This window comes from Virgibacillus halodenitrificans JCM 12304 (assembly GCF_001310895.1).
GTDB classification, from domain to species: Bacteria; Bacillota; Bacilli; order Bacillales; family Amphibacillaceae; genus Virgibacillus_Q; species Virgibacillus_Q halodenitrificans.
On record NZ_BAZS01000001.1, the window covers coordinates 230,686 to 288,356 of the forward strand.

Genomic DNA, 57,671 nt, shown 5'->3' on the forward strand with positions numbered 1-57,671 from the left:
AAGAATATTGAAAGTTTGTTCGATGTAGATATTGAATCTAAGACTTATCCTTTTAAAACAATTAAGTATGGCTGGGACCCCTATATAAAATGGTCTTCAATTTATTCGTGGTTAGGTTCAGATATTACATTTCTTGGAGTTTTCGTTTTTATAACGATAATTGGTTACCTTTTTGGGTTGGCTATCAATGATTTGGTGAACAATAGAAACTTTTTGGCAGTTCCATCATTATGCCAGCTAAGCATATTAATATTCTATATTCCTGCAAATAATCAAGTTATGCAGTCAGGTGAAGCCTTTTTTGGATTTTTCATGACCATAACTATATGGCTGTTTTCTAGAAAATATAAACTAGTATTAAATAAATGAAAGGATTGATAATTACGTCCTCTTCTCGAAAAAAGTTATATCAAAAAATGTTTCGTAATTCTTCATTTAATGTCATAGCAACTTTAATTAATATAGTTACATTCGTATTTTTGACCCCATTTCTAATTTCGCAATTAGGGGTTGAAATATATGGGGTTTATTTAACTATTACAGCTATTACTGGTTTTATGTCTATAATGGATTTAGGAATAGCTGGTTCATCAGTGAGGCAGTTTTCCCATTATTATGCTCTGAAGGATTTCAAGAAATTTAATATAGTGTACTCCTTATCAATGTTAATATATGTAATATTAGGGTTAATTATCTTTTGCATAATCTACATAATAGTCAATACTAATTTCATAACCTTGCTTTTTGATCAAGAAAATTTGAACTTTGATAATTTAAAGATAGCTTTACTCCTATCTTCAGGAACTGTATTTTTAAATATGGTATTGCTAGTTAACTCAAATGTATCAATGGCTTTGCAAAAAAATCATTATTATGCACTTGGAAAAATAATTATAACTATTACGGAAGCATTGTTTGCAGTGATATTTGTAACTTTAAATTATAATATAATTGGTCTTGTTATAGCAAAACTCATTAGTATATTTACAGGTGTAATAGTGTTCCAAATAATAAATAAAAAATTAGTTAAGAGTATTAGAGTAGTTTTTATATTCGATAAGGTTTTATTAAAGGACCTAGTATCATTTGGATTTTATAATTCAATATCACAATTGTCCAATGGACTGATCGGTCAGTTAGATAAAATAATAATAAGTTCATTTTTAGGTCCTGAATTTGTTACATATTATTCAATACCAATGTCTGTTACTCAAAGAATTCATGGTCTAGTGGCAACTGCATCAAATGTTATTTTTCCAGTTACTTCTCAATTGCAAGCCACAAATAAATTAGATGTAATAAAAGATTTATATAAAAGAACTCAGAATTTTGTATTGGTTATAAGTAGTATTTTAATAATCCCATTCGTTCTTTTTGCTCATGATATATTAAGTATATGGTTAGGGAACCAATTTGCTACTCAAGCAACTGATATTTTCATAATTATATTAATATCTTATATTGTTATAGGTAGTAATATTCCTACCTATTTTATGTTTAATGGTCTGAATCTACCGAAATATAATGCAATATACTCCTTAATAACAGCAGTAATTAAAACTATGTTTACGTTAATACTTATAAATTATATAGGGATTTTAGGAGCAGCAGTCTCATTACTTATTAGTACTATTAGTGTTCCTATATTTATTTATGTTTTTGAACGGAAGATTTCATCTAATAGGTTTCATTTTTTATTTAAGGGATATTTTCCCGTTAGTATAGCACTCACAATAATTTTAATGCTCAAAAAGTCTATTTTTAATAATATTGATAGTTTATTATTACTTATTTTTTCATCGGTATTTTTTATGGGAGTATATTGTCTCCTGTTGTATCTTATTGGTTATTTTCGTATAAATAATTTAGTATTTACAAAACCGTTAGAAAATAATTTGTTAAAACGTATATTTAAAAGGTGAACTAATATTTAGGAGATTCTAAAATAAAGGTGTGTAGCAAGAAATGAAAATAACAATCGCTGGAACAGGTTATGTTGGTTTATCCAATGCAATATTGCTTGCCCAACATAATGAGGTTATTGCCCTTGACATTATACAAGAAAAAGTAGATATGATTAATAATAAAAAATCTCCTATCATTGATAATGAGATTGAAGAATATTTAGCAAAAAAAGAACTCAACCTAACTGCAATAACTGATAATTATAAAGCATATAAAGATGCTGATTACGTAATTATTTCAACACCTACAAATTATGACTCAGAGAAAAACTATTTTAATACTAGAACAGTTGAAGCAGTGATCGCAAATGTTTTGTCTATTAATCCGGATGCGGTAATGGTAATCAAGTCTACAGTACCTGTTGGTTATACTGAAAAAATAAAAGAGAAATTTGAAACCGAAAATATTATTTTTTCACCTGAATTTTTACGTGAAGGAAAGGCTTTGTGGGATAATTTACACCCATCTCGTATAATTGTTGGTGAAGAATCTGCCAGAGCTCAAGTATTTGCTGACTTACTAATTCAAGGAGCTATTAAGGAAGATATTCCTGTGTTATTTACCAATTCAACAGAAGCAGAAGCTATTAAACTATTTGCCAACACTTATCTTGCGATGAGAGTCGCATTTTTTAATGAACTTGATTCCTATGCAGAGGTAAGAGGCTTGTACAGTAAGCAAATTATTGATGGGGTTGGTTTAGATCCCCGTATAGGTAATCATTATAATAATCCTTCTTTTGGTTATGGTGGTTACTGCCTACCGAAAGATACGAAGCAGTTATTAGCTAATTATGAAGATGTCCCAAATAATATAATGACAGCAATAGTTGATGCAAATAGAACGAGAAAAGATCACATTGCTGAAATGATTATTAAAGAGAATCCTAAGATTGTAGGAATTTATAGGCTAACTATGAAAATGAATTCTGATAACTTTAGACAATCTGCTATCCAAGGAGTTATGAAGCGTATTAAAGCTAAGGGGATTGAGGTTGTTGTATATGAGCCAGCAATTCTAGAGGAGACATTCTTTAATTCTAGAGTAATTAATGACTTTGAAGAGTTTAAGAGAGTGTCAGATGTTATTGTTGCAAATCGATTGTCTGATGACTTACGTGATGTAAAAGATAAGGTTTATACTAGAGATTTATTTAGTAGGGATTAAAAAACTTACCCGCCAGGCCTGAATTGTTTGGCGGGCAGAACTTGGGGTGCCTGGTGTATGAAATACTAGGATGGGAATAAAAAAAGCCCCCAGCAAACTTCAACTACTGTAAGATTAAAGTACCTAACAGAAGGCTTCAATCAAACTAACAAATGGAGGTTGAAGTTATGGGAACTCAAAAGCTTACTTATAATAATATCCAAGGACGGAAAGGAAGTCAATTCAGGGATCAACTTAGGGGTTTGAATTTGGAACAGGTATTGTTCATTCCGATAGATGCAGCTATAGTTTTGGGTGCCTGTCACTCCTCGGATTATGTAATATTTTGTCGAAGGAATCTTTCATGAATAGCTTCCTTTTATCGAACGTATGATCTATGATTTAATTAATACAATTTTATTATAGAACGTAGCTGGGAGCCAATGTAGATGAGAGAGCGTTTGACTTTTGAAGAAATCGTGAAACAAAATGAGCGTCGTATTCACTATTATATCCATAAACTAAACTTACACGATCCTTACAAGGAATATTTTAACGAAGGCTTGATTGCAATGTGGCGTGCGTATGAGAGCTATCATCCTGACAAAGGGCCACTTGCAACATATCAACTTCATGATTCGAAACCGTTTGATTGATCAATTACGAAAAAATAAAAGACAAGAAAATAACGAGCGAGCTAGTAGTCAACAGTTGATGAACAAACTGGATGAGACAGATTATTATGGCTGTATGGAAGACGCTAACTCAATGATGGTTGCGGAAGATTCACCGGTTTATAATTACATCCAGGGACGGACAGAGTCATTTTCAAATAATCAAAAGAAGTGGTTGCGTTTTTATATTGGTGAAGGGATGTCCATTAAGGAGATTGCTGAACAAGAAGGTGTAAGTGATGATGCGGTCAAGAGCTGGGGAAGGCAAGCAAGGAAGAGGTTGCGTGAGGGACCGTGGTAAGTTAAGCGCTAAATTGTAGTTTGGATACCAGTCACTTCCAGGGTGTCGTCTTAGGATCGTTGTAGTTTGGGGAGAGGGGCTTAAAGTATATGACTTTGCCACGCATTAATTTTCTGGCTTGGCTTCCACTGTTCCTCTCTTTTATTTCAGGTAGATTTTTCGAACAATAGAAATGGATCCTCTGTACATCCGTATCTCAGCTTTCTCTTTTTTGCTATCTCGCATTAAGTTTTGGGTGCCTGTCACTCCTCGGATTATGTAATATTTTGTCGAAGGATTCTTTCGTGAATAGCTTCCTTTTATCGAACGTATGATCTATAATTTAATTAATACAATTTTATTATAGAACGTAGCTGGAGGCCAATGTAGATGAGAGAGCGTTTGAATTTTGAAGAAATCGTGAAACAAAATGAGCGTCGTATTCACTATCATATTCATAAACTAAACTTACACGATCCTTACAAGGAATATTTTAACGAAGGCTTGGTGGCAATGTGGCGTGCGTATGAGAGCTATCATCCTGACAAAGGGCCACTTGCAACATACTTCAACTTCATGATTCGAAATCGTTTGATTGATCAATTACGAAAGCAGAAAAGACAAGAAAATAACGAGCGAGTTAGTAGCCAACAGTTGATGAACAAATTTGGTGAGACAAATTATTACGGCTGTATGGAAGACGCTAACTCAATGATGGTTGCGGAGGATTCACCGGTTTACAATTACATCCAGGAACGGACAGAGTCATTTTCAGATAATCAAAAGAAGTGGTTGCGTTTTTATATTGGTGAAGGGATGTCCATTAAGGAGATTGCTGAACAAGAAGGTGTAAGTGATGATGCGGTCAAGAGCTGGGGAAGGCAAGCAAGGAAGAGATTGCGTGAGGGACCGTTGTAAGTTAAGCGCTAAATTGTTGTTTGGATGCCAGTCACTTCCCGGGTATCGTCAAAGGATCGTTGTAGTTTGGGGGGCTAATAAAGTTAAAGTATATGACTTTGCCACGCATTAATTTTCTGGCTTGGCTTCCACTGTTCCTCTCTTTTAATTCAGGTAGATTTTCGAACAAAAGAAATGGATCCTCTGAGATTCGTATCTCAGCTTTCTTTTTTGCTATCTCGCAAAAAGTGAATTGCTTTTTTTATTCGAAATAAGCGAACAAATGTTCTTTACATTCTTTCTGAATTGATATACCTTATTTACAACCACAAAATAATCAAAATATTGCAGAAAGGAAAATGCCTATGGCTACGATTGCGTTAAGTGTTGGTTTGAAGGGGATGGAAGGCTATCTTGTTCAGGTGGAGGTACAGTTGCTGCCAGGGTTGGAAAGTGTAAGTATTATAGGTCTTCCGAATGCTGCAGTGGAGGAATCCAAAGACCGTGTGATGGCGGCATTGTATGCGAATGATTGCCAGGTTCCGGACAAAAAGATTATTGTTCATTTATCACCTGCAGAGCAAAAGAAAAACAGTCCGGTTTTTGACTTGGCAATGGCCATTGGCATCATGAAAGAAGCAGGCGATATTAAGCATCCACTCCCAAATGATGCTGCCTATTTAGGTGTTTTGTCTCTGGATGGCAGTATTAAGTCGGTTGATGGGATGTTGCCCGCCATTCTTGCTGCGAAGAAAGAAAAAGTGAAGATTCTTTATTTACCTAAGATGGCAGATTTTCCGCTCACTGAGGTGAAAGGAATGGAGCTTCGCTTTGTGGAGACGCTTCAGGAAGTAATAGAATCTTTTTCAGGACAATTAAGCTTAACCTCTGCCTTTACTCTACCTAACCCCCCAGAAACTTTTGATGATGAAATCCTCTACGATAAAGACTTCAAAGATATTCTCGGACATACCCATGCCAAAAGGGCACTTGAGATTGCCGCAGCAGGAGGGCACAATGTGTTAATGATTGGTCCTCCAGGTTGCGGGAAGAGTTTGTTAGCTGAAACATTTCCATCTATTCTTCCACCATTAAAACAGGAAAGCCAGTATGATGTAATGAGCATTTATCAATTGGCATGCATCAGCTATTCCAATTATAAGATACCTCCATTTCGTAATCCACATCATTCTGCTTCGGCCGTTTCTCTAGTCGGTGGTGGGACCAATCCCAAACCAGGTGAAGTAACACTTGCACATCGTGGTGTACTATTTCTGGATGAGATGGCGGAATTCCCTAAACGTACGCTGGACATGCTTCGTCAACCGATGGAAAGTGGGAAAGTAACGATAAGCCGTGCTGCATCCACCGTGACCTACCCTGCTGATTTCCTTTTGATTGCAGCAATGAATCCATGCCCATGTGGCTACTTTGGTTCCAGACATTACTATTGTACATGTTCTCCCAAACAAGTTAATGCATATACCAACCGGGTATCGGGTCCAGTGGAGGATCGGATGGATATTATCCTGAAGTTGGGAAATGTTTCGCTCGATAGGGAAAGCAGAGAAGCAAATGAGCATTCTGCCGAGATACGAGAACGCGTGTATCAGGCAAGGGAAATTCAGTATAAGCGCTATGGAGGAGAAGTACATAATGCGGTAGTATCGAATGAACAGTTATTGCGTTACAGTGTTCTCTCTGAAGCCCAACAGCACATGCTGCGCCAATGGGCGAGTGAGCAACATTGGAGTACAAGGGTGCAGGTGAAGATAGTAAAGCTTGCCCGTACGATTTCTGATTTAAACGGGGAAGAAGGGATTTCCAATGAAGCCCTATGGGAAGCAGTAAATATCAGAAGAAATGATCATCGAAAAGCTGGGAAAGGAATGGTGAAATAACGTTGGCCAGGAAGAAACGAATATGGATTCCTCATGCCTATTACCACGTAGTCTGTCGCGGTAATCGAAGGGATGCCCTTTTTAAAGACACCGGTGATTTTAAAACATTCCTTTACATCCTCGATCAGGTTCATAAAAAGGTCCCTTTTGAACTGGTAACCTACTGCCTCATGACAAATCATTTTCATCTACAGCTCCGATCTACCGAACAGCCGCTTTCCAAAGTAATGTCCCTCATTAATAAACGTTATGCCGATTACTATAATACAAAGTACCGACTTACTGGACATGTTTTCGAGAAGCGATACTATGACAAGATCATTGATTTTCCAGCCGGAATGCTGGAGGTCAGTCGCTACATCCATCGCAATCCCTTGGAAGCAGAAATGGTGCAAAAGCCAGAAAGCTATCCATGGAGCAGTTATAGATATTACTTGCATGCGACTCGCCATGGAAAACTTCATATGGCGACTATACTCGATCATTTCTCTGGAGAAGAATGGGAGAAGCGGAGGAAGTATCGGGAGTATGTGGAAGTCGGGACTACATATGAATAAGGTAGTTATGAGGGTGCTATCGTCATTCAAACCTTACCGTTTGTTATAGGTCAGAAGACATTGAGTTTCAGTAGCATAAATGCTATCATAAAACTATAATATATAGAGGGATAATAAAAAATGTCTGATAAATTTACAATTGTATATGTGGGTAATGTAAATGAGTTTGAAGAACATCTTTTATATAAATCTGAACAGGAGATAAGAAAGGAAAAGCCGGGATTGTGGTGTAAAACGGCAGATCAGTATGTTCGGCAACTTTCTATCATTGGTATCAATCCATACCCGGAAAGTGCGTTGGATGACACAATAGCAGATAATACACCTCCTATGGTTAAGCATATAAATAAAAACACCGAATATGAGAACTTTTATAGATGGGGAATACAAGGTGGCAGAACGGGGAATCATCGTATCATTTATGCAATCCATAATTTCCATAAGGTTATTCTTCTTCACCACTTTGACAAAAGATATAACGGACTTATTAAGCGCAAGGAGCTAATACCTGCTGAATTGAATTATAAAGACTATTGCCTCGATGAGCCAAATCTATATTAAATTCGAATGGAGATGAAGTTTATGAGTGAATTTTTTAAAAAATATTCTAAGATTCGTGGAGAAAACCATGTACAAGGCCTTCAATTGGAAGGGGTAATAGCTGCACAAATCAAAACAAATCGCCAAAAACTAAAAATGTCTCAACAGGAACTCGCCGATTTAGCTGGTGTTCCCAAATCTACTATAGGCAGGATAGAGGCGGGGATAACTAGTCCTAAAGTAGAAACTTTACTGAAAATATCCAAGGCATTGGAAACGCCGTTTATTATTGATGGAACAACAGATGGGGAGGGCCGCAATTTGTATGTGCAAACTTAATTGCTGCGGTGAGTCCTGTTTGGGGTGCCTGCCACTCTCGGATTAAAAAAGAAGGAGGAGTTGTCCTTCATGAAGATTTATGTGAAAAATGATGATGGGAAAATGTATGAAGCTTTCCAGGTAGATAAAAACACCTATACGTTTAAAACAGAAAATAAAACATTTGAACTCTCGCTTACTGAAGCGGAAGCTCCATATAATTTGCTAGTACTTTCCGAAAAACACAGGAAGGCTATAACAAAGGAAATATTTGCAAACAAGGAAATAGTGGAGCAGTTAAAAGATGCCAAAAGACATAGAGATAAGAACTTTTCATATTATAGTGGGGATGAAGCGGAATTCAATAAATTAGTGGACGAAATGAACAGTAATGGGTAGTGGAGGAGAACGATGAGGCATATCGTTCGAATAGTTATCGGGCATAGTACTAAATGAGAAGAACGAGCATGTTAGAACGGATAAGCTGCTTGGGTATTTTTCGGAGTCGGTAAGGGAGAAGTATCGAGAATATGTGGAAGGAATTTTGTTGGACTAATCTTTCCTTTACTTTAAGTAGTACATCTTTTTGTTGAAATAGCACAGGTATTTTATAGTTGTTTTATATTCTGTGTGAAATTATTTATAATGAATCTAAATACAATAAAATAGGTGATGAAGATGAGACCTATAAAAATTGAACATGAGGATATTAAAAAAGTAATTCAATCTGATCATCCGTACATCCAGGTCGGAACTAGAAAATTCCTTCTCTTGGAAGTGGAGGAGGCGAATAGCAATGACTGCTATGAAGTTACAGATTCGGAAGAGCAAATGTTGTTAATGGCGGCACTGGATGATAAAAATCCGGTATTATCCGAGGATGAAATAAAAAATATGTTAGGAAGTTAACGTATGAAAGTCCTATGGAGATAATCGGCTATCGAATCTTTATTGGAATTAGACCGGTGGAGAAGTACAGTTGAGTTGCCACCAATAACGAAATACCTTAAAGACACAATTCAGACTTATTTTTAACAACAAGAACTAATGCTTTATATCCCGGGGCGTTTGGTTTTTATTGAAAATACCCGTTGACCTTCGTTTGGTACTAGTTTCTGTTGGAAAGTCAGTCCCTATAAAGTTTTTACCGAATTAATAGGGAATACCTTGAAATATTTTTGGTTCGTCACCCACATCAGAAATCAATGGAGTAACTCCTAAGTTTCGGGCGCAATCCACTCTCACTCCTCGAATTATGTATTATTTTGTTAAATAAAATCTCCATAAATAACTTCCTTTTAATGAACATATGATCTGCAATTTTGTCAATACAATTTAATTATAGAACCTAACCGGGTGCCAATTTAGATGAGAGTGTTCGCTATACACACCGTTCTACCTCTCAAAGTAAGAGAGCGTTTACTAGTCTCCTAATTGTGGAAAACGTTTTAAAAAAAGGAGGAATTCGGATGAGTGGCTTAGGTGGTCTAAATAAATCACCAAATGGGGTTGTTCTAGGGTTGGTACAGCTTCAGCTGCCAGTAGTAGAAACAAAGGATGATTTACTAAAGCAAACGGATAAAGTGTGTGAAATGGTACGAAAAGCGAAGCGATTTGCTGCACCGATTGATCTGGTTGTTTTTCCAGAATATATGCTTCACGGTCTCTCCATGGATATGCGTGATGAAATTATGTGTGAAATGGATGGTCCAGAGGTCGCTAAGCTCAAGGAAGTATGTATAGAAAATGATATCTGGGGTTGCTTTTCCATTATGGAATATAATCCGGAGGGTAACCCATATAATACAGGATTAATTATTGATAATCATGGAGATATTAAATTGAATTATCGAAAACTGCATCCATGGACACCTGTAGAACCATGGGAACCAGGTGATTTGGGATTACCTGTTTGTGAAGGGCCAAATGGCAGTACCTTAGGCTTGGCAATCTGTCATGATGGTATGTTTCCAGAAGTCAGCCGCGAGCTTGCATACAAGGGAGCAGATGTAATTTTACGGACAGCTGGATATACAAAGCCTATTCGTCATTCTTGGCGTATCACCAACCAGGCTAATGCATTTTGCAACCTGGCATATACGGCTTCTGTCGCTATGTGTGGCAGTGATGGTACCAATGATTCGATGGGTGAAGGTATGATTGTTGGATTTGATGGCGTCCCATTAGTAGAAGGGACCAATCGGCCTGATGAGATCATTACAGGTGAAGTTCGACCTGATTTAGCATTGGAAGCAAGGACGAACTGGGCTGTAGAGAACAACATCTACCAACTGGGACACAGAGGTTATGTGGCAGTTGAAAACGGCATAACAGACGCGCCATATACCTATATGAAAGATTTGCAAGATGGTACGTATCATTTACCTTGGGAAGATAAAATTGTTTATAAAGATGGGCAGGCATATGGATTTGATGCACCACGGAAGAAGTGAGTTGGTTTGGGGGAGTGGGCATAGTTTTACTGAATTATTTTGCGAATGAATATTTTACAATCATTGGTTTTTTTGGAACTGCTGAGGTCAGCCCAACTGGTTTAAACGGTAAAGCAAAAGGTGTGGTTATATACAACTATTCAACATATAACCCTCGAACTTGATCGAACTCATAAACCATCAATCCGTGCTTATCCTGAGTGAAGTTCAAGGACCTTACGACAATTAACTATCAATAAACCCCCTGTATAATAGTGTCATGCTTGGTTGCATGCAACTTTTATACAGGAGGTTGTTCTTATTTATATTGATTGCTCTTCCGTCCGCGAACGGTGGCTCTATCCCTCGCAATTAGGGGTGTAAAACTCTCCGCACAAGTGGCTCTATTTATTGCAATAACCAGATAAAATTTAATGTATTGATATCTCCTGGTATTCTCCCTGCTTGCGTTGATATGCTGTTGGATTAATTCTCATAAATGAATTTAATAGACTATTCATATGATCATTAATTTCAAAGTTAGAGAATAGCAGTTCATTTATAAGGTTTTCTAACTTCGGAGGATTCTTTAATAGTGTGGGAGGCAAATTACATGCTGAACAAAATTCTTTTATATAGTCAAATTTCTTTCCAGATAACCTATAGATATTTCCAGGCTCAATAATAGCTTTTTCATAAAGAATCGTTTTTACTTCTAAGGGAATGACTATGGAGCTGCATACTTTTTCTAGCACTGATTTTGCTTCCATTTCAATTGCTTTTTCTCTTATATGCGGAGGAATACGTGTATCGAGAATATACTTGTTAATAGTTGAAGTATTAAAATTAGCTTTTCTCGCAAGCTCTCTTTCGGACAAGTTATGGTCTTGTTTTAATCTCATGACATGTTCATTTTTGAAAAGCCAGCTTGTTCCTTTTTCCAAAGGAATACAAATTTTAAGTATATGAATAAGTCGTTCTTCATCGCTTGTACCTGGATAGACAAGACATGGTACTCGTACCTCTGGTTGAGCTTTCAATAGAGCAGAGTAATAGGTGAAATTCTCAATCAGTATATATTCACCTATAGCCACTTCCTGAACATCCAATGGAATTCTATTTTTTCTAGCCCTTTGTGCTTGGACAATCTTTTTTGCTCTCGCCTCATTTCTAATTTCATCGTGGTAATAGGTAACGATATTTCTTGGACTTATCAGCATTCTCCTAGTTGTCATCATCCTCACCTCAATTAAATATATGCGGCGGTCAACTCGTCTCATTCAAATGTAGTTTCCTTTTAATTGGAAATATTTGTCCTACTTTTCGAAAACCTTAATAAGAATATTACAAGAAGGATTAGGAAAAAAGGAGGGAATTTTATATAGGTAATTGGAAGTTGGGTTTTATGATTTTTGGTATACTTGCAGCTTTGGGTTTTCATGTATGGGCAGATTATTTAACTACACCCATTCAGGGGAAAGATGCCGGTGAGTTATCTTCTGAGATGGCTGATAGTATAGGATCATCAATTTTTGCTGTCTTTCTCGAAGCATTTGATAAACCCTATGAACTAAAGGAAAAGTCGTATGATCTAGTGTGGAACTTGGGTGTACCTTTACTATTACTTCTTGTTGCAACGGCTGTATTCGGTTATGTGTTCTACCATATATGTGTATCGATTTTGCGTGATGAGAATACAAAACTCACATATGTATGGAAAGGGGGGGGTTAGCGTTAGCCCTCATTTATGTTTTAGTTAACTCTGCGATAAAAACGCTTGGGATCTTATTCTTAAACTTAGCTGTCGCAGCTACAGGTGTATTTTTCTTCTTGTTCATTGGCTATTTGCTTATAACTGTCTTTAATAGTGGGGAAAGGGAAGCTTGATGGTAAGTTTGTAGATGTGCAGTCGGACTTAAAAAGAAATCCACTAAGTTATCGTGTGAGAATTATACGGTTGCTTAGTGGATTTCCTTTGTTTTAATGAGCTGTCTTCTAATGGTTGTAACAATAGATTTCACAATTGGAATTTTCATTAAATTAATTTGGATGCCGTCACTCCCCGAATTAATTAGGGCTTCTCTATTATTGTAGCTCTTTTTAATTAATAGAAGATACCAAAATGAAAATATAAGTTGATTTGTAAATTAAAATAATGGAGATATAAGCAACTTAATATAAAGAAAATTTTCCTTTTAATTTAAAATATAAATATAAATAGGAAAATTTCTTAAAAAATGCTTGATTTTTAACTTGTTTAGCATTAAGCTTAATTTAATAAATATTTATCAGAAAGGTGGCAAAAGTATGAACCCGGAAAAAAATAAGATTACAGATTTTAATATGAACTTTTTCAACTTGAAGGGGAAAGTTGCAATGATTACAGGGGGTAATTCTGGCCTTGGCCAAGGATTTGCACTTGCGCTTGCAAAAGCTGGAGCGGATATATTTGTGGTAAGTATGGCAGAGGACGATGATCAAACAAAGAAATTAATTGAAGCTGAAGGGGTTAGGTACCATCTATCGATTGCCGATATTACTAAAGATGGCGTTTGTAAACAACTTGTAGATGAATGTATAGACACCTTTGGGAAAGTCGATATTCTATTGAATAACGCGGGTATAGGCATAAATGAACCAGACGTTACGAAATTTACTCGTGTTCAATGGGATAAAATGGTATCTATTAACTTGACTGCACCTTTCGAGTTAGCGAGTGAAGTTGCTAAATATATGATCCCGCAAAAAAGCGGAAAGATTATTAACACTTGCTCTCTATTTTCATTCCTTGGAGGCCAATGGTCTCCAGCGTATGCTGCAACAAAGCATGGGCTTGCTGGGTTTACGAAAGCTTATTGTGATGAACTAGCACAATTTAATATTCAAGTTAATGGTATTGCTCCAGGTTATTTTGCTACTGATGTGACAGCTGCGACAAGAGCAAACCCTGAAACAAATCAACGCGTTTTGGATCATATTCCTGCAAATCGATGGGGGAATATTCTTGACTTAATGGGAACAATTGTATATTTAGCATCGGATGCCTCTAATTATGTAAACGGTACCTTAGTAACCGTGGATGGTGGATATCTAGTTAGATAGACTTAAAAATAGAATTTTTAAACAAAGGAGATATAATTTAATGAGCGCACAAACAATTAATGAACTTAAAAAAATTATTTCAGAGGATCAAATAGTAACAGACGAAAACCTATTATATGATGCATCTGCGGACCGTTATAAGAAATACGCGAAGGCAAAAAATGTCTTGGACGTTCCCGCACCAATTGCCATTGTTTATCCATATTCGACAGAGGAAGTGAAATCACTTTTAACTTTTTGTAACGAAAATGATATTAATGTTATTCCTCGAAGCGGTAAAACAGCTACAGAGGGCGGTCTTGAAAATTGGAAAGACACAACAATTGTAGTAGATGGTTCTAAAATGGATAAGGTTCTTAAGATTGACACATACAATATGCAAGCAACCGTACAATCAGGTGTTAAATTACAAACCTTAGAAGATGAGTTACGTAAATTAGGATATACTACTGGCCACTCTCCACAATCTAAACCAGTAGCGCAAATGGGCGGTTTGGTAGCTACAAGAAGTATTGGACAATTTTCTACATTGTACGGAGCGATTGAAGATATGGTTGTCGGTTTAGAATGTGTGTTTCCAGAGGGAGGGATTTCTAAAATTAAAAATGTCCCTAGGAGGTCGGGTGGCCCTGATATTCGCCACATTGCAATCGGTAACGAAGGATCTTTATGTTATATCACAGAAGTAACTGTAAAAATATTTAAGTTTTATCCAGAAAATAACACATTTCATGGATACTTGGTTGAAGATATGGAATCTGGGTTGGAAATGTTAAGAGAAGTAATTATAAACGGATTTAGACCGTCTGTTGCTCGGTTGTATTCAGAGGAAGATGCAAGACAACATTTCAGTCATTTTTATAAGAATAAATGTGTCTTAATCTTTATGGCAGAAGGACCTGAAGGAATTGTAAAGGCAACAAACGAAGCTATTAATCAAGCTGTTGAAAAGTTTCATTCACATGTAGTAGAAAAAGTGGATCCTGAATTAATAGAAACATGGTTTAATAATTTAAATTGGGAACAGAGCAGAATTGACGAAGAAATAAAAGATATGGTTGATAGCAATTCTCATGATGGTTTTACCACAGAAGTTTCTGCTGATTGGGAGAATATAATTAAAATTTATAACAATGTAATGTATCGGATTAAAAATGAGTTTGAGAGAGTGGATGATTTAACAATGTTGGGAGGGCATTCTTCACATAGCTATCTCAACGGTACAAATATGTACTTTGTATATAACTATAAGATTGATTGTGCTCCAGAAGATGAAATGCTAATTTATCATCATCCAATTCATGAAATTATCATTGAAGAAACTCTGAAATTGGGTGGATCCATGTGTCATCACCATGGTATTGGAAAATATCGTTCAGAGTGGACGAAAGAGGAGCATGGCTCTGCTTATTATATGCTAGAAAAATTAAAAGAAGCCTTTGATCCAAATGGTATTATGAATCATGGAACAATCTTCCCGAAAGAAGTTGAAATTAAAAAATATATCAGACCATAAAAAAAGAGTAAACGATCTAGACTTGTTCTATATTTAAATACGAAAGATCATCTGTAAAATAGCTATCTTTATCTATTCTATTTGCAAGATAGTGGCATCTTTTTTTAAAAGTCCTCCTTGGTTTACTGCATAATGACAAGCTTCAACTTGAAATCCATTTTCACCAAGGGGGATATTATTTCCAATAGAAAAGCGAAAGGCATGATATTTATGAAATATGAAAGGTATGTTATGGGAATTGACAATGGCTCTCAAAGTACAAAAGTAGTTCTATTTGACATAGAAGGCAATGAAGTTGCTTTTGGTTCATGTCCATTGCGAGATCCGTTAACTCCCGAACCTGGAGTGGTTGTTCACCCAGATGATGACTTATGGGTAAGTGTATATAATGCGGTGGAAGATTGTCTAAGTAATTTTAAAGGTAATCGACAAGCAATAGAAGGAATTGGATTGTGTACTATTCGTTGTTGCCGCGTTTTACTTAAACAAGATGGACATCTGGCCTATCCGGTAATTAGTTGGATGGATACTAGATTGTCTAAACCTTATAAACACGAAGACGATCAAGTAAAGTATGTAACTACAACCTCTGGTTATTTAGGTTTTAGAATGACTGGGGAATTTACAGACACAGCTGGAAACTATGAAGTAAATTGGCCATTAGATTGGGAAACGTTAGACTGGTCGAAAGATGATACCGTTATGGAAGCGAATGGATTGAGAAGGGAAATGCTTTTTAACCTAGTAAAACCTGGTGAAAAGTTAGGTGCCATTCGTAGCGAGCTTGCCCAACAGCTTGGGCTGAAGGAAGGTATTCCAGTAGTTGCTACCTCAAATGATAAAGCTGTTGAAGTATTAGGTTCCGGTATTAAAGACAAACATTCAAGCATGATTTCTTTGGGTACATTAATTTCCTCTATGATTATAAGAGATGATTACTTTGAAAACGCTGACAAATTTTTCCCGACTCTTGCAGCAATCCCTTTTAAATATGTGTATGAATCCTCCGGGATCAGACGGGGGATGTGGACAGTCAGTTGGTTTAAGAAACTGATTGGGGAAGAATTAGTGACGAATGCATCCAGTTTAGAGCTTTCAGAGGAAGAATTTTTAAATAGGAAAGCAGAAGAAGTTCCTGTAGGTAGTGAGGGCCTAATAACAATCTTGGATTGGTTAGCCAGTCCTAGTACGCCTTATCGAAAAGGTCTCATGATTGGCTTTGATAATAGGCACACGAGGTATCATATTTACCGATCCATCTTAGAGGCAATCGCATTTAATATTAAAAATAATATTGATGATATGTTATATGAAGTTAATACGGAAATAAAGCACATCGTGGTGACCGGTGGTGGATCCAAAAGTGATGTTTTAATGCAAATTTTGTCAGATGTATTCGGGTTACCAGTGCTCAGGCGTAAGGGAAGTAGCAGTGCGTGTTTAGGTGCTGCTATTAGTGTATGTAATCACCTGAATATTTACGAAGATTTCTCAGAGGCCATTGATCGAATGGTAAAAACTGATGTTACTTTTGAGCCAGATGAAACTAACCACGCTTTTTATAAAGAGGTGAATAATACAGTTGTGAAACATGTAAGGACACACACGGATAAGATCTTAAAGCTTTCTTATCCTATATTCCAATAAGAAGAGGGTGATGTTTGTGCAATCAAATAATCTAAAACGGTACTTTCAATTTTCGCTCATTGTTTTAGCAGGTGGTGCTATATTTCCACTCATTTATTTAAGGACAAATTACCAGGAGACCATTTTGGAAGTATATGGACTTAGTCTTTCTGACTTAAATCTTATTTTATCCGCTTTGGGTATTGCGTATGTAATTGGGTATTTTCCAAGTGGGTGGATGGCTGACCGATTCTCGGCGAAGAAGTTGTTATCAATTTCGCTTCTTGCAGTTGGTTTGGCGGGAATTTGGTTTGCGCAGGTACCAAGCTATCCATTCATCATCGTCATTTTTATCATTTGGGGTATATTTTCCGTTTTAACGTTTTGGTCGGCACATTTGAAGTTGGTTAAATTAATTTCAAAGAAAGAAGAAGAAGGAAGATTTTTCGGTATTTTGGACGGTGGTAAGGGCGTGATAGAAGCGGTCCTTGCCAGTATTGCTGTAGCAATATTCTCTGCAGTACTAGGGGCAAGTAATGCTGTGGCCGATAAGCAAGATGCGCTGGTGTCGGTGATTTATATGTATTCTGGTGTATTAATTTTAGTTTCAATATTAATCATGCTATTTGTAAAAGTTGATGATCCTGCCACGGAAAAAATAGAGATGAAAGAACAGGCGCTGGATAAGAAAAAGTCACAAGTCAGCTTAAATGCTTTTAAAAAGGTATTTACCAATAAATTTGTATTATTGCTTGGCGGTATAATATTCATGTCTTATATTGTTGCATGGACTGTTTATTACGTAGGGGGGTTCTTGCAAACTAATATTGGTGTAACCGCTTCTACAGTTGGAACTATTACTGTAGCGATGTTGTGGATGCGACCTATCGGTGGAATTGCCGGTGGCTATTTAGGAGATAAATTTGGTAAAAGCCTTATTCTTGCCATTTCTTTGGTGCTTGCTACAATTGTATTAATTGTTATTGCTGTACTACCAGCGGGGCTGCCGCATATTTACTTTAACGGATTGGTTATTTTAATTGGATTATCGGTATACTCTATTCGAGGATTATATTGGTCGTTATTGGGTGATTGTGAGATAGATGAAGAAGTACTTGGACTTTCAATTGGTTTAGTATCATTTATAGGATATCTACCGGATATTGTATTGCCTCTGGTTGTAAGTGGATTAATGACTTCATTTGGAGATACGGGGGGATACAATGCTTACTTCATATTTAGTGCAGCAGCAGGAGTTATTGCTATTATCCTAACGGTGGTTTTTGGTAGTATTGTCAAAAAAAATAAAGCAGTTTCTCAAACTAGTGACGTCATTTCCCAGTAATAATGTATAAACTCAGTTTAGCAGACAATCAGTTCTTAGCTAATAATTAGTTGAGTGTTGATTGTCTTTTTTAGTTTAGCTACCTACTATTGATGAGAAGTTTACTTTGATCAAACCAGAAAGTAATCCGCGATAAATGTGCCATATATGAATTATTTAAATTTGATATAGGATGTGTTATTCTTTCTATAAAAGATGTCTGAAAAAACATAAAAGGATAAGGGAAAATAAATGTTAAAATTGAGCCTAGATAATTTAACGGATTTGGAGAAAAAAATGCACGCTATATTGACTGAAACTGTTGCCCAAAAGGAAAAATTAAATATTGTCGAGGGTGCAGAACTGTGTAATGTCTCTCCCTCTAAGGTTTCAAAATTTGTTCGAAAACTTGGGTTTGAGAACTTTAAACAGTACAAATTATATTTTAGCGGGCAGCAGTCCGAAATAAAAATACGAAAAAAATCAAGTGAAATTGAAAGGTTGTTGCACTTTTTAGAGAATTTTGATGCAACAGTTGTTGATAACTTTGTGAGTGTATTTAAGAAATTTAATAAAATAATTATATTTGGCTTAGGACCTTCTTATATAAGTGGGGAGTATTTTGCTTACAAGCTCACCACTTTAACAGATAAAAATGTATTTGTGACTCAAAATGAAGATTATGCTCAAAGACTAGCAGATGAAGAAACTCTGCTTATCGTTTTTTCAGTAACAGGGAAATTCTCATCTTTTGAAAATTTATTTCTATCTACAAAGAGTAAAGGTGTAGAGATCATGTTAATACTGGAAGAGCAAATAGACACTCGTGACTCTAACGCAGACTATATTTTTTATTTATCTAAGTTTGCTCAAAGTGATGATTTATTGGCATTTGAAAAAACGAGGACTGTATTTTTTATTTTTATAGAGGAAATAATTTCAAGATTAAAAAGTTTACAAGAACCAATAGATGAAAAAGATGAATAATAGTGTGGGGTGCTAGTCACCCCCTTTCCTAGCTTAGCTACCTTCCCGTTTCTTTCTTTTTCTAGTGAATTTGGTGTCTCAGGCGTTACTATGAAGAATGCTTTTGTATGCCTTTGAGACTCTATATCGGTTGGGCACACATAAGAAATGGATAATCCTGACAACATAAAAAAACGTTTTCTCCCATATTTGCAATTTATTTTTAGCTTACATCCCTACGTTACACTCCCAGCATACTTCGCCAGCAATGCTTCCAGTTCCCGCTGTTCTTCAGCGGGGTCTTTTTTTGGAGTTGCAGCTCTCGTTTCTGCTTTTCGCTTTGCTTCCTGTTGCTTTTGTTTCTTGAACCAGTCAGGAATCACCTCTGTGGTGGGTTGCATTCTGGTAGTCAAAAAAGCGTGTTGCTTGTTTCGATATGCTTGCTCCTCAATTATAGCTCCATCCACTGTGGTAATGTTTTTCTTTGACCATGCTTGCAATATTCCTTTGACGTAACGCCAGGTTGTTTTATCCTGCTCCAATGCCAGTTTCATCGCATGCAACACAAGCGGCTCGCTGACATCTTTCGTCCAACACAGGATGTCTTCCATAATAAATGGACTGGGCACGCCGAAGTTTTGCTGATAGAAATGGATCGCGCCTATATTAGTAGTTGTGTTGTCCTGTTTTTGTTTTCTATTATCTTGTTTAAAGAATGGGGCGGGAGTGTGGTCATTCGTGAGGACGGTCGGGTGGTCAGTGATGTGGTTGCTACATTGGTCGGCAATGTGGCTGTTAGTAAAGTCGGCTAGGCTGGTGGGGGCTTTCTTCGGTGGGGGATTTTCTTGTGAAGTGTGCGTTCTTGCCTCTGTGCTGGGTGGTTGATTTGCTTCATTGTAAGTTGGTGTACACGCCGGAATGTGTTTGGTTTTATGTATGGCTTCTTCTGATTCGTTTATTTCCTCCTGTGCATAGTCCATCTTCTGGGAAATCATTTGATACATCGCAGCACGATTTGCTCCACGGCTTGTTACAATAATTCGGCCTTTTTCCTGTAGTTCTTTTCTGGCTGCTTTAAAGGTGGTGGACTTTAACCCTGCCATGGCCTGCAACTGTGTTGCGGCAACGGTGAATTCCTTTTTCCACCCACATAAATTATTTACATGCATGAGCACAGACCATAGGGCAACGGCAGAGCCTGATAGCGGGTCAAACATATTCTGAGTATGGAAGGCATTGATTTCTTTCATATAGTTCATCATAAAAACTCCTCTTCAAATTAGTTGATTGGTAAACCGGGAAGGGGTGAATCTTCCCGGAAAGGTGAATTATATCTCTTTTAATAATTGATAAATAGCAGGAGTAAACAGCTTTTTCCGAGCTTGTCTCCCCCAACTTTTCACAGCGTCCGTTGTGGTGTTTTCCTGTATAGCTATGTCCTTATAGGGCATGTCCTTTAGAATGGCATAGTACAGCCATTTCCATTGTTTTTCAGTTAAGTGGCTTTTTAGTTGGTTACATAATTGGTGATTGTCGAGTAGAAGATCGGTAACTGATGACGAGGGGCAGGGAGTATGGGGCTCATGGAGGAGTGGGGGAATTGGAAGTGTTTGATTACGTTTTTGCTTACGAATTTCATCCAAAAGGCGTTTACGAATCGTGTAATTGAAGTAGGTTGCCATCGGTCCTTTATCAGGGTCATATTTTTCATAAGCGTGCCACATGGCGGTAAGTCCCTCCTGAAAAAATTCCTGATGTGGATCATCAATGTTCAATCGGTGAATCTGGTAATGGATACGACGCTTGTTTTGCTGGTAGATCTGTTCAAATGTGAATGGTTTGTTCATGGGGGTGCTCCTTTGTGGGTAGTTGCATGATAGGTAGGTGATGAGGGGGAGGAATGCAGTACTTGATTGGGGCGGAGATGTGAGGTTAATGCGAAGGACGTATGGATGGTAAACGTCCCTGGTTATTTTTTCTGGTCGTTATCCTTTTCGAGGTACAATTTAATGATATTATCCAAAAAGGCCAAGTCACTTGCGGATAGGGAAGTAAAATCTTCTACACGTAATATACTTGGATTTTTTATGCCATTTTTTCTGTAGATTTTTAATAGGCGCTTGAGATCCAATATGTCAGTCGGAAGCTCTTCTGATGAATATTCCATCCCGCGAAGGAGATAATCGACCGATACATGAAAGAAGTCAGCAAGCTCCACGAGCGTATCTAAGGAAGGGGCTCTCTCTTCCCTTTCATACATTCCGTATACATTGGTAGTGAAGCCTAATAACGCACTAATTTCCTTTTGCTTATAATCAGAACGCTCACGAAGATTCTCCAACCGCTGCCCAAGTCCCTTCATAACAAACACCTCTTCCTGCACGCCTAAAAAATACCACAAAATGTGTGAGGAAAAGGGTAAACACACGGAATGAGTGATTGTTTGGTTATTTACGGTTGTATTGGTTACGTATTGTGTGTTTTTGAGTGGAAAAACTACTTAATTGAAGTTACAAAAAAGAATTAAATTATTTCTAGAATTTTTTTGTTAAATTACTAAACATAACTTATAGGTCGTCCGATATAAGTAATGTAAGCATCAAGAAGGGGACTTACACTTGGTGGAAGCCTGGTGAAAAGGTCTATATTATAGATGCTTAAGGAAGTGAGATGGGTGTGGTGAAGAGAGAAGACAAGCTCGGGAACTTTACCCAGATATGTATCATGAACCACGAAAATTCCCTAACTGTTCGTGGGGAGTTTCCCAACGGTAGTAACTCCAATTAATGGAGCTATTATATATAACAGGTCAAATGGATGTGACTTGTTAAAAAACAAAACATGGAGGTAAGGAAAAATGAGAATTAATCACAATATCGCAGCATTGAACACATATCGTCAGTTGAATAGTGCTTCAAATGCTCAATCAAGTTCAATGGAGAAGTTATCTTCAGGACTACGTATTAACAAAGCCGGAGATGACGCGGCAGGTCTAGCAATTTCTGAAAAAATGCGTGGGCAAATTCGTGGGTTAGATATGTCTTCTAAAAATGCTCAAGACGGTATTTCACTAATACAAACTGCTGAAGGTGCATTAAACGAGACACATGACATCCTTCAACGTATGCGTGAATTAGCTGTACAAGCTGGTAACGATACAAACACGACATCTGACCGTGAAGAAATTCAAAAAGAAATTAACCAAATGACTTCTGAAATTAACCGTATCGGTAACACTACTGAGTTCAACACTCAAAAATTGTTGAATGGTGAAAAAAATGTTGGAACTACTGGTAATGCAGCGGAAGTTTCATTTGACTTAACAGGGATGACAGCAGGAACAGTCTCAGTATTAGGTAAGGATGTTTCCTTTGGTACTAATGTAACTGATACTGTTACAGCGGTTAAAGCTGCAATCACTGGTGATGCAGATTTAAATGCTAAATATGATGTTTCTGGAACTGGAAATGAAATCATTATTACTTCAAAAACTAACGGTGCTGACGATGCGTTAACAGCCAATCTTTCTGGTGCAACAGGTGTTACTGATGCTGAAGTAGCAATTACAGAAGGAAAAGCTGATGGAGCAGCATTAAACTTCCAAATTGGTGCAAATGAAAACCAAAGCCTTACTCTTGATATTAGTGATATGAGAGCAGTTGCTTTAGGTCTTTCAACTACAAATGCATCAGCTGATGCTAAATTGGCTGTAACTAATGGTACAAGTAGTGCACCTGCTGAACAAGCTCTTAGCGTTCTAACACATGATGACGCAGCAGCTACAGTAACAACAATTCAATCAGCAATCGATAAAGTATCTGCTGAACGCTCTAAACTTGGAGCTACGCAAAACCGTTTAGACCACACTATTAATAACTTAAACACATCTTCTGAAAACCTAACTGCTGCGGAATCTCGTATCCGTGACGTAGATTATGCTTTAGCTGCTTAAAAGCAGTAACAAGCACAGTCGTCCTAGCTGGTAACGGCTAGAGATAATTATCGGGTGAATTGCTGGAAACCCCTTAGAGCTTTTTTTACCACAACGTAGTTGGAAACGACAAGCGTGAGGGTTTGAAAAAAAGAAAAGATATGGGCAATCAGCAGCCAAGCTCCTGTCTCGAAAGAGTGGAGAAGGTTCAACGACTAGGATAAACCATCTAAAAGCTAAGCTCAAGATGATGAAATCCATAGGTGAAGCAATGTATCATCAGCATTGTGAATCCGAAGTGCCCGACCCCTACTAGAAAATTATGAGGGTGAAGATATAGTCTAGTCATTTATGAAAGTAAATGTTCGCACGATGGCGAAAGAAATGATGAACCAAACGAAGAATTCTATTCTTTCTCAAGCAGCACAAGCAATGTTGGCTCAATCCAATCAAATGCCTCAAGGAGTATTACAACTCTTGAGATAGTTGATAAGAAGGGCGTCTAGCTTAGTAATGAGCTAGAGTATAACTGGGTGAATTGCTGGAACTTCCTAAAGCTTCATCAACTACAACGTAACTGGTAACGGTCAGCGTGAAGGTGTGAAAATGATGGAGATGAAACAATGGATAATCAGCAGCCAAGCTCCTGTGAGGAAACTCTGGAGAAGGTCCAACGACTAGAGAATACGGTCTAAGGCGCAAGCTATGGCTATGAATCTCGTAGGGCAGCAAAAGCTGTTCGAAGTGCCCAGCTCCATTAAAACATGGATGAAGATATAGTCTATTCTGTGACCGAAAGGCATAGCGGCAAAGCAAGCCAATCAACAACCACAAGGAGTATTACAACTACTTCGTTAATATTAGACTTTATACAGGAGACTCTAGTTCATATTCTAGAGTCTCTTTTGTATGATAATCAGTAAAAGGAAAATGTTGAAAAAGCAAATGAGGGGTGAGCTGAAATGAAAGATTTAAAAAAGAATAGAAGTTATATTGGCCAGAGTGATTATACAGAAGGGCGAACGGAACTACCAGCCATTGACATCTGCCACATCAAGCATAGTAAATACAATGGAATGCTTCAAGCCCGTCATTTTGAGCAACTCGACATCAATCCTTGTAGGCACTCACATCCTAGCGGCAAAAGTGCTGAAAGCAGGAGGACGTGGAAAAAAACTAAAGGATTAGTAGAAGCAGGCAAAATCATTTGCATTGATGTTCTTGTCCATATAGTGCTGGGTGATGGAGAATACGTTTCCATGAAGAAAAAAGGATATTTTAGGGCTGTGTCTTTCTTACATTAGCTACCGCAGAGAGGCCCCCGTCGCATCTTCCTGCTTAGCTGTTCGTCTTTAAAAAACTGCACTAGCATCATCCATTTTCAAAACACCAATATGCAACCTGACTCTGATTCCAACCAATAAGTTGTTTAATCAACTGCAGATTCCTTCCATTCTCACCACTAATAACTATTTGATATCCCCTGAGTTCCTTTAGCTGTTTCAGATGTTTTATATTTGCTTGATAAAATTGCAAATACGAATCCCGGCTCTCCAGTTGTGAAATGATTTTATTTGTATAACGAAGCGAGTGATTAATTTCATGTGTAGGTTTCACGAGAAGTATATGTTCAGGCAAATAGATTGTAGTTCTTCTAGGGTAGATTGGTTCTTCTGATGGTGAATTACCATTAAGTGTTTTTCTTTTCATACATGGTTGCATATATGGTTCAACTAACCTTAAAAAATAGTTCATTTGTACTTGGTCATATAAAATTAACCGATTTTGTCCGTCAAGCTTAAAAGATAAATTGAATTTCACCTGAAGAATGTGTTGCAAGAATGCATTTTCTTCCTTAGAAAAGCTGTCTGTTGAGAGGATAATCTTCTGAGGCATATTCTGGCATTTTTTTAGGTGTCCATCATCCTGATACCACCATGCCAAAGCTTCCGCATCCAGGTAACAAGTAATAAAATCAAATGGTAGCCGTTTTTTTCTATTTACATACCATGACCTTTCCAGGCTAGTGATTGCTGTACTTGTTTTTGACTGTACAATATAGGATTCTGACATGCCCATTTTGAGCCGTGGATCAATAGTCTTTTTATATTTAGGTGGATTGAGAGAAATAAAATTTCTTAAAGACTCATAACAATAATTGCTCCATTGCAGATCCTCTTTTCGGTGTATAAATTGGAATCTTGGCTTTCTGTCTTGTTGTTTTGTAATACATCCGTCTCCTAATAACTTACCAGTTAGTCGGGATAAGTAAGTATTAACTTTACACATATAGGCCTCCTAATATAGAGAATGTACGTTCTTATGGTTTATTATAGCCTAGATCTAAATCTAATACGAGAGAAAATACTTTAACTATTAACGTCTCCCACTAAAACTTCAATAGTTTTAAGTGCCAGTCACTCCTCGACCTATGTAATATTTTGTTGAGTGATTTTGCTAAGCTTTGGAAAGAGTGGGGTTACTATAGTTATAGTCTATGACTTTGCCAAGCATTTTTCTGTAGCTAAGCTTCCTCCTGTTTTTTTATTTCTTGAGAACAGCTTATGCCTGACCTCATAGCCATCCTACATTTTCCCTACTCATTCTTCTCACAAAATCCATAAAAAAGGAACTAGACAAAACCTAGTTCCTTCTCTACTTTCCTATTCCCCCGCAACAACCTCCGCCCACTTATATTCATACTTAGGGCCAAATGGTCTGCTAATCACTCCTTCAATTTTAGGAGCAATTAATTGGGAGCGGCCGCTTTGGTATAGTGGTACAACTGGCACATCTTCTGCCAATATTTTTTCTGCTTCCAAGAACGCTTCGAAGCGTTTTACTGGATCAAGGGCTAGTTCATCTACTGTGCTTTTAACCAGCTTGTCATATTCTTTATTGGAATAACCTGTTTTGTTATTCCCGCCGTCCGTTAACCATAGATCCATCCATGTGTATAGGTCGAGGTATGAAGGTCCCCAGCCTGCAATCTCTATTTGATAATCCATATTCGTATCTAAATCCAGACGTTGTTCAAAAGGTACCTGTTTTAATTTGACAGATAAACCTGGCAAATTATTGCTCAATTGGTTAGCGAGATATTCACCTAATGTTTTTGAGATTTCGGTGTCACTGCTTAAAATTTCAAGCTCTACCTTCTCCTTGCCAATCTCTTTAAGGCCTTTATTCCATAACTCTTTTGCTGCTTCTACATCATACGTGATTAAATCTCCATTGATTTCGCGGAATCCTTCTTCGGTTTCAGGGTGTTTGGCGAAATTCTGGGGAGCAAAGCCATTGGAAACGATAGATCCATCATTCAGCAATTCGTTAACTAGAGAGGACTTGTCTATTGCCATACTTAATGCTTTGCGAATATTATTATTGGCAAGTGCCTCTGATTTAGTTTGATTTAATTTTAAGTAAAAGAGAGCTGTTTCAGGTGTAACGACAAAGTCATCCTGTGCGCTAAACTGGTCAACCAGATCGGAATTTAAATCTGTGCGGTCCACTTTGCCGCTTTCATATAGATCAACACTTGTCTGTGGATCTTTTACTACATCGAAGCTTAGTTTCTCAAGCTTTACTGACTCTTCATCCCAGTAATCCGGGTTTTTTACTAAGTTCCAGGAGCTTGATGTGCTTTCCCAATCTTTTAATAGAAATGGTCCATTGGACAATAATGTGTCGGCGCTTGTTGCGAATTTGTCGCCCTGTTCTTCAACAAACTTTTGATTTAATGGCATAAATGTACTTCGAGTTGTTAATGATTCAAAATACGGGGTAGGCTTTTCAAGTGTAATAACTAATGTGAAATCTCCATCAGCTTTTACCCCTAAATCCTCCATATCTTTTTCACCTTTATTTATTGCTGTAGCGTTTTTAATTACGCCACCCATCATGTATGGGCCATACTCTGAACCTGTCTCCGGATTGACAGCACGTTGCCATGCATAGACGAAATCGTGTGCTGTGACAGAATCTCCATTTGACCATTTTGCATCCTCACGAAGATTAAAGGTCCATGTTAATCCGTCTTCACTGACTTGATGATCTTTTGCTATTCCGGGTTTTAAATCAAGGTTGTCGCCAAGTCGGTACAAGCCTTCTCTGCTTTCTCCGATGAATTGAAATGAAATTACGTCTGTTCCCATATGAGGATCCATCGTAGGAATTGTATCCTTGCTAAGCAAACTTAATTCTTGCTTCGGGTCACCATTCTTGTCTGTACTATCTTCGTTTGCTGCGCTTTCGCTATTTCCACTTGAGCAAGCGGAGAGAAACGCAAATAGCAAAAGACCAATTGTAATTAATAAGTTAGACCTTAAAAACTTCATCATTTATTTTCCACCTTTCGTACTTTCATGCGATTTTAAATAGTCTTCGATAAATTCTTCACCTGACCGGGAAATGGTTGTACCGGCTCTTCCTTGACGTACAATCGTTAAACCCAAATTTTGAAGCACTTCTAATCTTGCCCGTAATTGTTGCTCGGAAAGGGTATGTCCTTTTTTCTCCAGATGTTTTTTTAAAGCATATCTGCCAAAAGAAACATACTCTTTTTTTCCTTCATAGAAGGCCTTTAAAATTTCGATACTCTCACCAAGGAATCCATGTTCTTCTATTTTAGAAATAATCATCTTATTTTTATCGATATCTATGAATTTCTGTTCATCTACCTTTGAACGCAGGTAAAAAGGTAGAAATTTCATTCCTATAGGGCTCTCTTCCAATAAAGATAAATAGGTGATTACATCATATAGTTCCTTCACATTATTGTCCCAAGGATATTTCATGAAAAATTCCAATACTTCATCTTTAAAGGTAATTTCATCTTTCTGTATTCGTTGCTTAATGTTATTAATTAAAGGCAAAAGGTCTTCTTTTCTCTCAGATAAATTGGGAACTTTTAAATAGTTTTCATTCAACAAATGGAAAAGTTCATCATAAAATAAGTGCTTTTTAACCAATTCTTTGCAATCTTTGGAGCTTGTTGTTATCACTCTAGCTTTAAATTGCCTGTCATTAAGTTCTTGAAACAGTCTTTTTTGCATTGCTAAAGGCAGTTCTTCAATATCTTCTATACAGATCGTTCCATTTTCATCAGACTCAAAAGCTCCAAGGGAGTCGCTACTATTTTTTGATCCGAAAAGAGCTTCTTCCATTTCGCTTAAATTTTTTGAATTGCAATGAATAGAAACGAAAGGAAGCTCTGATCGATCAGAAAGATTATGGATTGCCTGGGCAAGCATGTTTTTTCCTGTACCAGGCGCACCTTCAATATGAATGTATTTTATATGACTGTTTTTAGCATAATCCTTTGCCAGTTCAACAGTTTCTCTCATACTGTCGCTCGTATTAATGATATCTTGGAAAGAATAATTGGCGACATTTCTATTGTTTTTCGTTCTATCTGTTGCTGTTACATCATTATTTTTACTCGATAAAGAAACACATGCTTTAAAATAGCGCCTTACTATTTGTGACTTCGCCGTATCAATCTCCAGCAGATGGATTATCTCTTCCACAGTGTTAAAATCCAATAATCTGGAACCTATATCAATGACATTTGATAATTCTTTTGGCAGAAGATGTCCTTCTCCAGGGGTCACGATATAGTCGATTGTTTTTGGCATGGCTTCGGTTGGTGAATAAGCTTGATAATTGTGTTCAAATACGGTCTCGCTTAGTGACTGAACCGTTTCATCTGCGTTTGTCTTATTATCATTTACAACCAAAATCTCTTGGCCTGGGGGCAGGTTCAATAATTCTTTCGTATTCACATAATTGATGTCACGCTTTGCAACAACGATTGGACATTCCTCAGGTATTAATTCATTCACAAGTCCTTTAATCAGGTTGTTTGAAAGAACAACAACATCCCCTTTTGCGATTGTTTGACGCTGTATATCTTTTACAGTTACGGAATGAATGTTCACCTTGTCTCCAATTATTTCTTTAAGCTGCTTGGTGATTGTATTTGAAAATTTTTCTTGAATTGCAATGATGCTAACATTTCTAATTGTCATTACTTACAACTCCTAAGCCAATGCAATATGCTTTAATTGAAAATGAGGGATCAATTCACCAATGATTTCATTTCGGGCATTTTTTAATTTGGGATGGTGATATTCTTTCAATTGTTCGATCTGATTGTTTTCCAGTAATCCAAGCTGCACAAGTGTTTCCATTGCAGCAGGATATACCGCTCTTCCATTACCATCGGCAACTTTTATGGCAATACCTAATCCGGTTTGCGTATCTCCAATACAGTAGACTCCTTCAGCTCCTGCCTTGCCAAAGAATCTGGCTTTTCCGGCGATCATAAAATCTGTACAAAACCGATCTGTACCTCCGACCATTTCAGGTGCTGCAGTCATTGCTTTTGTAACCCGACGCACATGCTCGGCTCTTTCTTTACCAAGTGATTCGGGATTTGCCATTCTTGCGAAGCCATAAGCAAGTCGTTCCAAAGGTAAACCATGTACTGGAACCCCGCAGCCATCAATACCGACTTCAATATCCTCTTGCGGGTAGTCACATATTTCACTAACGGTTTGCATAATGCGTTGTTGGACAGGGTGATCCAGCTCATAATAGGTGTTAATAGGTTCTCCCATAAACATTGCTGTTGCCAGCATCCCTGTATGTTTACCTGAACAGTTATTAAATAAAGGAGTAACTTCCTTATCGTTTTTAATCAGATTTTTATACGTTTCCTGCCATCTTGGTATATGGGTGCCACATTGCAGCTTCGTATCATCAATCCCGACACGTTTTAGAATGGATGTCACTCGATCTGTATGCATCGCTTCACCACTATGGGACGCGGTACAAAGGGATAAGTCAGCATCACTAAATTCATAATAATCCGCTGCACCAGTCTCCACGATTGGTATAGCTTGAATAGGTTTCATCGAAGAACGGGCATAAATATTTTTGTTACTATTTCCAGCATAATGCAGCAACGTTCCTGCAGAATCAACGACAGCAATATGTACATGATGCGCGCTCTCTATATGATTACCTCTATGAACTTCAATTAGAGCATCGTTTTCATTCAATTTTAACCCCTCCTAATTTTCAGAATATGTTAACATACTAAACTATCTGACAACCAATTACAACCTATTTTTTATGGGAATTTTTGAATAGGTTGTAATTGGGTGGGGGAGAGGACGTTGTGTTGGGTGCTTGGAGCTGCTTGAGTTATGTAGTGTTTTGTCGAATGAATGTTTTGTATATAGCTATCTTTTGGGAAGTGCTGGGGTCAGTCTGGACTGTTTTAAAGTCGTAAGGTAGAGGATATGGACATATATAGTCTATAACCGCGGCACTTGTTTAAAATCATACGATATCTTTTTGAGGTTTTCTTGAGTGCAGTTGGAGGACCACGACAATTAATCACTAAAAACCTCCTGTATATTTGGATCATGCTTTTTTGTAAGCAATTATTTACAAGAGGTTATTTTTATTGCTGGCTTTCCCACCAGCAAACAGTGGCTCTACTTGTCCTTAATAATTAGAAAAACTTTATTGAACAAAAGTTTTCAAGCGTTTGTTAGTTATGTTAATAGGACAATCGTCCTGCTTCATATAGTGAAGCAAGGAGGATGGTCGTATGAGCAACGGAGAATTAACATTAATACCAATTAGTAATATCCAAATGATTACAAAGAGTGAAGTCCACTTACCTTCAAAAAATGCATTAAGGGAATTAAAGACGCTAACTCCAATACCTTCAATATTAATATACTTATATAAATGGAATGGAGAACTGTTCTATGTAACTGATTTTCATGAAATAGCTTTACAGAAAAAATATAATAGTAATGCAGTAGTGAATGCCCAAATTATAAGTCCTGATTCACGAGACGATATAGTGTACTTAACGTTACGGAATTCAATTACAAATAAAGTTGGTATCCAGAAATTAAACCAGTTTCGTTTTGACTTGGTCAATCAACTTGAAAATGCTGATCTACAAAGTATTGAGGACAGAACAGGTTTTACTATGAAGCAAATCCTGCAATTTTCTTTTCACGAAGAAATGACTAAAAGAGGAAAGCTTTATGCAGAGAAAGCACGTGATCTTACCATGATGAATAAAATTTGGAGTTCCTCCATTTTGTGCAAAAAAGCTCCTCATATTCGAAAGCATCTTGAATTTATGCGGATTGATGGAAGCTTAACTTCTTTTCAACTTTATTTTATTGAGAAATATGCAAGGTCAGTTACGATGCCCTTTCACAAGAAAAAGAGCGTGTATGAAGAACAAATATATTTACTATTATCACAGAAAGAACCTCGTGAACAACGGTTATTTAATGAGGTTGAGTATTGGGGGATGGTGGGGAGGCCTCCTTCTGCAGCTTGATTGAAGAATTTTATAGTTCTAGGTGGCTGGCATCTTCCAAATTTAAAACACACATTGGCTAAATAAGAGGTTGTGTCAGTTGATGTAAAAGATGCGGATTTTATTTGCCAGTATAGTGGTTATTACAAACTAAAAATGTAGTCTTTGGCAATTAACTTATATATTGGTCTTTGAAGTTGCTGCATAAATAAAAAACACTTGCCAACCTCTCCAATGGAAAATTTCCAAGGTCCAAGGCATGAAGGAATAGCATATTCAATGTAACAAATCCCCCCAATACTAAGTTAATTACACTTACTATCAGGGGGATTGTTATATTTGATACCTTGTATCTACTGGCTTTTTAGGTACATTCATTTCCTCGGTCTTATAAATCGCTTTTATAACAGTGGATCGAAGCAAGCGTTGAACTGTATTTCCTTTTAGACGCATCGACACACCATTAAAGGAATCTTTATAGGTATTAATGATGAAATATTCAATATTGGATTCCTCTAACTGTTTGAGTTCCCTTTGAAATATCTGGTGGCTTGTTTCAACCTGCTGTTTGGCTTGTTCCATTGTCAAATTTGATATACATGTGGCCACGGCAGTTTTGGCAGGTTTTATTTTAAACTCAATTATTATGCCAATGTATTCGTCACTAGCAATGTCTATTTTTGGGTCAATATATATATTTGACTGCATTCATTTTCACCTTTTGCTATTTTCATTTATTATTCGTACTTGGCTCCATCATCTGTTTGTTTTGCGATAACGTTAAGAGAGGCGTTGTAGCGTGCACCCTGATAATCGTTCCCGGCGCTTTCATCTAATTTAACCGCAATCATTAGATCAATATATTGGCCTTCTTCCACTTCCCAAAAGGAATCCTCGCTGCCCTCGCCAAGAACGATCTCTCCAGAGTCAGCATCTTTTTGAGTGACAATCTTTCCACTTACTTCAATATCATTAGGTAAGCTCTTCATTACGGATCGTTCATTCGTTACACCGTTAAATAGGTTGTCTAAAGCAATTTTTGAATCTTTATAGGCATCTTGATCCGGTTTTACTGTATATTTCATAGCCATATATCCCACTTCGTAGGCATCAAGGCTGGCTTTATCAATGGAATGATTGTAGATTGCCTTTAAATGTGCATCTAAATCACCTGTATTGGATAGTGAAACCCAACTGCCATATTGAAGTTGTGAAGGGGAAAATTGTTTTTCATCGAACAGCGGCTGTTCGATGTCCGTGCCGTTATTTAACTCTAGCATCCCGCCTTTCAACTCACCATGGGCGTTCGTTTCTGACGTGAACCAGGAATAGGTGCCCATGCCAGCCGAGACAATTAAAGCCCCAGAAAGAGATGTTGCCAAAAGTGCTTTCTTCAATCCACTCTTTCTTATCCGTTTATTTTCACTGCTCATATTCATTTACAACTCCCTTTTTGTTATTGTTTTTTCCTATTTTGTCGTTCAATTCCAAAGCGATGTAGCCAACGAGTGGAAGTAAAATTAATAGGATAAAACCAGCTTTACTTCCTATAAAATTTGCAATATACCCGAGATATGGAATATGAAATGCTACTTGCCCGAGTAAATGGTGAGCATGAACAATTTCTTGATCAGCGACGTTATTGTTATCCCCTTTTGTGATAAATCCTATTGCGCCTTTTTCATCAACGATATCAATAACCCGGTGAGTAATATATGGGCCATCATTTTCCTTAAATGTAATGATGTCATTCTTATTCACGTCTAATGCATCCATAGCCTTTACAATAACGAGGTCGCCTGTTTGAAAGGTTGGATTCATACTATTTGATAAAACGGTCAGTCCTTGTAAGCCCAGAATTTGAGGGGGCTGGTCTGGATGCCTGGCCATTTGTATAAAAATAATTAACACAAGAATAAACATAGCGACAGAAAGCCATTTAATACATGCTGAGATTACCTTTGTTATAAAACGCCTCTGTTTTTCACCCACCAGTTCCCCTCCTATTCTTTTATCCAGATTACTGTCCAGATGGTTCCAAACCGAGTGCTTTAAGAAGCTCATTAATTCCTTTAGGACCAAGCTTCTCACGCGGCTGCTTATTTCCAGCCAAGTCGCCAATACTTAAGAAGTTTTCTTCTACATAACGGATGTCCGTCTCATTAACTATGTCATCTTTATTGATGTCTGCTTTAGGATTTTGTTTACCATATTGAGCAACTATTCTCATGGCGTCATGGATGTCAATGACACCATCACCATTCACATCTCCAGCTTTGTTAAGTTTCGGATTAATTCTTAAACGCTGTCCGATAAGTTCCCCTTTTACTTCCTGTGCTGGATTCAGTGTTAAAGTAGAAGTCAAGTGACCAGGTACCTCGAAATAAAACGTATAGTCATCATCTGAAATGGGAAGCCCATTTATGGTAAACTCTCCATTATTTTCGATGGAACCTTTATATTTTTTTCCTTTATTATTTAATTTGGCATAAACATGTACGCCCATTTCTTCATAATTTCTAGTTTCCAAAAATCCTTCTTCGTGCTTAAAGGATTCCGGCTGAATAAAACCGTTTACGCTTGATTTGGTTGGAATCAGCTTGAAGTTATCATGGTAAAATGCAGGGACCGAAGTTGATTCGCTATTTCCTTGTTGCTTATAACTCAGATTTGCTACATTTAACACAGACACATCTTTATAAGCCTCATCATCAATTACCTTAAATTTCAAATCAATGAAGTCTGTGCTTCCTGAAAAACCTTCAACGGATTGATCTGCAAAATGAGCACCAACAGTCACTTTTTTACCCCAAAAACTATCATCAAATGTTGGTTCAAGAAGATCAACTTGGATATCATTTTCTTCAGTAAATGCTTTAAATTCTTCATTTAATTTAAAGCCTTCGAATGAGAAAATCTCTTCATCATATTCGACATCAAATTCTCCGCCTACGAGTTGTTTAACGTGATTTAAATTAAGGGTCATGTTAAGTTCATCGCCAGCTGATATCTTTTCTTTGTCAAAAGTCGGCAAGGCATATGTTGTGCCTTTTTTAACAAAGGTATATCTTGGTGAGTTTTTTGTATCTGCATTACTTGCTAAGTCAACAGGAATTAAATCCAGATTTAACGGACCATTTTCTATGTCTTCTGGGAGAACACCGATTTTAAACAACCCATCAGGTTCTACACCAAGTACTCCTGGAAAGGCGGAATTACCATAATACCCTACAACATTCTCAGATTGATCATAGTCCAATCCTTTTGAATTCAATACGTCTATCGTTGAATCGTAGACATTCATGTGCATCCAGAATGCATAATGACCATATTGATCTGTAAACATAGAATCATCCAGTTCGATAACCCCTGGTTCATAATCGTTAAACGTCATTTCAGGTGGTGTATTATCAACCACGACGGGTTGGTCTAAGGTGTATGTTTTACCGTCAGCATCTATTCCAATAAGCTCGTAATTATAATCCCCTTCCGGCAGTGGAATTGGATCGAACGAAATCGGGTTGGACGGATCATCTTCAAATGGAAATACGTATCCCATAAAAGCTTCCATTAGAAAATATTCAACATCGGCGTCCAAATCCTTTATTGATCCAACGACACCAAGCGCTTCACCGCTTTCAGGGTCACTGACAATAATATTGACTGTTTCCATCGGACTTTTTAGCTTTAGAAACATGGAGATAATCGGGTTTAAAAACGGGTGGAATTCCCAGTCGTTTGTTACAGCCGGTCTGTCTAATTCTGCATAATCAATACCTTTATCAGAAACCCTGATGGCAAATGGTACTTGATATTTTTCTGCAGCATCTTGATCGTTTGTCACACGGATATAGCCTTCATATGTTCCAAATGCTGCTCCAGAAGGAACATGAATTGTCGGGTTTAGTGCTTCACTTGCATTTCCTGCTAATGTAAGAGAGTCAGGAATACTTATTTCAACACCGTTACCCTCTGCGTCCTGCCTGTTATTTTGGGGTGGTAAAAAATCAGATTCTATGGTATATGTTTTTTGCTCACTAGATGTATTTTCAATGATAGCTCTTTTACTTTCTTCTAAATTTTTCCCACCTGTCAGATAGTGACTACCGAAGCGAATAGAGCCTGTTTCTCCGTCGATTGTGACAGAAGCTTCGTTTTCAATCATGTCAACTTCATCAATGACGGTTAATCTTGTATTTGCATGGACTGCATTATAGACGTTTATCCGACCTGCTCCCACTTCATAAACAGAGTAATCCTCCCGGAGGTCTACGGATGTATTCATTAAGGCTTTTTTTACTTCAAAAGCGTTATAATCAGGGTTTTCTTGCATAATTAATGCCGCTGCGCCAGCAACATGCGGAGAAGCCATTGATGTCCCATTACTTCTTGCATAAGCTGATTCATAGCTGTTATTTTCAGGATCATTGATATATGACGGGAACGTAGAATAGATGGACACACCCGGTGCAGTAACATCAGGTTTTATGTCGTAATTTTTTGTCACTGGTCCCCTTGAACTGAAATCAGCTAAATGATCGCCAATTGTTTTCGTATTGGAGAGATCACCAAATGTCAGGTTATCCTCTTCATTTAGGATGGATTTCAAGTTTTCCCCATCTTCTTTTGATAAGCGGAAAGATGGAATAATGTTGGTCGTTTCACCAAGGTAAAATGGAATTTGCCCATCCTCATTGTTATAAACGATAACTGCTTCTGCATTTGCTTCTGCTGCGTTATTAATTTTATCTGCGAATGCCACTTCTCCACGTTCGATTAGAGCAATTTTGCCTGATAAGTCTTTCCCTGCAAAATCATTTGCCGATCCCAAACCAACAAATTCAACAGGATAGGTTTGCCCTTGAAGGTCACCGATGTCATCTGTAAAGTCTTTTGCAAGTAATTGTAAATCGGTTAATGTCACAGTTCCTGCTGACACTTCATATGTTGGTATCGTCTGTGACACATCACTTGCTCCAACTGTAATAGGCAATGCTGCTGCTCCAGGGGTACCGATTGTGTTCGCACGTGGTCCTGCATTTCCTGCTGCTACGACAGTAACAACATCTGAGAGCATTGCATTGTTAACAGCAACTGCTGCAGGAGATAAAGGATCATTAATACTTGCGCCCAGGGACAGATTAATAACATCCATTCCGTCACGAACAGCCTTATCGATGCCCCCGATAACCCAACTCATATCGCCACTGCCATAAGGTCCAAGTACGCGATAGTTATACAAATTAATTCCTGGTGCAACACCCTTTACTGCATAGTCCACGTCGTTTTCTTTTTGGCCTGCTACAGTACCGGATACGTGAGTGCCGTGAGATGTGTAATAAGAACTGCCATTTCCATTTAGCTCTGGTTGCCCTGATTCTTTCCAATCTTTATATGTTGTTTCCATTGGATCTGCATCATTTTCAACAAAGTCCCAGCCCTTAACGCTGTCAGGATCAATGGTTGCAGGATCTTCCCCTTGCTTGGCCGTATAACCGTTATAAACATTTGTCAAATCAGGGTGATGATAGTCAATGCCTGTATCAATGACGCCTACTTTGACACCTTCTCCTGTAATATTTTCTTCATGAAGTTTATCCACCCCAATTTGTGGGATGCTGTCTTTCATTTTTGGCTCAATAGTTTTACTGTTTGACGCTGGCAAATCCAACGTTATCGTTTCGTTTTTCCATACATGCTCGATAAGCCCATATTCAAGAAGGGACTTAATAGAAGTTGCTGGTAAAGTCATAGCGACCCCATTGAATGCATCGCGATATTCTTGTTTTATCGTAATATCAGATTGGGGCTGTTTCCTCTTTTTGTCAGAGTGCGTTTCTGTGGTAGCGTCTTTTTTAATATCTAGAATCGCTTTTTTAAACGCATCATGTGATGCTTCAACCTTTTCTTCTGCATTTTCTACGGAAAGCGTTTGTTTTTTGCCACTCATCTTTGTTTTAGCGATCTCAACTTTTGCAGGATCCTGTTTAAATTCAATAATGACATCGACTGGAGCATCGTTATTGAGATTAATATCAGGATGGACCACAAAGCTTTTTTGGGTTTCTAATGTTTTAATGGCATTGCGTTGTTCATCTGTTAGTCCACGTAAAATGTCCTTCGCATCCGTTGTGGTTACCTTTGCCTGTACCGGCTGGAATGTAGGAACGAATAATGAACCTAATAGCAATAAGACAGATACAATCACAATGATTCGCTTTAAAATTTGTTTTTTTAGCATCAGTTTCTCCTCTCAATTTGACCATTTTAGTAAACTACCGAAATCCGTCAACTCACCTCACTTGTTTAATAGGATCAAGTTCTTGTTATTAATGCTATCAGCAATCTACTTTTTGTAAATGGGGGTTATTTTGATATTTCAAATTATTCTGTATAGTATCATTGCACTATAGTTGTTTGCGAAAGTTGTCTTTTTCTATCGAATTTGGCAAAACTAGTTTAAAAGACCTATCGCAAAAAACCCCAATTTTGCTATATGATAAATGCATTATACAAACGACGGTGATTTTTTCTAAGAGTGGCATCAAATTACTTGGGGGTATGTATTATGTATGAGGGAAAGGTGATAAAGTTTTATCGTGAGAGGGCCAATTTGACACAGGAGCAACTTGGAAGAGGAGTTTGCTCGTCTACACATGTCAGTAAGATAGAACGCGGATTAACTGAGTATTCTGGGGAAATTATCAATCTCCTGGTTAACAGACTAGGGATAGATATGGAAAAAGAGTTAGTAAACATAACCACTATTAAAGAGAAACTCGATCTCTGGCAAGATATGATTATTACACAAAACTCCTCTGCGAATGAGGTTGAGGCTGATTTAGATAACAATCAGTTCATTTCTGTTTCTGAATACAAAACGCTTTACTGTCTAACAAAGATGCTGCACCATATTAAAATTGGAAATAAGGACATCGTTAAAAAACACTTCAAGCTTCTTCCTAAAGAAATTGAAGAACGTCCGAAATTCGAACAGAATTTATACAAGCATGTACTAGGTAGTTATTATATGATGACAGAAAACCATCCTAAAGCTCTGAAGCTGTTAAAAACGATTGACTTTGATATTTACACAAATCCTCTTGTTTATTATGATCTGGCCTCAGCGTATCATCATAATAAATCTCCCGTTTTCGCTTACTATTATGCTGAAAAAGCATTAAATTTATTTAAACAACGCAACAATTTCCTTGGCATCATTGATGCTGAAAATCTTATGATTATTCAACTTGAGTCAGACAATCAGAAAGAATTTAATGAAACCATTGAAAGGTATGGAAACCTGCTTGAGCTCTGCGATCTCGTGCATGCTTATGACAAAAAAGCGAAAATCACACATAACTATGCCTATGAAAATTTCAGAAAGCAAAATTATGCAGAAGCCAAAAAGTTATATGAACAATCAATGGCTTTAAAGGAGCCATATTCAAGTGTTTATCTACTTTCTTTAGAAGGGGTCATAAGATGTGGAATAGAAGGGCACATAGTACCAAAAGATGTATTGTTGAAATATATAGAGGAGGGTTTGGAAATAGCGAAAGAGATTAAGGATACATTGTATTCACACATAATGATTCTACACAAACATGAGATTTTGAAGCAGAAGACACTCTACTACGATTTTCTGGCACATAAAGCCTTACCCTACTTTAAGACAAACGGCTATGTTGTTATTTCCCAGCGTTATGAAAAAGAATTATTTTCGCATTATATAAAAACCGGTCAAAAAGAAAAAGCCTTGGAAATGTCGATCTCTATTATGGATTATTTAGATGCGTGACTTTTTTGGGATATAGTAGTTTTGAGTGCCTGTCACCCCTCGAAAATTGGCAAGAAAACATAATATCTCTGCTCTGGTAAATAAAGAGCTATATGAGCGTATTAAAGATATAGAAAGTCAATTTTAGAGAAGTCAAATGCTAGGGAGGTAGCATCACTCAATAGAGACCATAAGACCAATCGGTTATATAGACCAATTGCCCTTATGGTTTTTTGCATTCCTGGACACGTGGCGCTGTTCTGGTTAGTTTGTGATTCTCCAGGGAGCAAAAGCCAGTTTGTGTAAAGATAATTTTGATTGTCATGAAGTGGTGCATATTCTTTCATATTCAGATCCCTTCTCTCAGCATGGGGAAGAACTCTTCATATTTTTAGCGTTCAGCTGCCAGTCACTTTCAAGTGAGTTCTGGGGTCAGCTTCCGACTTCTTTATAGTGATGTAAGCATAAAGCGGTTCTCCTTTTAAACTAGATAGGAATGAACATTATCATTTAATCATCTTTAACAGAGATGACGATAAACCGGAAATCTAGTAACTTGGTTTAATACTTGGTATTGCGCAATCCAATTAAAATCCCAAGATAATAGGCCTTTAAAAAAGAAGTAGTATAGCATATAATGATTTTAATAGGGAGGTGATACAACATGGAACAACATGAACTGAAGGAAATTCTTAAGGCACTCAAACAATACTCTGGTGAGATCACTGGAAGGATAACTGAGCTTGAGAACGGCATGCATAATATGAAGACAGAACTTGAAAACCGTATGGATGAACGTTTTGATCGTCTTGAAACAAAAATTAATGGAGTACGTGTTGAATTAACAGAAACACAAGAAACCGTTGACTTTCTTTCCAGCAAAACTATGCAGCACGAAAAGAAACTTCGTAAATTCCTCAATCAGTAATATTACACACTACAAAAATCGTTCTTCTTTGGCATGCCTGTCACTCCTCGAATAATGTTATATTGTGTCGAATGGATACTTTGTAAGAACCTATATTTTCGGAAATGCTAGGTACCAGCCTCACTGCTTAGGTCGTTAAAGTAAATATTAATTATTAAACACGAAAACTCAGCACTTGATTAAACCCATACAACATCCGACGGAGCTTTTACTTGAATGCATTTTACGGCAATTAAACATTAAAGACCTTCTGTATAACAGTCCCATGCTTTATTGCATGGAATTTTTATTATACAAGAGGTCTTTTATTTATATTGCTAACTCTCAAGTTTTTTTGCTTAATGAAACCACTTTTGCTTATATAGTACAACATTCCTTACTATAAAAAGATTGAGACAGTGAACCTGACCCTCTGTCCCACGTTGGTTATTCATTTTGTGGTGTTTAAAAAGTTGGGTCAGAATCGCCGCCGTACTTTGCAGGATGATAGTCAAGATTGTTATTAGGGGAAGAGTAAGAATATACAGAGGGATAATATCAAAGAGCCAAGAATGGGCCAGTAAATGCAATTGTAGTACGGATATATAGATTGCTTCTGAGGTGTAGAATCTGGCATGTGGTCGGCCCATTAATCTCTGATGAGAAGAAAGGAATAATTAACGTTTATGAGCAGTTGTTTCTTTTCAGAAATTTGTACCCGCGTATAAACCCATCAATAAAATATCTCTCCGATTCGAACACAGCGAAGGAATTGAGTTCAGCTTCTACATCAAACAATGCATCTCTTTGGTCTTTGGTATGACACAGACGTATAGCACGCTGAAATGGTGTTTCTTCATTACGTGTTTCGCCATGGTTATTTTCAGGTACATACTCTTTCTCATAATGAAGCATCTCCAAATAAGCCATTTCCCTAATAATCTCTGTCATTCCCTGCTCATAAGCATTCTCTAAATGTTTCATTGCTTCCAGATCATTTCTGTGATGTGTGTTTCCATAAATTTCCACAATCCTACTAAATGGAACTACTGATATTCGTGGCATACAAAGTTCCCCTTCCTTTTAATCTATAAAACTATTATTTCCAGCAGTACATTCATTTATACGGTGAATGGTTAGGTGTTTCACTCAATCTTGCTCTGCTCATCTTGTTATACGATCATGTCACCAATTATTCCCTGTCTCCCTTATACTAATGAAGTTGCTGAAGCTCCCGATTTTGGCATGCGTGTAGAAGACATAAAGGAATTAAGTTTTGAATGCCACTGTCGCTCCCCGTATCCTGTTGAAAATTATCTGGTTGCTTTTACGGGTTGAGAGATTGAATAAGTCGGTAGTGACTGTCATTTCTCGAATTATGTAGTATTTTGTCGATTAAATGTTTTGTATATAGCTAGCCTTTTACGAACATATGATCTATAATTTATTTAATACATATATATTTTAGAACTGAGGTGTGAGCAATGTAGATGAAAAAAAAGCCGACCTTTGAGGGGATTGTGAGATAAGTTAAGCAATACTAACCTATTTTTTGGGGAAAGAAGTATAGGAGTGTGAAGTTGGATCATTATTTAACTCAAAATGTATAAAATGTATAAAAGGTGGAGAATAAAATGCCAAAATCAGCAAAGCTAATTGTAAGTTATATTGTTGGATTGCTACTTACTTTAGCCATCTTTTTAGGTATTAGTGAAACGTATACAACGATTCATAATTGGATGGTTCCAACCGGAAAAGTTTCTTCTAAAGAAGTGTTTGAATTAATTTGCGTTCTGTTAACAATAATTTTTTCAACGAGTATATTGGCAAGGGAAATCAGGGCTAACCCGGACGTTGTTTCTGTAGGTGCAACAAATATACCTAATTTTATGTATCATCCAGACTTTAAAAAAGAAAGCAAGAACCGTTCAAAAATATTAAAGGAACAACATATGCTAAAAGGGAAACTGGAAGAACAGGAAATGTATACGGACAACTTACTGGATGAGCTTGAACAAAAGATCTTGAATTAGAACAAATAGCCTACATAAGTGATATTTTCATCAGACACCACAAAAATGCGAGTAGACTGGTTCGATCATTGATTCAGCTATTAGTAGAGCGTAAACCCTTTTGGAAGCTTGAATTTTGTAATAATGTTTTAGATGAATGTGTAACTATATTATTAGAAGACAGAGCCGATAAATCATCTACTATCTATTTTATTAATAATAATAACGAGCTAGAAATGTTTGCATACAGTAGAATCGAGTTTTCTTCATCTAGAAACAGAAGGTTTAAAAAAGGAGAAGGATTCGCAGGGCATATATGGAAAACAGGTAACACGGAACTCGTATCAGATGTTACAATTAGCCAGCACTTTAGAGGAGAATATGCTCCTAAACATGAATACGGATCGATACTGGGAGTTCCCATTAAGATTGGCAGAGAGGTTTTAGGTGTACTTTGCGTTCAGAGTGAGGGTAAAAATGAATTTCAGGAGGATGATAAAAGAACGGTAATATTTTATGCGGATATGTGTGCGTTAGCGCATTTTTATGATAAGATTAAAAATAAAGAGGGGGTATAATGTATGGATGCTTTGAAAACACCTAAACATAATCATGGCCTGAATTTAGAAAAAAAACAAAACGACATTCTTAAATCCTCCCGATCTCGCACAGACGAACTCATAAAACAGGCTCATAAATTGGGTTTAACCGAAATATATACTGATAATAACGGACGTGTTAAAAGAAAAAAATAGAAAAAATGGACAAACGATATGAATGGGTGCCTGCCACTCCTCGAATGAAGGTTATGAATGGAAACAGTTTGTTTATAGAATATGCGCCAAACTAATCAATCCCCTGTACAACAGAAAGATTGGATTTATGGACCTGTTGCTGATGGTGGTTTAGTATCGAAGAATCATGAAGAGATAAAAGCATATAATAATAAAAATTAGTTAGCAGTATTAATAAATGAAGCCGCTCAATACACACAACTTTTGGAGGTGATAAAGTGCTAAATACAAACAAATCAATTGAACTTCGTAATGAGATTGACTTAATGGTTCAGTATATATCAAAAGAACTAATGAGTGAGTTTGGTAAAAGTAAAGAGGAAGCAATGAAAATGATTCAAGAATCAGAGGTAGAAGAGTCTTTAGTTAAAGATAAACTGGGATTTCACGAATCTCCATATAATTGGACAATAAGCATACTAACTGATCAAAATGATGTTGAAGCTTTAGAAAAACATTTTTACCATTAAGGAAAGGAATTACAACAAGAAGATACTTGTTATTCCTTTCCTTTTGTTTAATCATTTTTTTGAATGTAAGCTTTTTATAATCCAGCGATAATTCACCTGTTATTTTAAACATTTTTAATATCAAGAAACATTTACGCATAAATAATAGCCCAGTCTCTTTGAGAGCTGGGCTTGAATATTATTAGTATTGACAGTTATCTCCAAATCTCTAAGTCACTGTTCTTTCCATTCTGGCAAGATAAATAATCCAAAATGAACTTAACTCCGAGAGAATGTAGCTAAAATTTTTTCTTCAGTTGGATTCTTAGGTCTAACACGGTCTTGATTTAATTTTTTACTCTTAATCTGAGAAATAATTTGTTTGTTAGTATCTCTATATTGAATTGAATTTTTAGCAACTCTGCTTTCAATATCATTTAGAGTTAGAGTAGTCATATTCTCATCACCCTCTAAGATTTTTTATTTACATATCCTCTTTTTTCTAAGTGTATGGATAGTTTGTCTTTATTATATCATAATTCCTTGTATACACGCTTTTTAAGTGCATAGTCATTTCCTGAAACATGTAATAGCTTCCCTTATTGGTGAGCATACATATGGTTAACACAAATTTATATTATGGACCTTAGCTTGGACAGGAGCAGCTAAGTCCCACATGCTATTTTTAGCCCCACTACTCCTAACACCTCCACTTATAAGCAACTCTTATCCACCCAAAAATAACCCTTGTATTTAAACGTTAACGTCAATGGTAAAATGAAAATAAAAGTGAGGGGAGGGCTGTGAAGACGATTGCGGAGGTTGCGGCGGAGTTTGATGTGACAACAAGGACGATTCGGTATTATGAGGAAATTGGTCTTTTGGTACCTGGGCGTACGACGGGGAATCGAAGAGTATTTTCTAAATCTGATGTGGCCAGGCTTAAGCTGATTTTTCGAGGGAAACGTTATGGCTTTTCGCTGGAAGAGATTAAGGAAATGATATTGTTATTTGATGAAGATCGTTCTGGTAAGAAGCAATTAAAACGAACCATTGAGTATGGTGAAGAAAAAGTTGCAGAGATTGAAGAAGTGATTGCGGAATTTCAGGCACTAAAAGCGGAGATGGAAGTTCTTTTGGAACAGTTTAAACAAAAACTAAAGGATGAGGGGGAAGATGGATGAACAGTTCGGAGTTGCTGGCACGTAATGCAAGGAAGTACCCGTCGCAAGAAGCGGTGGTATGTCAGGGGCAGCGGTTGACTTATCAGGAGCTTGACCTTCATGTGAATCAATTTGGAAGCGCTATCAATAACTTGGGGATTAGCAAAGGGGATAAGGTTGCACTGCTGATGCCGAATGTGAATACGTTTGCGATTGCATATTTTGCTGTGCAGCGGATTGGGGCTATTGTTGTGCCGATCAATGCAAAACTCACGGGGCCGGAAGTGAATTACATTGTGAAAAATTCCGAGGCGAATTCGCTAATTGTGCATGAGCTCCTGTTTCCAGGTGTGCAGCATTTTACAGAACCATCGATATTAATTAAAACGGGGGTAGCTACGGCAATTGGATGAGTTTTGAATCATTGATAGACAGTGGAAACTCGAAAGCCATTTCATGCGATTTAACGGAGGATGATCTTTCGACAATTTTGTATACTTCTGGCACAACTGGGGATCCAAAAGGGGTGCTTTTCAGTTACCGCAATATTTTAACCGTCGCGAACATGATTTGTGTAGAGATGGAAGTGAAGCCGGAAAGCAGAATTCTGTTAATGATGCCACTAAGTCATTCGGCCCCATTGCATCTATTTTTTATGGCTGGAATGATTGTCGGTGCTACATTGGTTTTGACACCAACATTCACTCCCGATTTATTATTAGATACTGTTGAGCAGGAACGGACAACCCATTTCTTTGGCGCACCAGTTGCCTATTTAACAACAGCCCGGCATGAGCGTATAAACGAAGCCGACCTTTCTTCCATGAAGTGGTGGATATATGGTGGTGCAGGTTTGTCAACAAAGCAGGTGCAGCAATTAAAAGAGGCTTTTCCAGACGGGAACCTTGTTTGTGTTTATGGACTAACGGAAGCAGGACCGAGTGGGACATTGCTCTTTGACCATGAACATGAGGAAAAAGCCGGGAGCATTGGAAAACGTGCGGCACTTGGTATGGAAATCCGAATTATCGATGATGAAGGTAAAGAGCTGCCGGCTGGAGAAGTGGGGGAAATTGCCTTGCGTGGGGAAAGCAATATGGTTGGCTATTATAATAATCCGGAAGCGACTGCTGCGGTTTTACAAGATGATTGGCTGCGGACGGGTGATATGGCAATACAGGATGAGGATGGTTATTTTTGGATTATTGATCGAAAGAAAGACATGATTATTACCGGGGGTGTGAACGTTTATCCGAAAGAGATTGAAGATATTTTTGTGTTATATGAAGGTGTTACAGAGGTTGCTGTTATCGGCGTACCCCATCCGGAATGGGGAGAGACATTAAAGCTATATTTTCAGCAACAACAAAAGTGAATCCAGATGATGTGAAGGAATTTTTGAAAGGAAGTCTTGCATCATATAAGATCCCACGGATTTACGAGCAGGTGGAAGCTTTGCCAAGAAACGCATCCGGTAAGATTTTAAAACAGGTATTGCGGGAAGGGGTTACGAAATGATGCACGTACTACAGAAAGCACCGACACAACATCGACGCAACTTCTTTACGGAAGATGATTTTTTTCAAAAGCTGTTGGAAAAGCATCTGGACGAGGATCTTTATGCATATGCCTACGAAGAGTTGAAAAAATTCGGCGACTCCTGCGCAAATCACATTGATGAACGTGCAGCCCATACAGACCGGGAGGGACAGCCAAGGTTACTTCGTTATAATAAATATGGAGAAGAGGTTTCGGAGGTATGGGTAAACGAGGGGTATAAGCAGACGGTTGCAGAAACGTACAAGACTGGGATTGTCGGTTATGTTCATAAGGAAATACCCGGACTTGGACGGAAAGGGAGTTATACTTACAGTTTTGCCCAAGGTTACCTATTATCACAGGCTGAACCGGGATTTTATTGTCCAGTTACACTGACACTGGCGACAGCTTATTTGCTTGATCACTATGCAGATGAAGCTATTAAGCAGCGATTTTTGCCACATGTATGTGCAACAGGGGATGTGGAACTGTATGAAGGTGCAACGTTTCTTACCGAGAGACAGGGCGGGTCAGATGTCGGTGCCAATGTTGTGCAGGCAAAGGAAGCAGGGGGTCATTTTCGTTTATATGGCGAGAAATATTTTGCTCCAATGCCGGTATGTGTGGTGTAGCATGGTGCTTGCAAGAAAAGAAGGCGCACCTGTGGGATCACGCGGACTTACCTTGTTTGCTGTTCCATGGAAGAACGAAGATGGCAGTATAAATAACTTACGCATCCGCCGATTGAAGGATAAGCTGGGTGTTCGGGCGGTTCCTTCCGCAGAGGTGGAATTTGATGGAGCAAAGGCTTATGTGATTGGCGATCCAAATCGTGGATTCTACTATATGATGGAGGCTCTTAATCTATCAAGAATTTGCAATATGGTGGCATCCATCGGCATCATGCGCAGAAGCTATTCGGAAGCAAAGGCATATGCCGAACGCCGTGATGCTTTTGGTAAACGGCTATGCGAGTTTCCGATGGTGCAGAAGACACTGACAGAGTTGAAACAAAAGCTCGAGGCAGAAACGGCGGCCATATTTGAGTTGATCCAGTTATATGAGAAGATAACCAACGGAGAAGCGACGAAGGAGGAAGAAGCACTTAATCGTTTGCTCATTGCTATTTTAAAGAAAGAATCTGCAGAACAGGCAATTGCTTTTGCCCATGAAGCAATCGAAATGCATGGCGGGAATGGCTATATCGAGGATTTTGTCACACCAAGACTGCTTCGCGATGCTCAGGTGCTGACCGTTTGGGAAGGTACCGCTAATATTCTTGGGCTGGAAGTGATTCGTCTGGTCAATAAGTTTTCCGTCCATGAGATTTTTATTGCTGATTTGAAGGAACGGTTAGACGGAATGGATGCACCAGAATTAGTGAAGTGGCGGGAAGATTTGAAAGTTCGGCTTGAGGAATTTGCGTCAGACGATCGGGTTACTCAGGAGTTAAAAGCAAAGTCATTGGCAAAAGAGATGGCGGAGCTGTATGAACAGGTTGTGTATGTGGGGATGTAGGTTTTGAAGGGGCTTCGCTACGGATGTGTTTAAAATGCGAGCCCCGGTGTTATACCCGTAAGTTTTGCTGGATACGATGGGTAGATTGATAGAATGCTACTCATTTTTTATCGTCATAAAGCCTTATTTAATAATAAGTTGTAAGTGGGTCTAATTTGATTCAAGTTACTATAGCCGAAAAAAACTTCAGTTAACATTTAGCCAACCACAGTTCCTGTTATTTGTTAGTAGCCTCAGGACAAATAGTTCTCTTCTTTATTGAATCAAATTTTCGTTTATTTATTTCTCCTTGTAGTAAATGAAGAAAATCTTTATCTAAATTCAACTCAAATGCTTTCTGATAAGCATCTGCTAACTGTTTGTCAGATAAAAATTCCATGAAAACATCCTTTCCTCAAGACCTCGTATAATTTGCTATACTATATATATCTTATATTAAAAGCAGTAAAAATAATGTGGCTGTTTGCTACATAAGAAGGATGATGTGGATGAGGGACTGGTTAAAGAAGATGAGGATTGCAAAGGGATTAACACAGGAGGATGTGGCATCAAAAGCTTTTATAAATCGAGCTTTTTACTCCCAGATAGAAAATGGAAAGCGGAAACCAAGCTTTGATGTTGCAAGAAATATTGCTGATGTATTGGGTTTTAGTTCCACCGCTTTTTTTACTGAGGATTTTGAAGAGCCCTTTTATTTAGCTTTGAAAAATTCACCTATGGTAATTGCTCACTGTGATCTGGATCTAAGATATACTTGGCTATTTAACCCTCATCCGGATTTCGACACCAGTAGCAGTCTTGGGAAACGCGATGATGAACTCGCAATGAACCAAGGGACTCTTGATTTAATGGACCTGAAAAGGAAAGTAATCGAAGAAGGTGTGAAATGTAAAAAGAAAATAACCTTTCCTTTATCTGACGGTGATCGTAGCTATTACGTTTATGGTGAACCACTAGTAAATAAGAAAGGAGAAATTATTGGCGCAGTCACTTCTTCGATGGATATTAGTGAAGTGTTACCTGAATAAAGGGCAGGCTAGGGACTGTTCAGATTCAGATCCTTCCACTCCCAGCTTATTTTGCCAGCAACACTTCCAGTTCCCGCTGTTTATCGGTGGGAGCTTTTTTGTGTTTGTTTATTTCTGCTTGCTGTTTCTCATGCTCACAAGAATTCCTTTGGACATATCGCCAAGTTATTTTATTTTGCCACAGAACCCCCATATCTTACGCCACAAGTCGAGAAATGGCAGGCACTCCATAAAGAAAAAAACAAACTATTGCCAAATTTTATAACTGTGTGTTAAAATTGTTTGAAAATATAAAGTATTTGCTTCATAAAAAATAAAATGTTGAAGGATAAACTTCATTTAACCGTTTTAGACGTATGGAGGTATTTTAAAGTGGAGGCCATTTATCAAAGAATTGCAGAAAAACAACAGACTTTCTCAAAGAATTTACTGAAGATTACATCATATATTTATGAAAATCCGAAAATGTTCGCGATGATGTCTGCTTCAGAAGCAGGCAAGATAATGGATGTTAGTGAAACGACGGTGATTCGCTTCTGCCAAAAGCTTGGATATTCTGGGTATCGACAGTTGCAGGAAGAAGTGCGCCAATCCATGCTTGAAAAAAGTTCATTGTCTGATTTTGGAAAACAAGAAACAGAGACAGAATCTATTAAGGATTTGATGGAAGAGGATGCGCAAACAATCAGGCAAGCAATGACACGCCTTTCGGAGGAAAGTCTGGCAACGGCAGTTTCTCGTTTGTCGGCATGTGATCGCACACTAGTTGCAGGTTTGCGGACATCTCATGCGTTGGCGAGTTGGTTTGCATTTGCCCTTGATTTAGTAATGGGAAGAACAAGGTTATATCAGCCAACGGTAGATGATGTTCTGCTGAGAGTGGGTGAATTGACAGAGAAGAGTGTTGTAGTGGTTTTTTCATTCCATCGGTATGCCGCAGATACGGTAAATCTTGCTAAGCTTGCTGAGAAGCAGGGCGCTTTTATTATTGCAATTACAGATTCACCGGCTGCTCCCGTTTCGGGATATGCTGATCTGGTACTGCCGATTCATCTGAATTCCGTATCTACCCTTGATGTCGCTCCTGTGGCAATGTCATTAGCAAAGAACATTGTTTCCGCAATTTCGCAAAAAAATATAGAAGAATTTCAGCAACGGGTTGCCCGTTTTGATGAAATGGCAAGTAATGATTTCTTTGGCAGATAAAAGGGTTAGCGAACGCAAGCCTTAGGATGAATAATTGTAAGCAAGGAGATGTACATTTTGAATTTCAATACAAAATCAATGGAAGAACGATTGAAAAATATATTTAAACATTTACATGAGCATCCGGAAATCAGCTGGGAGGAGCATGAGACAAGGGATTACATTCAGTCCGTAGTCTCTCCATATGATTGTAAGATACAAACATTTGATGACTGTGCGGCAGTAGTGGTGGAAATCGGTAGTGGAAAGCCGGTGGTGGCAATCCGTGCAGATATGGATGCGCTTTGGCAGGAAGTAGATGGCAATATGCAGGCTAATCACTCTTGCGGGCATGATGCACATATGACCATTGTACTTGGGGTGTTCCTTACTCTTATGGAAAAGGGGCTCACTGAGCGCGAGACATATCGTTTTATCTTCCAACCAGCAGAGGAAAAAGGCACGGGAGCATTAAAAATGGTGGAGCATGGTGTGGTTGATGATGTCGACTTTTTGTATGGTATGCATTTGAGACCAACGGAAGAATTGGAAGCAGGCCAATTCGCACCGGCAATCCGCCATGGGGCGGCAAAGTTTATTGAAGCTACGGTTTCTGGGGAAGATGCACATGGAGCTCGGCCGCATTTAAACGAAAACGCAATTCAGATTGGCATGGAATTTTTTCAGCATTTGAATAATATCCATGCAGACCCAAGGGTTCCTTACTCCGTGAAGATGACTGCTTTTCAGGCAGGTGGTAAGAATGCCAATATCATTCCGGGGAAGGCGACGTTTTCCATCGATGTTCGTGCACAAACGAATGAGGTAATGACTTTACTGACAGATAAAATCGAAAAAATTGCCAGGATGCTTGAGGAATATCATCGTGTTCCTGTTAAGTTAGAAACAAAAGCACATGTGGCGGCAGCTGTACCAGATGAAAGAGCTACAGAAATTTTACAGGAAGCAATTACGGAACATGTTGGCAGGGAAAATACGAAGCCGGCAATCACCACAACAGGTGGGGATGATTTTCATTTTTATACGATCGAGCGACCACAGCTAAAGGCGACGATGCTTGCGATTGGATGTGGCTTAAAACCGGGACTTCATCACCCGCAAATGACCTTTAATCATGAAGCGATCCCAGAGGCTGTATCCATCATGACGAAAGCGATGGTCAAAACAGCTGAAAAGTACAGTCAGGAGGGGGTTGAATGACAGCGTTAGAGATTCGGCAACTAACGACGATGTCAGAACTGTACGAGATGCAAAAGGTGGAAGCTGCTGTATGGCAGATGGATCCCATTCCTGTTCACCAGACGTTTACCGCATTGCATCATGGAGGTGTTGTCCTGGGTGCCTTCGAGGAGGGTCAGATGGTAGGATTTTTGTATAGCTTTGCTGGTTTTGATGGAAAAGCGTCCTATCTATGCTCCCATATGATGGGGATGCTGCCCGGTTATCGCATGAACGGACTTGGAGAGGCATTGAAATTTAAGCAGGCGAAAATTGCGCGCACGCTTGGTTATGATATGATCACATGGACATACGATCCGTTGGAGAGTAGAAATGCCTATGTGAACCTGCATAAGCTAGGTGCAGTAGGTGCGATTTATCACCCGAATCATTATGGTGATATGGATGATGAATTGAACCGTGGCCTACCGACAGATAGGTTTCAGATTCAGTGGGAACTGGATGAAAAGAAGAGCGTACAGCCCGCGACCTGGGATATAGAGCTTGTGTTGCTCGACGGTGGCAGGCATGGTGAACCAATTATTAAAAAGCATTTGGAAACAGGGGACGTTATCGATAGTTCTACTTATTTTGTGGCAATCCCAGCCGATTTTCAGACGATGAAGCAAGCAGATTTTACCCTTGCAAAAAGCTGGCGCCAGGAAACAGGAAAGGTATTTAAGAAGCTCTTCGATCACGGTTTTCAAGCAAGAGATCTACTTCGTACGAAAGAAGAAGCATACAGTTACTACGTATTTACTAAATAGTGAAGGGACGATGTATTTTGATTCCAATCAAACAAATTAAATTGCATAAATTAAAAATGAGGATGAAGCATCCGTTTACAACGAGCTTTGGCACAATGCAAGACAAAGAATTTTTCATTACAGAAGCAGTTGATGACAGGGGAAATCGGGGATTTGGCGAATCGGTTGCTTTTACCAATCCATGGTACAGCGAGGAGACAGTAGAAACGAACTTACATATGATGCGCGACTTTCTTATTCCAATTTTGCAAGAAGAACCAATCGTCCACCCTGATGACGTGTCAGCACTTTTCCAGCCAATCAAGCGGAATAATATGGCGAAGTCGGCTTTAGAAGGAGCAGTCTGGGATTTATATGCCAAACAGAACAATATGACACTTGCTACAGCACTTGGGGGAGAGAAAAAGGAAATTGATGTTGGTATCAGCATTGGAATTCAACCATCTGTAGAGAAGTTAATTGATACAGTCGGTGACTTTGTTGCTGAAGGGTACAAGCGTATTAAAATTAAAATCAAGCCCGGTTGGGATGTAGATGTACTTCGCCGGGTTCGTGAAAAATTCCCCGACACTCCAATAATGGCAGACGCCAATTCAGCCTATACGCTGGCAGATCTTGAGAATTTAAAAAAACTCGATGAGCTTGATTTAATGATGATTGAACAACCGTTGGCTCATGACGATATTATCGACCATGCTACACTGCAAAAGGAGATGAAAACACCAATTTGTCTGGATGAAAGCATTCATTCATTGGAAGACACAAGAAAAGCCGTCGAGCTTGGCAGCTGTGAAATTATCAATATCAAAATAGGACGTGTGGGTGGTTTGTCAGAAGCCAAGCGTATTCATGACTACTGCCGTGATCACGGTATTGATGTTTGGTGTGGCGGCATGCTGGAAGCAGGAGTAGGCCGTGCACATAATATCGCGCTCACTACATTGGGAGGTTTTAATCTGCCGGGGGATACAGCTGGATCGTCCAGGTATTGGGAAAAAGATATTATCAAACCAGAGGTCACGGTGGAGAATGGTTTAATTTATGTTCCTGAAAAGCTAGGTATTGGTTACGAGATAGATGATTCTATCTTGAACCAATTTAGAGTAGAAGAATATGTTTTTGATTTTTAAGTGGTAAAACTTGGACTATATATGAAAGAATCTCGCCAATTCAGATGGCGATTTTCTTTCATGTATAATTAACTAAAAATTCAGTAATGTGGAGGCTATATGATGAAAATGAGTTTGAAGATTGCCGGTGCTTACATTGGACTGCTAGTTGGGGCAGGATTTGCATCAGGTCAGGAAGTGATGCAGTTTTTCACCAGTTTTGGTTGGAAAGGATTGATTGGAAGCGGTATTGCCACACTTCTGTTTGCTTTTCTGGGCATGCAAATCATGCAAATCGGCTCCGATCTGCAGACAGTGTCACATAAGGATGTCATTTATCACATATGCGGAAAGTACGTTGGTATAGGAATTGATATTTTAGTTACTTTCTTCCTCTTTGGTGTTGCTACAGTAATGCTTGCAGGGAGTGGCTCCATTTTTCAGCAGCAGTTTGGCATATCGCCTATAGTTGGAGCCTTTATTCTTACAGTACTGGTAATTCTGACTCTCCTGATGAATGTCAAGAAAGTCATCTCCATTATCAGCATGGTTACACCATTGTTGCTCGTATTGATCTTTGCCATTACTTTGTATGCAGTTATCGCAAATGACACGGATATGAGTAAACTTGGCGCTGCTGCAACTGATCAGCCTTCTGCGGCACCAAATTGGCTGTTGGGTGGTTTCCTGTATGTATCCTATAACATTGCAGCAGGAATTTCGATGCTGGCAATTATCGGTGGTACAGTAAAGGACAGAAAAGTGGCTGGTTTTGGCGGTATGCTTGGTGGTCTAGGGTTAGGTCTGTTGCTATTTCTGATTAATGGGGCACTATTCATGAATGCCGATAAAATTCAAGGTTCAGCTATGCCTACACTACTGTTGGCAACAGACTTGTCACCAGTGATAGGAATTCTTATGACGGTGGCTTTACTTGGTATGATATACAACACGGCGGTCGGCATGCTTTATGCATTTACGGCGAGATTTGTCCAACCGGAAACCCCAAAGTTCAAGATCAGTATGGTCATCATCTGTCTGTTGTCCTTTGGTGTAAGTTTTATCGGATTCATTCAATTGGTAGGTTCTGTTTATCCAATAACGGGTTACTTAGGGTTTGTGCTGATTTTGGCCATCCTGTTTGTTTGGATTAAAAATAGCAGACAAAATCGTTCGGTAGGGATAGAGGAGAGAGGGGAGGCGTTGTAGGAAGTAGGGTGTCAGTTACTTCTCGAATAGTTTTAGATATACACTAAAATAATGAACCGTCATTAGAACGTTTTAATGGCGGTTTAATTACTTATCGAGTTTGGGCTGTATAGTGAGTAGAATTGCTGGGGGCATATCCCAATCGAACCTAACAGAGAAAAGTAACCCGATATTTTTAATAATATTAGAAAGGTTAAAGTAATCAACCTAATTATGTATCCTAATTTCTGAGTTCCTCCCCTCTCATAGAGAGTATATGGCTATAACCTACTTTTGTCGCATATACGTCAAACAAAACCATACTAAGCCTTTAAATATGAAGTATTATCGCATATAATGTCTTTAATAGGGGGTGATACAATATGGAAAAGCATGAACTAAATGAGGTTCTTAATGCTCTCAAGCAATATTCTGGGGAAATTACTGGGAAAATAACCGAACTTGAGACAAGTATGAGTGACATGAAGGGTGCACTTGAGAGCCGTATGGATAATATGAAGACTGAGCTGGAGAATCGCATGGATGAACGTTTTGATCGCATGGAAGCAAAGCTTAATGGTTCACGTGTCGAATTAACAGAAATACAAGAAACGGTTGACTTTCTCTCAAGCAAAACTGTGCAGCACGAGAAGAAACTTCGTAAACTCCTCAATCAGTAAAATACACACTACAACATACTTTTTCAGGTTATGGGTATTTGTAACTCCCCGAATTTTTCTACTTATCATTCATTAGACCCTCTTTTCCACTACTATATCCACTAGTTCTTTATCTAGAGCATCTGTTAAATTATAGATTTGTTTTAGAAAAGGAAACTTAAACATACGAATAGGCAGTTTTACATTGCTTAAGTTATGGTGCCAGTACTCCATGGATATTGTCGATATACAACAAATAATGAACTGCCATTAGAATGTTTTAATGGCAGTTTATTTATTTAATTACTTATCGAGTTTGAATTTTTAACGTCTACTATTTCTTAAATTTGAAAATAGTGCTTATGAACTAATTACTTTTATATAATTTTGAAAATTTATTCTATACAGAATACTGACTTCCGAATTCAAGAAAAAATCTCCGATAATAATAAGATTTAGCCGGAGACTAAATTATATGATAAAAATGCTAGTCAAAGATTCTGTTACTAAGCAAGCTTCCTTTAAAAAACATAAATGACAGCGGTTACATTCTTTGGGTGTTACTAACGATTAAGGAAGCTAATATAGCTGAAAAAAGGGGAGGTTCTTATCAGATTCATCTAGTTAAGATAGTGCCAAAAAATAAATGGTATAAGTGTTTAATTAAAAGCTTTAACTCTTAAACTGCGACCTCTTCCAATTCAATTAATACAATTCAGGAGTGATTTTTTGAAAAAATTAAAAGTAATTTTTTTCGTTATTTTCACCGCTTTGTTTTACCCACTGATAAGTTCGCAAATAGACATTGCTTATGCTGCTAATAAGGAAACTAGTAACCTTTTGAAAAATGGAGGGTTTGAAGAAACAATAGAAAATAAAGAGTGGTTGAATTCTCAGGGACCAGCGGACTGGAGTCAATGGAAAGCAAGTGGCGACCCCGAATTAGTAGTAGATAATCAAATTAGTCATTCAGGAAAGAAATCTATTAAAATTCAAGCTTCTAGTGACAGCCGTGTATCAGTAGAGCAGGATGTGATGGTCATTTCCGGAAAAGAATATAAACTTTCTGCTTGGGTTAAAACAGATAAAGTTACCAGTAACCATGGTGCCAGGTTGCGTTTAACTTTTTTAGGTGATAAAAAGGTTTATGAGTATTCAAATGAAGTAACCGGTACCTCAGGCTGGAAGCATATTGAAAAGATTGTTAAAGTCCCTGAAGGCTATAACACTGTCCGTATTCAAAATTTCTTGGAAAAAGGTACAGGTACCGTTTGGTTTGATGATATTACGCTTGAAGAATGGGACTCAAGTGATAAGGATAAAGAGTCTTCATTTTCGTTTGAATCTGGGGTGCCTGATGCCTTCTCAACAGATAGTGGATCAACAATAAAAACAACAGAGGCTCGTTACAAGGATGGAAAAAATTCACTTGAATGGACCTTCAAAGCGGATTCACAATTGACGATTAATAACCCAATTGATTTAAAAAACATGAATAAAGATACCTTTGGAATATGGATATATAATGAAACCCCGATTAATGATGAGTTGATCTTTGATTTTGGCAGCAATGGTAAAACCGACGCATCATTTACTTTTAACTTAAATTTTACAGGTTGGCGAACGGCATGGGTGCCTTTTCATGATATGGAAGGAAATCCGAACTTTAATATGAATACAGTCTCTATTACTGCTCCAAAAAGTGTAACAGAAGGAAAGCTGTATATGGATCAAATGGTATTAAGTAATCCGGTGGACCCGCGTTATCCTACAAGAGATGTTCAGGTACCGTTTGTAAATAAAGAAGCTGACCAAAGCCCAAATGCACATTGGCTATCCTTGTATAAATTCGATTCTTTGCTCCCGAAGAGTTATGAAGCTAACACAACGGAGGAAGATCGCAGTTCGTTGCAAACGATAGAGGATAGATACAAAGAATTTGAGCTGCGAGAAGCTGAGGAAGTTACTAATCAGTACATGAAAAATATACAAGAACAATTTGCATCTTACAAGATTACAAGAGGTAATAATGCGATAACTGGGAGACCAGTTAATTTGAAAAATATCAAGGATATTTATCCAAAAGAAGCCTATGATGAAATAGAAAAACTGGTTAATGGGATTGATGTGAGAGATTATACTGATTTTATGAAAGAAGTAGCAGTGGCTTATCAAACCACTGATAATGAGACATATAAAAGTGAACTGAAATCTATTTTTCTTGATCTTTTAGAACACATGCATGATCAAGGATGGGCATGGGGGAGTAGTCTTGGATCCATGCATCATTTGGGCTATAACATGCGTGGATACTATCCAGCTGTGGTGCTTATGAAGGACGAGCTAAAAGAGGCTGGATTGTTGAATCGTACTCAAAAAATGATGAGCTGGTATACAGGTATAGGAAGGATTTATGAAGATCTAAATAAAAATTACGCCAATATTGATATTCTTAATACGACACTAAAGGGCATGGTGGCGACTATTTTAGTTGAGGAGGATAAAGAGAAGCAAATCGCTTTGTTAGAGCGACTTAGAGATTGGTTGAATCAAGCTTGCTTCCGGCTCCGGGATTAATGCCAGCATTTAAGCCAGATGGCTCTGCCTTTCATCACATGGGATTCTATCCAGCATATGCAAGAGATGCGTTTGAGGGAATGACTCCTGTCGTTTTTATGTTAAGTAATACAACATTTCATATAAGTGAAGAGGCACATGGAATGTTGAAAAAGGCTGTGTTAGCAAGCCGTTTATATTCTAATAAATATGAGTGGCTAATAGGAGTAGCTGGTCGTCATCCAAC

At 37.9% G+C, this 57,671-nt stretch carries 51 protein-coding genes and 4 pseudogenes (2 of these 55 only partly in view); 40 read left to right on the forward strand and 15 right to left on the reverse strand.

All coding sequences use genetic code 11. The features are described from left to right. From JCM12304_RS00940 to JCM12304_RS01005, 13 genes are all read left to right on the forward strand, one after another. A protein-coding gene (locus JCM12304_RS00940; protein WP_060678265.1) for a hypothetical protein crosses the window boundary here: on the forward strand, window positions 1-369 show its final stretch. 930 nt of this gene lie to the left of the window's left edge; the window shows 369 of its 1,299 coding nt (coding positions 931-1,299); its start codon lies beyond the left edge, outside the window; the stop codon is at window positions 367-369. Window positions 370-416: 47 nt separating this feature from the next. After that, window positions 417-1,922, forward strand: coding sequence for an oligosaccharide flippase family protein (locus JCM12304_RS00945; protein WP_172675232.1), 1,506 nt, complete (start codon window positions 417-419; stop codon window positions 1,920-1,922). 43 nt (window positions 1,923-1,965) lie between these two features. After that, a complete protein-coding gene (locus tag JCM12304_RS00950) occupies window positions 1,966-3,132 on the forward strand; it encodes a nucleotide sugar dehydrogenase (RefSeq protein ID WP_060678267.1) in 1,167 nt (388 codons plus the stop codon). A 428-nt stretch (window positions 3,133-3,560) separates the two neighbouring features. After that, window positions 3,561-3,767, forward strand: a complete 207-nt coding sequence (locus JCM12304_RS19835) for a sigma factor (RefSeq protein WP_060678269.1) — start codon at window positions 3,561-3,563, stop codon at window positions 3,765-3,767. Beyond that, window positions 3,760-4,086, forward strand: a complete 327-nt coding sequence (locus JCM12304_RS19840; protein ID WP_060678270.1) for an RNA polymerase sigma factor — start codon at window positions 3,760-3,762, stop codon at window positions 4,084-4,086. Before JCM12304_RS19835 ends, JCM12304_RS19840 begins: the two co-directional genes overlap by 8 nt. 369 nt (window positions 4,087-4,455) lie before the next feature. Then, window positions 4,456-4,983: a sigma-70 family RNA polymerase sigma factor gene (locus JCM12304_RS00970; protein WP_060678271.1), complete on the forward strand. Its 528-nt coding sequence runs from the start codon at window positions 4,456-4,458 to the stop codon at window positions 4,981-4,983. A 344-nt stretch (window positions 4,984-5,327) separates the two neighbouring features. Continuing rightward, entirely contained in the window at window positions 5,328-6,863 is a 1,536-nt protein-coding gene (locus JCM12304_RS00975; protein ID WP_060678272.1) for a YifB family Mg chelatase-like AAA ATPase, read from the forward strand. A gap of 2 nt (window positions 6,864-6,865) precedes the next feature. Further along, window positions 6,866-7,420, forward strand: a complete 555-nt coding sequence (locus tag JCM12304_RS00980; RefSeq protein WP_060678273.1) for a transposase — start codon at window positions 6,866-6,868, stop codon at window positions 7,418-7,420. Between the two features lie 120 nt (window positions 7,421-7,540). Further along, window positions 7,541-7,981, forward strand: a complete 441-nt coding sequence (locus tag JCM12304_RS00985; protein ID WP_060678274.1) for a hypothetical protein — start codon at window positions 7,541-7,543, stop codon at window positions 7,979-7,981. A 21-nt stretch (window positions 7,982-8,002) separates the two neighbouring features. Further along, window positions 8,003-8,299: a helix-turn-helix domain-containing protein gene (locus tag JCM12304_RS00990; RefSeq protein WP_060678275.1), complete on the forward strand. Its 297-nt coding sequence runs from the start codon at window positions 8,003-8,005 to the stop codon at window positions 8,297-8,299. 69 nt (window positions 8,300-8,368) lie between these two features. Beyond that, window positions 8,369-8,677 (forward strand): hypothetical protein, encoded by a 309-nt coding sequence (locus JCM12304_RS00995; protein WP_060678276.1) that lies wholly within the window; start codon window positions 8,369-8,371, stop codon window positions 8,675-8,677. Window positions 8,678-8,956: 279 nt separating this feature from the next. Further along, entirely contained in the window at window positions 8,957-9,187 is a 231-nt protein-coding gene (locus JCM12304_RS01000; RefSeq protein WP_060678277.1) for a hypothetical protein, read from the forward strand. 560 nt (window positions 9,188-9,747) lie between these two features. After that, window positions 9,748-10,731: a formamidase gene (locus tag JCM12304_RS01005; protein WP_060678278.1), complete on the forward strand. Its 984-nt coding sequence runs from the start codon at window positions 9,748-9,750 to the stop codon at window positions 10,729-10,731. A 410-nt stretch (window positions 10,732-11,141) separates the two neighbouring features. Here the strand turns inward: JCM12304_RS01005 and JCM12304_RS01010 are convergent, their stop codons facing one another. Further along, on the reverse strand, window positions 11,142-11,930 hold the full coding sequence (locus JCM12304_RS01010) for a hypothetical protein (RefSeq protein WP_060678279.1): 789 nt from the start codon (window positions 11,928-11,930) through the stop codon (window positions 11,142-11,144). Between the two features lie 185 nt (window positions 11,931-12,115). Between JCM12304_RS01010 and JCM12304_RS01015 the strand changes: the two genes are divergently transcribed. From JCM12304_RS01015 to JCM12304_RS01040, 6 genes are all read left to right on the forward strand, one after another. Next, complete coding sequence (locus tag JCM12304_RS01015; protein ID WP_060678280.1) at window positions 12,116-12,442, forward strand: hypothetical protein; 327 nt, start codon at window positions 12,116-12,118, stop codon at window positions 12,440-12,442. Window positions 12,443-13,017: 575 nt separating this feature from the next. Next, window positions 13,018-13,812: an SDR family oxidoreductase gene (locus JCM12304_RS01020; RefSeq protein ID WP_157360412.1), complete on the forward strand. Its 795-nt coding sequence runs from the start codon at window positions 13,018-13,020 to the stop codon at window positions 13,810-13,812. Between the two features lie 40 nt (window positions 13,813-13,852). Next, window positions 13,853-15,328, forward strand: a complete 1,476-nt coding sequence (locus JCM12304_RS01025; protein ID WP_060678281.1) for an FAD-binding oxidoreductase — start codon at window positions 13,853-13,855, stop codon at window positions 15,326-15,328. Between the two features lie 132 nt (window positions 15,329-15,460). After that, window positions 15,461-16,975, forward strand: a complete 1,515-nt coding sequence (locus JCM12304_RS01030; protein ID WP_256200742.1) for an FGGY-family carbohydrate kinase — start codon at window positions 15,461-15,463, stop codon at window positions 16,973-16,975. Between the two features lie 16 nt (window positions 16,976-16,991). Then, entirely contained in the window at window positions 16,992-18,299 is a 1,308-nt protein-coding gene (locus tag JCM12304_RS01035) for an MFS transporter (protein ID WP_060678282.1), read from the forward strand. Window positions 18,300-18,530: 231 nt separating this feature from the next. Next, on the forward strand, window positions 18,531-19,265 hold the full coding sequence (locus JCM12304_RS01040) for a MurR/RpiR family transcriptional regulator (RefSeq protein ID WP_060678283.1): 735 nt from the start codon (window positions 18,531-18,533) through the stop codon (window positions 19,263-19,265). 215 nt (window positions 19,266-19,480) lie between these two features. On the opposite strand, the gene JCM12304_RS01045 is transcribed toward JCM12304_RS01040, so the two are convergent. The 3 genes from JCM12304_RS01045 to JCM12304_RS01055 all read right to left on the reverse strand — a co-directional run bounded on the left by JCM12304_RS01045 (window position 19,481) and on the right by JCM12304_RS01055 (window position 21,606). Further along, on the reverse strand, window positions 19,481-20,503 hold the full coding sequence (locus JCM12304_RS01045; protein ID WP_060678284.1) for a DnaD domain-containing protein: 1,023 nt from the start codon (window positions 20,501-20,503) through the stop codon (window positions 19,481-19,483). 69 nt (window positions 20,504-20,572) lie between these two features. Next, window positions 20,573-21,091 (reverse strand): sigma-70 family RNA polymerase sigma factor, encoded by a 519-nt coding sequence (locus tag JCM12304_RS01050; protein ID WP_060678285.1) that lies wholly within the window; start codon window positions 21,089-21,091, stop codon window positions 20,573-20,575. A gap of 122 nt (window positions 21,092-21,213) precedes the next feature. Beyond that, window positions 21,214-21,606 (reverse strand): helix-turn-helix domain-containing protein, encoded by a 393-nt coding sequence (locus tag JCM12304_RS01055; RefSeq protein ID WP_060678286.1) that lies wholly within the window; start codon window positions 21,604-21,606, stop codon window positions 21,214-21,216. A 495-nt stretch (window positions 21,607-22,101) separates the two neighbouring features. Between JCM12304_RS01055 and JCM12304_RS01060 the strand changes: the two genes are divergently transcribed. The 3 genes and pseudogenes from JCM12304_RS01060 to JCM12304_RS01070 all read left to right on the forward strand — a co-directional run bounded on the left by JCM12304_RS01060 (window position 22,102) and on the right by JCM12304_RS01070 (window position 24,479). Then, on the forward strand, window positions 22,102-23,196 hold the full coding sequence (locus JCM12304_RS01060; protein WP_060678287.1) for a flagellin N-terminal helical domain-containing protein: 1,095 nt from the start codon (window positions 22,102-22,104) through the stop codon (window positions 23,194-23,196). 351 nt (window positions 23,197-23,547) lie between these two features. After that, a pseudogene (locus JCM12304_RS01065) lies at window positions 23,548-23,661 on the forward strand (flagellin); the annotation flags it as partial. A 476-nt stretch (window positions 23,662-24,137) separates the two neighbouring features. Continuing rightward, complete coding sequence (locus JCM12304_RS01070) at window positions 24,138-24,479, forward strand: JAB domain-containing protein (protein ID WP_060678288.1); 342 nt, start codon at window positions 24,138-24,140, stop codon at window positions 24,477-24,479. A 67-nt stretch (window positions 24,480-24,546) separates the two neighbouring features. Here JCM12304_RS01070 and JCM12304_RS01075 read toward each other — a convergent pair whose 3' ends face one another. The 4 genes from JCM12304_RS01075 to JCM12304_RS01090 all read right to left on the reverse strand — a co-directional run bounded on the left by JCM12304_RS01075 (window position 24,547) and on the right by JCM12304_RS01090 (window position 30,239). Then, window positions 24,547-25,464 (reverse strand): hypothetical protein, encoded by a 918-nt coding sequence (locus tag JCM12304_RS01075; RefSeq protein ID WP_060678289.1) that lies wholly within the window; start codon window positions 25,462-25,464, stop codon window positions 24,547-24,549. A gap of 374 nt (window positions 25,465-25,838) precedes the next feature. Next, entirely contained in the window at window positions 25,839-27,515 is a 1,677-nt protein-coding gene (locus JCM12304_RS01080; protein WP_082387946.1) for a peptide ABC transporter substrate-binding protein, read from the reverse strand. Further along, a complete protein-coding gene (locus JCM12304_RS01085) occupies window positions 27,516-29,204 on the reverse strand; it encodes a sigma 54-interacting transcriptional regulator (RefSeq protein ID WP_060678290.1) in 1,689 nt (562 codons plus the stop codon). A 12-nt stretch (window positions 29,205-29,216) separates the two neighbouring features. Further along, window positions 29,217-30,239: an asparaginase gene (locus JCM12304_RS01090; protein WP_060678291.1), complete on the reverse strand. Its 1,023-nt coding sequence runs from the start codon at window positions 30,237-30,239 to the stop codon at window positions 29,217-29,219. Window positions 30,240-30,796: 557 nt separating this feature from the next. Between JCM12304_RS01090 and JCM12304_RS01095 the strand changes: the two genes are divergently transcribed. Beyond that, complete coding sequence (locus tag JCM12304_RS01095; RefSeq protein WP_060678292.1) at window positions 30,797-31,552, forward strand: hypothetical protein; 756 nt, start codon at window positions 30,797-30,799, stop codon at window positions 31,550-31,552. Window positions 31,553-31,864: 312 nt separating this feature from the next. Here the strand turns inward: JCM12304_RS01095 and JCM12304_RS01100 are convergent, their stop codons facing one another. The 4 genes from JCM12304_RS01100 to JCM12304_RS01115 are packed head-to-tail and all read right to left on the reverse strand — an operon-like array spanning window position 31,865 to window position 37,772. Continuing rightward, complete coding sequence (locus JCM12304_RS01100; protein WP_060678293.1) at window positions 31,865-32,239, reverse strand: protease inhibitor I9 family protein; 375 nt, start codon at window positions 32,237-32,239, stop codon at window positions 31,865-31,867. A gap of 29 nt (window positions 32,240-32,268) precedes the next feature. Then, the gene (locus JCM12304_RS01105) at window positions 32,269-32,970 is read right to left on the reverse strand and encodes a hypothetical protein (RefSeq protein ID WP_060678294.1); all 702 of its coding nucleotides are present in this window, start codon (window positions 32,968-32,970) and stop codon (window positions 32,269-32,271) included. Beyond that, the gene (locus JCM12304_RS01110; protein ID WP_060678295.1) at window positions 32,954-33,523 is read right to left on the reverse strand and encodes a signal peptidase I; all 570 of its coding nucleotides are present in this window, start codon (window positions 33,521-33,523) and stop codon (window positions 32,954-32,956) included. The genes JCM12304_RS01105 and JCM12304_RS01110 overlap by 17 nt, the downstream gene beginning before the upstream one ends. A 28-nt stretch (window positions 33,524-33,551) precedes the next feature. After that, window positions 33,552-37,772, reverse strand: a complete 4,221-nt coding sequence (locus JCM12304_RS01115; protein WP_060678296.1) for a S8 family serine peptidase — start codon at window positions 37,770-37,772, stop codon at window positions 33,552-33,554. A gap of 327 nt (window positions 37,773-38,099) precedes the next feature. On the opposite strand from JCM12304_RS01115, the gene JCM12304_RS01120 reads away from it, so the two are divergent. Together JCM12304_RS01120 and JCM12304_RS01130 are read left to right on the forward strand one after the other, a co-directional pair. Beyond that, window positions 38,100-39,332: a helix-turn-helix domain-containing protein gene (locus JCM12304_RS01120; protein ID WP_060678297.1), complete on the forward strand. Its 1,233-nt coding sequence runs from the start codon at window positions 38,100-38,102 to the stop codon at window positions 39,330-39,332. 643 nt (window positions 39,333-39,975) lie between these two features. Then, window positions 39,976-40,239 carry an exodeoxyribonuclease VII large subunit gene (locus JCM12304_RS01130; protein ID WP_060678299.1) on the forward strand — a complete coding sequence of 88 codons (264 nt, stop codon included), beginning with the start codon at window positions 39,976-39,978 and terminating at the stop codon, window positions 40,237-40,239. Between the two features lie 663 nt (window positions 40,240-40,902). Here JCM12304_RS01130 and JCM12304_RS01135 read toward each other — a convergent pair. Then, window positions 40,903-41,283, reverse strand: coding sequence for a hypothetical protein (locus JCM12304_RS01135; RefSeq protein WP_060678300.1), 381 nt, complete (start codon window positions 41,281-41,283; stop codon window positions 40,903-40,905). A 569-nt stretch (window positions 41,284-41,852) separates the two neighbouring features. Here JCM12304_RS01135 and JCM12304_RS01140 point away from each other — a divergent pair. From JCM12304_RS01140 to JCM12304_RS01150, 4 genes are all read left to right on the forward strand, one after another. Next, window positions 41,853-42,251 (forward strand): hypothetical protein, encoded by a 399-nt coding sequence (locus JCM12304_RS01140; protein WP_060678301.1) that lies wholly within the window; start codon window positions 41,853-41,855, stop codon window positions 42,249-42,251. A gap of 68 nt (window positions 42,252-42,319) precedes the next feature. Next, window positions 42,320-42,808 (forward strand): GAF domain-containing protein, encoded by a 489-nt coding sequence (locus JCM12304_RS01145; RefSeq protein ID WP_060678302.1) that lies wholly within the window; start codon window positions 42,320-42,322, stop codon window positions 42,806-42,808. A gap of 3 nt (window positions 42,809-42,811) precedes the next feature. Continuing rightward, window positions 42,812-42,985 (forward strand): hypothetical protein, encoded by a 174-nt coding sequence (locus tag JCM12304_RS19225; RefSeq protein WP_157360413.1) that lies wholly within the window; start codon window positions 42,812-42,814, stop codon window positions 42,983-42,985. Window positions 42,986-43,242: 257 nt separating this feature from the next. Then, complete coding sequence (locus tag JCM12304_RS01150; protein WP_060678303.1) at window positions 43,243-43,494, forward strand: hypothetical protein; 252 nt, start codon at window positions 43,243-43,245, stop codon at window positions 43,492-43,494. Between the two features lie 258 nt (window positions 43,495-43,752). Here JCM12304_RS01150 and JCM12304_RS19230 read toward each other — a convergent pair whose 3' ends face one another. Then, complete coding sequence (locus JCM12304_RS19230) at window positions 43,753-43,929, reverse strand: hypothetical protein (RefSeq protein WP_157360414.1); 177 nt, start codon at window positions 43,927-43,929, stop codon at window positions 43,753-43,755. 347 nt (window positions 43,930-44,276) lie between these two features. Between JCM12304_RS19230 and JCM12304_RS01155 the strand changes: the two genes are divergently transcribed. The 3 genes and pseudogenes from JCM12304_RS01155 to JCM12304_RS01165 all read left to right on the forward strand — a co-directional run bounded on the left by JCM12304_RS01155 (window position 44,277) and on the right by JCM12304_RS01165 (window position 47,693). Continuing rightward, the gene (locus JCM12304_RS01155) at window positions 44,277-44,657 is read left to right on the forward strand and encodes a MerR family transcriptional regulator (protein ID WP_060678304.1); all 381 of its coding nucleotides are present in this window, start codon (window positions 44,277-44,279) and stop codon (window positions 44,655-44,657) included. After that, window positions 44,654-46,154 (forward strand): annotated as a pseudogene (locus JCM12304_RS01160) (class I adenylate-forming enzyme family protein). Before JCM12304_RS01155 ends, JCM12304_RS01160 begins: the two are co-directional and overlap by 4 nt. Further along, a pseudogene (locus JCM12304_RS01165) lies at window positions 46,154-47,693 on the forward strand (acyl-CoA dehydrogenase family protein). The pseudogenes JCM12304_RS01160 and JCM12304_RS01165 overlap by 1 nt, the downstream one beginning before the upstream one ends. Window positions 47,694-47,910: 217 nt before the next feature. Here the strand turns inward: JCM12304_RS01165 and JCM12304_RS18875 are convergent. Further along, the gene (locus JCM12304_RS18875; protein WP_082387948.1) at window positions 47,911-48,072 is read right to left on the reverse strand and encodes a sporulation histidine kinase inhibitor Sda; all 162 of its coding nucleotides are present in this window, start codon (window positions 48,070-48,072) and stop codon (window positions 47,911-47,913) included. Between the two features lie 109 nt (window positions 48,073-48,181). On the opposite strand from JCM12304_RS18875, the gene JCM12304_RS01170 reads away from it, so the two are divergent. From JCM12304_RS01170 to JCM12304_RS01205, 8 genes and pseudogenes are all read left to right on the forward strand, one after another. Then, entirely contained in the window at window positions 48,182-48,721 is a 540-nt protein-coding gene (locus tag JCM12304_RS01170) for a helix-turn-helix domain-containing protein (RefSeq protein ID WP_060678305.1), read from the forward strand. Between the two features lie 372 nt (window positions 48,722-49,093). Next, window positions 49,094-49,927, forward strand: a complete 834-nt coding sequence (locus JCM12304_RS01175; protein WP_060678306.1) for a MurR/RpiR family transcriptional regulator — start codon at window positions 49,094-49,096, stop codon at window positions 49,925-49,927. A gap of 48 nt (window positions 49,928-49,975) precedes the next feature. Continuing rightward, the gene (locus JCM12304_RS01180) at window positions 49,976-51,127 is read left to right on the forward strand and encodes a M20 peptidase aminoacylase family protein (RefSeq protein ID WP_060678307.1); all 1,152 of its coding nucleotides are present in this window, start codon (window positions 49,976-49,978) and stop codon (window positions 51,125-51,127) included. Further along, window positions 51,124-51,912 carry a GNAT family N-acetyltransferase gene (locus JCM12304_RS01185; protein WP_060678308.1) on the forward strand — a complete coding sequence of 263 codons (789 nt, stop codon included), beginning with the start codon at window positions 51,124-51,126 and terminating at the stop codon, window positions 51,910-51,912. The genes JCM12304_RS01180 and JCM12304_RS01185 overlap by 4 nt, the downstream gene beginning before the upstream one ends. 20 nt (window positions 51,913-51,932) lie before the next feature. Then, on the forward strand, window positions 51,933-53,042 hold the full coding sequence (gene menC / locus JCM12304_RS01190) for an o-succinylbenzoate synthase (RefSeq protein WP_060678322.1): 1,110 nt from the start codon (window positions 51,933-51,935) through the stop codon (window positions 53,040-53,042). A 102-nt stretch (window positions 53,043-53,144) separates the two neighbouring features. Further along, the gene (locus JCM12304_RS01195) at window positions 53,145-54,230 is read left to right on the forward strand and encodes a YkvI family membrane protein (RefSeq protein ID WP_060678309.1); all 1,086 of its coding nucleotides are present in this window, start codon (window positions 53,145-53,147) and stop codon (window positions 54,228-54,230) included. 362 nt (window positions 54,231-54,592) lie between these two features. Next, a complete protein-coding gene (locus JCM12304_RS01200) occupies window positions 54,593-54,889 on the forward strand; it encodes a hypothetical protein (protein WP_060678310.1) in 297 nt (98 codons plus the stop codon). Window positions 54,890-55,708: 819 nt separating this feature from the next. Next, a pseudogene (locus JCM12304_RS01205) lies at window positions 55,709-57,671 on the forward strand (chondroitinase family polysaccharide lyase); its annotated part runs 1,495 nt beyond the window's last position; the annotation flags it as partial.

Coding starts and splice junctions, on each gene's coding strand:
- JCM12304_RS00945 (WP_172675232.1), top strand. CDS start 417: ATGTTTCGTAATTCTTCATTTAATGTCATAGCAACTTTAATTAATATA.
- JCM12304_RS00950 (WP_060678267.1), top strand. CDS start 1,966: ATGAAAATAACAATCGCTGGAACAGGTTATGTTGGTTTATCCAATGCA.
- JCM12304_RS19835 (WP_060678269.1), top strand. CDS start 3,561: ATGAGAGAGCGTTTGACTTTTGAAGAAATCGTGAAACAAAATGAGCGT.
- JCM12304_RS00970 (WP_060678271.1), top strand. CDS start 4,456: ATGAGAGAGCGTTTGAATTTTGAAGAAATCGTGAAACAAAATGAGCGT.
- JCM12304_RS00975 (WP_060678272.1), top strand. CDS start 5,328: ATGGCTACGATTGCGTTAAGTGTTGGTTTGAAGGGGATGGAAGGCTAT.
- JCM12304_RS00985 (WP_060678274.1), top strand. CDS start 7,541: ATGTCTGATAAATTTACAATTGTATATGTGGGTAATGTAAATGAGTTT.
- JCM12304_RS00990 (WP_060678275.1), top strand. CDS start 8,003: ATGAGTGAATTTTTTAAAAAATATTCTAAGATTCGTGGAGAAAACCAT.
- JCM12304_RS00995 (WP_060678276.1), top strand. CDS start 8,369: ATGAAGATTTATGTGAAAAATGATGATGGGAAAATGTATGAAGCTTTC.
- JCM12304_RS01000 (WP_060678277.1), top strand. CDS start 8,957: ATGAGACCTATAAAAATTGAACATGAGGATATTAAAAAAGTAATTCAA.
- JCM12304_RS01005 (WP_060678278.1), top strand. CDS start 9,748: ATGAGTGGCTTAGGTGGTCTAAATAAATCACCAAATGGGGTTGTTCTA.
- JCM12304_RS01010 (WP_060678279.1), bottom strand. CDS start 11,930: ATGCTGATAAGTCCAAGAAATATCGTTACCTATTACCACGATGAAATT.
- JCM12304_RS01015 (WP_060678280.1), top strand. CDS start 12,116: ATGATTTTTGGTATACTTGCAGCTTTGGGTTTTCATGTATGGGCAGAT.
- JCM12304_RS01020 (WP_157360412.1), top strand. CDS start 13,018: ATGAACCCGGAAAAAAATAAGATTACAGATTTTAATATGAACTTTTTC.
- JCM12304_RS01025 (WP_060678281.1), top strand. CDS start 13,853: ATGAGCGCACAAACAATTAATGAACTTAAAAAAATTATTTCAGAGGAT.
- JCM12304_RS01030 (WP_256200742.1), top strand. CDS start 15,461: ATGACAAGCTTCAACTTGAAATCCATTTTCACCAAGGGGGATATTATT.
- JCM12304_RS01040 (WP_060678283.1), top strand. CDS start 18,531: ATGTTAAAATTGAGCCTAGATAATTTAACGGATTTGGAGAAAAAAATG.
- JCM12304_RS01045 (WP_060678284.1), bottom strand. CDS start 20,503: ATGAACTATATGAAAGAAATCAATGCCTTCCATACTCAGAATATGTTT.
- JCM12304_RS01050 (WP_060678285.1), bottom strand. CDS start 21,091: ATGAACAAACCATTCACATTTGAACAGATCTACCAGCAAAACAAGCGT.
- JCM12304_RS01055 (WP_060678286.1), bottom strand. CDS start 21,606: ATGAAGGGACTTGGGCAGCGGTTGGAGAATCTTCGTGAGCGTTCTGAT.
- JCM12304_RS01060 (WP_060678287.1), top strand. CDS start 22,102: ATGAGAATTAATCACAATATCGCAGCATTGAACACATATCGTCAGTTG.
- JCM12304_RS01070 (WP_060678288.1), top strand. CDS start 24,138: ATGAAAGATTTAAAAAAGAATAGAAGTTATATTGGCCAGAGTGATTAT.
- JCM12304_RS01075 (WP_060678289.1), bottom strand. CDS start 25,464: ATGTGTAAAGTTAATACTTACTTATCCCGACTAACTGGTAAGTTATTA.
- JCM12304_RS01080 (WP_082387946.1), bottom strand. CDS start 27,515: ATGATGAAGTTTTTAAGGTCTAACTTATTAATTACAATTGGTCTTTTG.
- JCM12304_RS01085 (WP_060678290.1), bottom strand. CDS start 29,204: ATGACAATTAGAAATGTTAGCATCATTGCAATTCAAGAAAAATTTTCA.
- JCM12304_RS01095 (WP_060678292.1), top strand. CDS start 30,797: ATGAGCAACGGAGAATTAACATTAATACCAATTAGTAATATCCAAATG.
- JCM12304_RS01100 (WP_060678293.1), bottom strand. CDS start 32,239: ATGCAGTCAAATATATATATTGACCCAAAAATAGACATTGCTAGTGAC.
- JCM12304_RS01105 (WP_060678294.1), bottom strand. CDS start 32,970: ATGAATATGAGCAGTGAAAATAAACGGATAAGAAAGAGTGGATTGAAG.
- JCM12304_RS01115 (WP_060678296.1), bottom strand. CDS start 37,772: ATGCTAAAAAAACAAATTTTAAAGCGAATCATTGTGATTGTATCTGTC.
- JCM12304_RS01120 (WP_060678297.1), top strand. CDS start 38,100: ATGTATGAGGGAAAGGTGATAAAGTTTTATCGTGAGAGGGCCAATTTG.
- JCM12304_RS01130 (WP_060678299.1), top strand. CDS start 39,976: ATGGAACAACATGAACTGAAGGAAATTCTTAAGGCACTCAAACAATAC.
- JCM12304_RS01135 (WP_060678300.1), bottom strand. CDS start 41,283: ATGCCACGAATATCAGTAGTTCCATTTAGTAGGATTGTGGAAATTTAT.
- JCM12304_RS01140 (WP_060678301.1), top strand. CDS start 41,853: ATGCCAAAATCAGCAAAGCTAATTGTAAGTTATATTGTTGGATTGCTA.
- JCM12304_RS19225 (WP_157360413.1), top strand. CDS start 42,812: ATGGATGCTTTGAAAACACCTAAACATAATCATGGCCTGAATTTAGAA.
- JCM12304_RS19230 (WP_157360414.1), bottom strand. CDS start 43,929: ATGACTACTCTAACTCTAAATGATATTGAAAGCAGAGTTGCTAAAAAT.
- JCM12304_RS18875 (WP_082387948.1), bottom strand. CDS start 48,072: ATGGAATTTTTATCTGACAAACAGTTAGCAGATGCTTATCAGAAAGCA.
- JCM12304_RS01170 (WP_060678305.1), top strand. CDS start 48,182: ATGAGGGACTGGTTAAAGAAGATGAGGATTGCAAAGGGATTAACACAG.
- JCM12304_RS01180 (WP_060678307.1), top strand. CDS start 49,976: ATGTACATTTTGAATTTCAATACAAAATCAATGGAAGAACGATTGAAA.
- JCM12304_RS01185 (WP_060678308.1), top strand. CDS start 51,124: ATGACAGCGTTAGAGATTCGGCAACTAACGACGATGTCAGAACTGTAC.
- JCM12304_RS01195 (WP_060678309.1), top strand. CDS start 53,145: ATGAAAATGAGTTTGAAGATTGCCGGTGCTTACATTGGACTGCTAGTT.
- JCM12304_RS01200 (WP_060678310.1), top strand. CDS start 54,593: ATGGAAAAGCATGAACTAAATGAGGTTCTTAATGCTCTCAAGCAATAT.